Below are 56331 nucleotides of genomic sequence, written 5' to 3'. Positions count from 1 at the left end.
CGAATGCCGGCGTAGCCGGGGACCAGCGCACCGTCCGGCAGCGCCGGCCAGTAGCGACGGACCTCGGCGTAGAACCCATCGCCACGGCGCGGATCGACGACCAGATCTGCAGGCGAGTCGACCCACTGCACGTCCGGACCGAACTTGGCCTGCCCCCCGAGATCGAGCGTGAGATGCACGCCCAGGCCGGCGGACTCGGGCACCGGATAGATGAGCCGCTGGAACGGCGCCCGGCCGGCCAGCGTGAAGTAGTTGCCTTTGGCGAAATGCGCGGTCGGCACCGACGGCTGCGGCAGTCCTTCGAAACGCCTTGCCAGCAGGGGCGCTGTCAGCCCCGCCGCATTGACGACGGCTGCACAGCGCAGCGTCGTGCCGTCCTCGCCCGTCAGTTCGATCCCGTTGGCGGTGCAGACGGCGCGCTCGACCGGCGACTTCAACGCGAGCATCCCACCCGCGTTCTCGAGGTCGCCCTGCAGACTCAGCATGAGCGCATGGCTGTCCACAATGCCGGTGCTCGGTGAGTGAAGGGCAGCCAGGCACGCCAACTGTGGCTCCAGGGAACGGGCCTCGGCACCCGTGAGCAACACCAAGTCATCGACGCCGTTGGAACGCGCCTTGGCCAGGATCGCGTCCAATTGGTCGACCTGCGCCTCGGTCGTGGCCACGATCAGCTTGCCGCAGCGACGATGCGGCAAGCCGCGCTCCTGCGCATAGGCGTAGAGCGCCTGCTTGCCCTCGACGCACAACCGCGCCTTGAGCGAACCTGCCGCGTAGTAGATGCCGGCGTGAATCACCTCGCTGTTGCGAGAGCTGGTGCCGGTGCCGATGGCGCCCTCTGATTCGAGCACCAAAACCTCACGCCCCTCCAGCGCGAGGGCACGTGCAACGGCCAGACCAACCACACCCGCGCCGATGACAACGCAATCGAATTCATCCATGCCGCAAGCTTAGCGGCAATGCTTTTAAGAAGACGCGCCCTTGTCGGGCTCGACCGGCATATCGGCCGGCTCGGGCGGGTCCGGCAGATCGGGGGTGATGGGGGACGGCAAATCGGGACTGGTGGCCATAAGGCACTCCTTTGCCGTCCTCTTCTACGAGCATCGACCGCAGCACGCGCCAGTGAACAGCCGCAATCCGCGTCGGTGCGAGCCGACAACACGCGCTGGCTGCGATAAATCCGATATGGGAAATTGGTGGGCGGTGGAGGTTTCGAACCTCCGACCCCAGCAGTGTGAATGCTGTGCTCTACCCCTGAGCTAACCGCCCGGTCGGCAATGAACATTGCCGATCGATGTTTGTGCGCTGCCTGTCCAACTGCGTGGGAGACCGCGGCAATTTCGCGCCGAAGTGCGAAGCCTCAGATTATGCCACAGCGTTTTAGCCCTGCACTTCGATTTGGCGAAAGAGCGTCTGGCCTTTGCTCGACTTGTCCAGCTGCACCAACAGGTCATCATGGGCCGCGAGTTCGTGCCCTGTCGCCATCAGCACCGGCAGCACGAAGTTGCGCAGGTCGACGGCCACCACCGTCCCGACGGCCGGTTCGTTCGTGGAAACGTCGATGAGCAACGCGTCCTGACCTCGCGTGAGATTGATGTAGACGTCGGCGAGCAACTGCGCGTCAAGCTTGGCGCCGTGGAAGGTGCGGTTGGAGCGGTCCACACCGAAACGGTCGCACAGCGCATCGAGCGAGTTGCGCTTGCCGGGATACACCGCCTTCGCCATGGCCAGCGTGTCGGTGACCTCGGCGACGAAGTCGCGCAGCGGCGGCAGGCCCGCCAGCTCGAATTCCTTGTTCAGGAAACCGACGTCGAACGCTGCGTTGTGAATGATCAGTTCGGCACCGCGCAGGTACTCCACGACATCGTTCGCGAGCGCCGCGAATTTCGGCTTGTCGCGCAGGAAATCGGTGGTCAGCCCGTGCACCTTCAGCGCGTCCTCATGGCTTTCGCGCTCGGGGTTGAAGTAGAAGTGCAGGTCGTTGCCGGTCAGCTTGCGGTTGAACAGTTCCACGCAGCCCAATTCGATGACGCGGTCGCCGTTCTCGGCGGACAGGCCGGTGGTTTCCGTGTCGAGGACGATCAATCGCGACATCAGTGGTTCTCCTTGGCGTGATTGATCGAATACTTCGGGATCTCGATCGTCACATCGTCCTGCGCGAGGATGGCCTGGCAGCTCAGGCGCGACTGCGGCTCCAGACCCCAGGCGCGGTCCAGCAGGTCGTCCTCGACTTCGTCGGACGGGTTGAGCGAATTGAAGCCCTGGCGCACCACCACATGGCAGGTGGTGCAGGCAGCGCTCATCTCGCAGGCATGTTCGATGTTGACGTGGTTGTCCAGCAGCGCCTCGCAGATCGAGGTGCCAGCCGGTGCGTTCACCTCGGCACCTTGCGGGCAGTATTCCGGGTGAGGAAGGATCTTGATCGTGGGCATCGGGAGGTGTTCTACAAGGATTCGACGGTGCGGCCCGACAAGGCCCGCGCAATGCCGTGGTTCATGCGCTGCGCGGCGAAGGCCTCGGTGCCGTCGGCCAGCGCCTTGGTGGCCGCTTCGACCACGGCCGCATCGGTGGCGGACACCGCGCTTCGCAGCCCGGCCATGAGCGCATCGATGGCGGCACGTTCGTCGCCCAACAGCAGATCGCCGTCGGCATCGAGCGCGCTCTGCGTGGCGATCAGCATGCGCTCGGCATCGACGCGCGCCTCGACCAGCGCGCGCGCCTGCATGTCCTGCTGGGCAGTCGAGAAGCTCTCCTGCAGCATGGCCGCGATCTGGTCGTCCGACAGACCGTACGACGGCTTGACGGTAACGCTCGCCTCCACGCCGCTGCCCTGCTCCTTCGCGCTGACGCTGAGCAAGCCGTCGGCGTCGACGGTGAAGGTCACGCGGATGCGCGCCGCGCCGGCGGCCATCGGCGGGATGCCGCGCAGCGTGAAGCGCGCGAGGCTGCGGCAGTCGGCCACCAGGTCGCGCTCGCCTTGCACCACATGCAGCGCCAGCGCCGTCTGGCCGTCCTGGTAGGTGGTGAAGTCCTGCGCCATCGCGGTCGGGATGGTCTGGTTGCGCGGCACGATGCGCTCGACCAGTCCGCCCATGGTTTCGATGCCCAGCGACAGCGGAATCACGTCGAGCAGCAGCAGATCGCCCGCGCCGTTGTTGCCGGCCAACTGGTTGGCCTGGATGGCAGCGCCGAGCGCGACCACCTCGTCGGGGTTCAGGTTGGTCAGCGGCGCGCGGCCGAAGAACGCGGCCACCGCCTCGCGGATCTGCGGCATGCGCGTGGACCCGCCGACCAGCACGATGCCCTGCAGGTCGTCGGGCTTGAGCTTGGCGTCACGCAGCGCCTTGCGCACCGCGGCGATGGTGCGGGCCGTCAAGGCTTGCGTCGCGGCGTCGAACTGCGCACGCGTCACCTCGACACGCAGCTCGGCGCCACCGAGCGCTGCGACGAAAGGCGCCGCATCGGCATCGGTCAGCGCTTCCTTGGCCGCGCGTGCGGCGACCAGCACGGCCGCGCGGTCACCGTCGTTCTCGGCCAGGCGACCGGCCTGTGCCAGGACGGCGTCGGCCAGTGCATGGTCGTAGTCGTCGCCACCCAGCGCCGAGTCGCCACCGGTCGCGATGACCTCGAAGACGCCCTGCGTCAGCCGCAGGATCGAGATGTCGAACGTGCCGCCACCCAGGTCGTACACGGCGTAGACGCCCTCGCTGCCGTTGTCCAGGCCATAGGCGATCGCCGCGGCCGTCGGTTCGCTGATGAGGCGCAGCACGTTCAGCCCCGCCAGTTGCGCCGCGTCCTTGGTGGCCTGGCGCTGGCCTTCGTCGAAATACGCCGGCACGGTGATGACGGCGCCGTGGAGCTCGTCGTCGAAGGTGTCTTCGGCACGGTAGCGCAGCGTGGCGAGGATCTCGGCGCTGATCTCGACCGGCGACTTGATGCCCGCCAGGGTACGCACCTTCACCATGCCGCCCTCGTCGACCAGGCCATAGGACATGGCGTCGCGGTGCGCGATGTCGGCCAGGCCGCGGCCCATGAGCCGCTTGACCGAGGTGATGGTGTTGGCCGGGTCCTGCGCGCGCGCGGCCACCGCATCGAAGCCGATCTGGCGGCGATCGCCATCGAGGTAGCGCACAGCCGACGGCAGGATCACGCGGCCCTGGCCATCCGACAGGCACTCGGCCACGCCGTTGCGCACCGCCGCGACCAGGGAATGGGTCGTGCCCAGGTCGATGCCCACCGCGATGCGGCGCTGGTGCGGATCGGGCGCTTGGCCCGGTTCGGAAATCTGGAGAAGTGCCATCAGGCCTCCCGCCGGGCCGCCCCAAGGGGGGCCTGCGCCCCCTCGGGGGGCAGCGAATACACGAAGTGATGAGCGTGGGGGTTCATGCCGCTATTGTCCCAAGGCGTCGGCTTTCGCCTCGAGGTCCTGCGCAAAGCGCTCGATGAACATGAGGGCTCTCACCTGCTGCGACGCCGCAGGGAAGTCGCCCTGCTCGTCGATCAGCCCCTCGAGCGACGACAGCGCACGGGCTCGGGCGGCATCGACTTCGGCCTGCAGGGCGTCGACCGCCGCGATGGCGGTCGCATCGTCCAGCGACTCCCGCCACTCCATCTGCTGCATCAGGAACTCCCCGGGCATGGCCGTGTTGTTCTCGGCCTCGATCGGGGCACCGTTGAGCTCGCACAGGTAGCTGGCACGGCGCACCGAGTCCTTGAGCCGCTGGTACGCCTCGTTGATGCGCACCGACCACTGCATGGCGATGCGCTGCGCCGCCGCGCCCTGCGACGCGAAGCGGTCCGGGTGCGCCTCGCGCTGCAGGTCCTTCCAGCGTGCGTTGAGCACGGCGCGGTCCTGCGCAAACGTGGCCGGCACGCCGAACAGTTCGAAATCGGTGTCTTGGAGATTCATGGCAATAAAAAACCGCCAGCACATGACATGGTGGCGGCAGTGGCGCGGGTCAGCGCGCGATCAGATCCTGAAGCTCTCACCGCAACCGCAACGGTCGCGCTCGTTCGGGTTGATGAACTTGAAGCCCTCATTAAGCCCTTCGCGCACGAAGTCGAGCTGCGTTCCGTCGATGTAGGCCAGGCTCTTCGGGTCGACCAGCACCTTCACGCCCTGGTCCTCGAAGACCACGTCCTCGGGCGTCAGTTCGTCGACGTACTCCAGCTTGTAGGCCAGGCCCGAGCAGCCGGTGGTCTTGACACCCAGCCGCACGCCCACGCCCTTGCCCCGCTTCCCGAGGTAACGGTTGACGTGGCGCGCAGCCGCTTCGGTGAGCGTCACAGCCATGTCAGTGGACCGCCGTTTCGGCCGATGCCACGGCCGTGCCGTGCTTCTGCTTGTAGTCGTTGACCGCCGCCTTGATGGCGTCTTCGGCCAGGATCGAGCAATGGATCTTGACCGGCGGCAGCGCCAGTTCTTCGGCGATCTGCGCGTTCTTCAGCGCTGCCGCTTCGTCCAGCGTCTTGCCCTTGACCCATTCGGTCACGAGCGACGACGAGGCGATGGCCGAGCCGCAGCCGTAGGTCTTGAAGCGCGCGTCTTCGATCACACCGGTTTCCGGGTTGACCTTGATCTGCAGCTTCATGACGTCGCCGCAGGCCGGCGCGCCGACCATGCCGGTGCCGACCGAGTCGTCGCCCTTTTCGAAGGAGCCGACGTTGCGGGGATTTTCGTAGTGGTCGATGACCTTGGGTGAATATGCCATGGTGTTACCTCTTCAATCGTGTCGGTTGCGCGTTCGGGTGGGGCTAGTGGGCCGACCACTGGATCGTGCTGATGTCGATGCCGTCCTTGAACATTTCCCACAGAGGGCTGAGTTCGCGCAGCTTGGCGACGTTGTGCTTGATGGTGGAGATCGCGTAGTCGATCTCTTCTTCGGTCGTGAAGCGCCCGATGGTCATGCGCAGGCTGCTGTGGGCCAGCTCGTCGCTGCGGCCCAGGGCGCGCAGCACATAACTGGGCTCCAGGCTGGCCGACGTGCAGGCCGAACCGCTCGACACGGCCAAGCCCTTGATGCCCATGATCAGCGACTCGCCTTCAACGTAGTTGAAGCTCATGTTCAGGTTGTGCGGCACACGACGCTCGATGTCACCGTTGATGAACACCTGCTCCACATCCTTCAGGCCGTTGAGCAGACGCTGCTGCAGGCGGCGCGCATGCGCGATGTCGTCCTTCATCTCGAGCTTGGCGATGCGGAACGCCTCGCCCATGCCGACGATCTGGTGCGTGGGCAAGGTACCCGAGCGCATGCCGCGCTCATGACCGCCACCGTGCATCTGGGCTTCGAGTCGCACGCGCGGCTTGCGGCGCACGTACAGCGCGCCGATGCCCTTGGGTCCGTAGGTCTTGTGCGAGGCGAGGCTCATCAGGTCGATGGGCAGCGCCGTGATGTCGATCTCGACCTTGCCGGTGGCTTGGGCCGAATCGACATGGAAAATCACGCCCTTTTCGCGGCAGACATTGCCCAGCGCGACCACGTCTTGAATGACGCCGATCTCGTTGTTCACGAACAGCACGCTCGCCAGGATGGTGTCGGGGCGGATCGCGGCCTTGAACTTTTCCAAATCGACGAGGCCGTTTTCCTCGACATCGAGGTAGGTCACTTCGAAGCCCTGGCGCTCGAGTTCGCGCATGGTGTCGAGCACAGCCTTGTGCTCGGTCTTCAGGGTGATCAGGTGCTTGCCCTTGCCCTTGTAGAACTGCGCCGCGCCCTTCAGCGCGAGGTTGATCGACTCGGTGGCACCCGACGTCCAGACGATTTCGCGCGGGTCTGCATTGATCAGATCGGCCACCTGGCCGCGTGCCTTCTCGACGGCCTCCTCGGCTTCCCAACCCCACGCATGGCTGCGCGACGCCGGGTTGCCGAAGTGCTCCCGCAGCCACGGGATCATGGCGTCGACGACGCGCGGATCGACCGGCGTGGTCGCGCCGTAATCAAGGTAGATGGGGAAATGTGGGGTGACGTCCATGGCTCACTCAGACTCGTGGGGTTTCTAGGTTTTCGGTCGGATGCTCAGCGCGCGGCGCCGCAGCGCCGCCCTCGATCACGACTTGGCGAAGGCGTTGCCCAGCGCGAACACCGAATTCGGCGCATTCACGCGGATGGGCTTGACCACCGGCTGGGCCGAAATGGCGCGCTTCACAGCCGGCTTGTTCTCGATCTGCACGCCCTTGGCGATCTGGTCGTCGACCAGCTTCTGCAGCGTGACCGAATCCAGGAACTCGACCATGCGCTGGTTCAGCGAAGCCCACAGCTCGTGCGTCATGCAGCGACCAGCCTCGCCCAGGCAGTTTTCCTTGCCGCCGCAGTGCGTGGCGTCGATCGGCTCGTCGACCGACACGATGATGTCGGCCACGGTGATCTCGGCTGCCTTGCGGCCGAGGCTGTAACCGCCACCGGGGCCGCGCGTCGACTCCACCAGTTCATGGCGGCGCAGCTTGCCGAACAGCTGTTCGAGGTAGGACAGCGAGATCTGCTGGCGCTGGCTGATCGCGGCCAGGGTGACCGGACCGGTGTTCTGGCGCAGCGCCAGATCGATCATGGCGGTCACGGCAAAACGACCTTTGGTAGTGAGACGCATCGCAAGCTCCTTGTGCTTCGTTACATTGACACTCGGCAGATGCCGAGTGGCGTGGTCTCCGCCCTTACCGGCCCATGACCACAGAGGTCTGATCCGGCCCTTCATCGCGAAGTTTCTTTGTTGTTGACTGTTTCGCTCAAGTATAACAGAAAGCCCCTCGGCGCGCTCGGGTAAACCCGCGCCGGCGCCCGAGCCTCAGAGCGTGGGGATGTTGTCGCCGCCAGCGGCGCCGAAAGCCTGTTCCCGCAGGTGCGCCAACTGGTCGCGCACCCGCGCGGCCTTCTCGAATTCCAGGTTGCGGGCGTGTTCCAGCATCTGCTTTTCGAGCCGCTTGATCTCGCGCGCGATGTCCTTCTCGCTCATGTCTTCGACCTTGGCGCGCTCCAGCTCGAGCTTGGCCATTTCCTTGCCGGTCTTCTCGCTGTAGACGCCGTCGATCAGGTCGCGCACCTTCTTGACGATGCTGCGCGGCGTGATGCCGTGGGCCTCGTTGTGGGCAATCTGCTTGGTGCGCCGCCGCTCGGTTTCGCCGATCGCCTTCTTCATCGACTCGGTCATGCGGTCCGCATAGAGGATCGCCTTGCCGTTCATGTTGCGGGCCGCCCGGCCGATGGTCTGGATCAGGCTGCGCTCGGCCCGCAGGAAGCCTTCCTTGTCGGCGTCGAGGATGGCCACCAGCGACACCTCGGGAATGTCCAGGCCTTCGCGCAGCAGGTTGATGCCCACCAGCACGTCGAAGGCGCCCAGCCGCAGGTCGCGCAGGATTTCGACGCGCTCGACGGTGTCGATGTCGCTGTGCAGGTAGCGCACTTTCACGCCGTTGTCGCTCAGGTAGTCGGTCAACTGTTCGGCCATGCGCTTGGTCAGCGTGGTGATGAGCACGCGTTCGTTCTTGTCGACGCGGATGCGGATTTCGCCCAGCACATCGTCGACCTGGTGGGTGGCCGGCCGCACCTCGACGATCGGGTCGATCAGGCCGGTCGGCCGCACCAACTGTTCGACGACGTTGCCGGCATGGTCGATTTCGTACTGCGCCGGCGTGGCCGACACGAAGATGCACTGCCGCATGCGCCGCTCGAACTCCTCGAACTTGAGCGGCCGGTTGTCCATCGCCGACGGCAGCCGGAAGCCGTACTCGACCAGCGTGGTCTTTCGCGCCCGGTCGCCGCTGTACATGGCGTTGAGCTGGCCGATCATCTGGTGGCTCTCGTCGAGGAACATCAGCGCGTCCTTCGGCAGGTAGTCGGTCAGCGTGGCGGGCGGATCGCCCGGCGCGGCGCCCGAGAGATGCCGCGAGTAGTTCTCGATGCCCTTGCAGTGGCCGATCTCGGCGAGCATTTCCAGGTCGAAGCGGGTGCGCTGCTCCAGCCGCTGCGCCTCGACCAGCTTGCCCTGGCCGACGAATTCCTTGACGCGATCGACGAGCTCCAGCTTGATGGTCTCGACCGCGGTCATGACTTTGTCGCGCGGCGTGACGTAGTGGCTCGACGGATAGATCGTGAAGCGCGGGATCTTCTGCCGGATGCGGCCGGTGAGCGGGTCGAACAGCTGCAGCGTCTCGATCTCGTCGTCGAACAGCTCGATGCGGATGGCCAGTTCGCTGTGCTCGGCCGGGAACACGTCGATGGTGTCGCCCCGCACCCGGAAGGTGCCGCGCGAGAAGTCCTGCTCGTTGCGCGTGTACTGCATGCGGATCAGCCGCCCGATCACGTCGCGCTGACCGATCTTGTCGCCAATGCGCATGATGAAGCGCATCTGCGTGTAGTCCTCGGGGGTGCCGATGCCGTAGATGGCGCTCACCGTGGCGACGATCACCGTGTCGCGCCGCTCCAGCACGCTCTTGGTGGCCGACAGCCGCATCTGCTCGATGTGCTCGTTGATCGAACTGTCCTTCTCGATGAACAGGTCGCGCTGCGGCACGTAGGCTTCGGGCTGGTAGTAGTCGTAGTAGCTGACGAAGTACTCGACCGCGTTCTTCGGGAAGAACTCGCGAAACTCGCTGTAGAGCTGGGCCGCCAGCGTCTTGTTGGGGGCGAACACGATCGCCGGCCGCCCCAGCCGCGCGATGACGTTGGCCATGGTGAAGGTCTTGCCGGAGCCGGTCACGCCCAGCAGGGTCTGGAACACCTCGCCGTTCTCGACGCCCTCCACCAGGGCGTCGATGGCCGCCGGCTGGTCGCCGGCTGGCGGATACGGCTGGAACAGCTCGAATGGCGAGCCCGGAAACGTCAGAAAGACGCCCTCTTTGGCAGGCCCGGCGGCGTCTGCATGGTTGGACTCGGGAATGACTTCAGACGTATCGGGCATGGGCGGTCCGTACCAGTTGGCGTGCGGTCGGTAAAATTCAAGGCAACCCGAAAGCCTAAACCAGCTTCGGGATCCCTGCCAGATTCATCCAGAGGACTTTTTCATGTCTATGTTCACCGCCGTCGAGATGGCGCCGCGCGACCCGATTCTTGGTCTCAACGAGCAATATGCCGCCGACAGCAACCCCCACAAGGTCAATCTCGGCGTCGGCGTGTACTACGACGACAACGGCAAGCTCCCTCTGCTGGCCTGCGTGAAGGCCGCCGAGGAAGACATGATGAAAACGCCGACGGCCCGCGGCTACCTGCCGATCGACGGCATCGTCGCCTACGACAACGCCGTCAAGGGCCTGGTCTTCGGCGCCGACAGCGAGCCGGTCAAATCGGGCCGAGTGGCCACGATCCAGGCCATCGGCGGCACTGGCGGCCTGAAGGTGGGCGCCGACTTCCTGAAGAAGCTCAGCCCGGATGCCAAGGTGCTGATCAGCGACCCGAGCTGGGAAAACCACCGCGCGCTGTTCACCCAGGCCGGCTTTGCGGTCGACAGCTACCCCTACTACGACGCTGCCAACCGCGGCGTGAACTTCGACGGCATGCTGGCCGCGCTGAACGCCGCACCCGCCGGCACCATCGTCGTGCTGCACGCCTGCTGCCACAACCCGACCGGCTACGACATCACGGCCGCGCAGTGGGACCAGGTCATCGCCGCCGTCAAGGCCAGGAACCTGACGCCCTTCCTCGACATGGCCTACCAGGGCTTCGGCCACGGCATCGCCGAAGACGGCGCGGTCGTCGGCAAGTTCGTCGAGGCCGGCCTGAGCTTCTTCGTCTCCACCTCGTTCTCCAAGAGCTTCAGCCTGTATGGCGAACGCGTCGGCGCCCTGTCGGTGCTGTGCGAGAGCAAGGAAGAAGCCGCGCGCGTGCTGTCGCAGCTGAAGATCGCGATCCGCACCAACTACAGCAACCCGCCGATCCACGGTGGCGCCGTGGTGGCCGCCGTGCTGAACGACCCGGCCCGCCGCGCCGTGTGGGAGAAGGAACTCGCCGAGATGCGCACCCGCATCAAGGCGATGCGCCAGACCTTGGTCGACGGCCTGAAGGCCGCCGGCGTGAAGCAGGACATGAGCTTCATCACCACGCAGATCGGCATGTTCAGCTATTCGGGCCTCACCAAGGACCAGATGGTGCGCCTGCGCAACGAATTCGGCGTGTACGGCACCGATACCGGCCGAATGTGCGTCGCCGCGCTCAACAGCAAGAACATCGATTACGTCTGCCAGAGCATCGCCAAAGTCGTTTGAGTCGACTAGGTGACAGGTGAGTGACGGGGCTTAGGGTTCGGACCCTACGCCCGAACCCTGGTTCTGCCGATATATTGCACTGCAACAACCAGCCTCCACGGATCACGATGCTCTATCACCTCTATGAAGCCCAGCGGTCCCTGATGGAACCGCTGACGGACTTTGCCCAGGCCGCGGCCAAACTCTTCAGCAACGGGACGTCGCCGCTGTCGCATACGCCCATGGCGCAGCGCATGGCGGCTGGTTACGACCTGCTCTATCGGCTGGGCAAAGACTACGAGAAGCCGGAATTCGGCCTCACCTCGGTCGATGTGGATGGCAACAACGTGGTCATCCAGGAGGTCGTCGAGCTCGACAAGCCCTTCTGCCAGTTGCGCCGCTTCAAGCGCTTCACCGACGACCCGGCCACGCTGCAGGTGCTGAAGAAGCAGCCCGTGGTGCTGGTCGTGGCGCCGCTGTCGGGCCACTACGCCACGCTGCTGCGCGACACGGTGCGCACCCTGCTGAAGGACCACAAGGTCTACGTCACCGACTGGAAGAACGCACGCACGGTGCCGATGTCCGAAGGCGCCTTCCACCTTGACGACTACATCCACTACGTCGAGGACTTCATCCGCCACCTGCAGGCCGAATACGGCAACTGTCACGTGATCAGCGTGTGCCAGCCCACGGTGCCAGTGCTGGCCGCCGTGTCGCTCATGGCCAGCCGCGGCGAGCAGACCCCGCTGTCGATGACGATGATGGGCGGCCCGATCGACGCGCGCAAGTCGCCCACGGCGGTCAACAACCTCGCGATGAACAAGAGCTTCGAGTGGTTCGAGAACAACGTGATCTACCGCGTGCCCGAGAACTTCCCGGGCGCCGGCCGCCGCGTGTACCCCGGCTTCCTGCAGCACACCGGCTTCGTCGCGATGAACCCCGACCGCCACGCGACCAGCCACTACGACTACTTCAAGGACCTGATCAAGGGCGACGACGCGAGCGTCGAGGCGCACCGCAAGTTCTACGACGAGTACAACGCCGTGCTCGACATGGACGCCGACTACTACCTCGAAACGATCCGCGCCGTGTTCCAGGAATTCATGCTGGTCAACGGCACCTGGGACGTGCGCAATGCCGACGGCTCGGTCGAACGCGTGAAGCCGCAGGACATCACCGGCAGCGCGCTGCTCACGGTCGAAGGCGAGCTCGACGACATCTCCGGCTCGGGCCAGACGCAGGCTGCGCACGATCTCTGCACCGGCATCCCGAAGACGCAGCGCCAGCACTATGAAGTCCAAGGTGCCGGCCACTACGGCATCTTCAGCGGACGTCGCTGGCGTGACCTGGTGTACCCGCAGCTCAAGGCCTTCATCGCCACACACGACGCGCCACAGAAGCGCGCCATCGCCTCGGCACCGACGGCCGTGACAGCCGAAGACACCGTGACCGCCAAGCCGCCCCGCCGTGCCAGCGCGGCACCGGTCAAGAAGACGGCTCGCCCTGCCGCCAAGGCGCCAGCCAAAAAAGCGGCCGCCAAAACCGCTGCACGCAAGGCCACCGCCCCGGCCCGCCGGAGTGCACGCTAGTCCTGCCATGACGCAGCCCGTCGTGCTCGCCCAGCGCCTGCACGACGCGCTGCCGCAGACGCAGTGCACGCGCTGCGGCTATCCCGATTGCCAGGCCTATGCCGAGGCCATCGCGCACGAGGGCGCCGCCATCAACCGCTGCCCGCCCGGCGGTGCCGAAGGCGTGGCGCGCCTCGCCGCGTTGACCGGCACGCCGATGCTGCCGCTCGACACCACCTGCGGCGACGAAGGCCCGCGCGCCATGGCCGTGATCGACGAGGCCTGGTGCATCGGCTGCACGCTGTGCCTGGATGCCTGTCCGACCGACGCGATCATCGGCATCCACAAGCGCATGCACACCGTCATCGAGACGCACTGCACCGGCTGCGAGCTGTGCATTCCCGTCTGCCCGGTCGACTGCATCTCGCTCGAGAACGAAACACCCGGCCGCAGTGGCTGGCAGGCCTGGTCCAAGGCCCAGGCCGATGCGGCGCTGGCCCGCTACACCGTGCACCGGCAACGCAGGGCCGCATCGGCGCCGGAGGCAACGACCGCAACCACCGAGCTCGATGCCGACGCGCGCAAGCGTTCGATCGTCGAGGCCGCGCTGGCCCGCGCCCGCGACGCCAAGCGCTGACAAGACCAAACGCCCGCACCCCGCCATGACGACGCAGACCCTGCTCCTCTACGTGCTGGCATCGCTCATGCTGGCTGTGACGCCGGGGCCGACCATGCTGCTGGCGCTCTCGAACGGCATCGCCGGCGGCATGCGCCGCGCCGCCTGGGGCATCGCCGGGGCGTCGCTGGGCAGCAGCCTGGCGATCGCCGCGGTCGCCGTCGGCCTGGGCTCGTTGCTGGCTGCGTCCGAATGGCTCTTCAACGCCCTGCGTGCAGCCGGCGTCATCTACCTTGTCTGGCTCGGCATCAAGCTGTGGCGCAGCGAGCCGGCCGACCTGCGCCAGGCGCTGGCCCCGCCGGCCGGCTCGGCACTGCAAGGCCGCCTGGCCCTGGTGCGCAGCCTGGCCGTGGCACTGTCGAACCCGAAGGCGCTGTTGTTCTTCGCCGCCTTCCTGCCGCAGTTCGTCGACACGACGCAGCCGCAGGGTTGGCAATACGTTGTGCTTGGCGCGATCTTCGTGGGACTCGACACGCTGGTGATGCTGGCCTATGCGGCTGCCGGCACGCAGGCAGTGCGGTGGCTCTCGCAGCGCAGCCTGCGCCTGCTCGACCGCGGCTGCGCCCTCGGCATGTGGGCGCTGGCGGCCACGCTCGCACTGTGGCGCCGCCCCGGCGCCTGAGCAGCGCGAGCGTCCCCGATCAGTTGGACGATGCCGCCAGCGCGGCGAAGGCCTTCACGACTTCGGCCGGCGCCTGCACCATCTCGATCAACACGCCCTCACCGGCAATCGGAAATTCGTCGTTCGCCTTCGGGTGCAGAAAGCAGATGTCGAAGCCGGCCGCGCCCTGTCGGATGCCGCCCGGCGCGAAGCGCACGCCCTGCGCGGTGAGCCATTCGACCGCCCGGGGCAGATCGTCGATCCACAGGCCCACATGGTTGAGCGGCGTGGCGTGCACGGCGGGCTTCTTGTCCGGGTCGAGCGGCTGCATCAGGTCGACCTCGACCTTGAACGGCCCGACACCCATCGCGCAGATGTCCTCGTCGACGTTCTCGCGCTCGCTCTTGAAGGTGCCCGTGACCTCGAGTCCCAGCATGTCGACCCAGAGCTTCTGCAGGCGCAACTTGTCCGGGCCGCCGATGGCGATCTGCTGGATGCCCAGCACCTTGAACGGGCGTGTCATGCGGGATGTCCTTCGTTCGTTGAAACCTGGCGGGCCTTCAGGCCCAGCTTGCGCAGCAGTTGCACATCGGCGTCCACGTCGGGGTTGCCCGTGACGAGCAGCTTGTCGCCATAGAAGATCGAGTTGGCGCCCGCCATGAAGCACAGCGCCTGCACCGCGTCGCCCATCTGCTGGCGGCCGGCCGACAGCCGCACCCGCGCCCTGGGCATCGTGATGCGCGCGACCGCGATCACGCGCACGAAGTCGAAGGGGTCGATGGGTGCGCTGTCGGCCAGCGGCGTGCCGGGCACGCGCACCAGGCTGTTGATCGGCACCGACTCGGGGTACGGCTGCAGGTTGGCCAGCTGCGCGATGAGCCCGGCGCGGTGCACCGGCGCTTCGCCCATGCCCACGATGCCGCCGCAGCAGACGCTGATGCCGGCGCTGCGCACGTGTTGCAAGGTGTCGAGCCGGTCCTGGTAGGCGCGCGTGCTCACCACGTCGGTGTAGTACTCGGGCGCGGTGTCGAGGTTGTGGTTGTAGTAGTCGAGCCCGGCATCCTTCAGCGCCGTCGCCTGATGCGCTTCGAGCATGCCCAGCGTTGCGCAGGTCTGCAAGCCCAGTCCCTTCACCGCGCCGATCAGCTCGGCCACCTTCTCGATGTCGCGGTCCTTGGGTGCGCGCCATGCCGCGCCCATGCAGAAGCGCGTGGCGCCCGCGTCCTTGGCGGCTTGCGCGGCGCGCACCACCTCGTCGACCGCCATCAGCTTCTCGGCCTTCACGCCGGTATCGAACTGCGCCGCCTGCGGGCAGTAGCCGCAGTTCTCGGGGCAGCCGCCGGTCTTCACCGACAGCAGCGTGGCCAGTTCGATCGTGCCCTCGGGCCAGTGCTGGCGATGCACGGTCTGCGCCTCGAAGAGCAGATCCATCAACGGCTGGTCGAGCAGCGCCTGGATCGCCTCGACCGTCCACTCGCCTTGCGGCACGGCCCGCTTCGTCGGCCGGTGAATCGTCACGGCCTGCATGTCGTTGGCACCCATCAATTGAACTCCAGAATGATCTGATCGACCGCGAGCGACTCGCCCTTGGTCGCGGAGATCGTGCCGACCACGCCGTCCTGCGTGGCGAACAGCACGTTCTCCATCTTCATCGCTTCGATCACCGCGAGTTTCTCGCCCGCCTGCACGGTTTGCCCTGGCTGCACCGACACCTCGACCAGCAGGCCCGGCATCGGCGACATGAGGAACTTGCTCAGGTCCGGTGGCGCCTTGTAGGGCATCAGCTTCTGCAGTCGTGCGCCCAGCGGCGACAGCACCATTGCCTCGATCTGCGTGCCGTTGTGCGACACACGCAGCGCCAGCGGGTTCTTGCCCGCACCACGCTCGACCTGCGCCACGAAAGGCTTGTCGTTGACCACGCCTTCGATGCGCACCGCACCCAAGGCCGCGCTGCTGCCGATCTTGTAGCTCTTGCCGCCGATCTGCACCGCGCTCGACCCGTTGGCGCCCTTGAAATCCGTCACCGACACCGGTGTGTGCTGATGCTCGCCCTTGGCATCCAGCGTGACCACGACGAACTGCTCGGCGATTTTCACGCCATGCCCTTCGAGCTGCCCGCTGATGCCCGAGGCGCGGGCACGGTAGCGGCGGTGCATGAAGGCGGCCAGCGCGACCAGGAAACTCGGGTCGTCGTGCGGCACATCTTCCGCATGGAAGCCCTGGCTGTAGTGCTCCGCGATGAAGCCGGTGTTGAAGTCGCCGGCGACGAACTTCGGGTGCGCAAGCAACGCCGCCTGGAACGGGATGTTGCTGCTGACGCCGCGAATCACGAAGCCGTTGAGTGCCTCGCGCATCAGCGCGATCGCGTGCGCGCGGTCCTTGCCGTGCACGATCAGCTTGGCGATCATCGAGTCGTAGAACATCGGGATCTCACCGCCGTCGTACACGCCGGTGTCGACGCGCACGCCGTACAGATGCTCGGTGTCGGCCGAGAACATCGTCTCCTTCGGCGGCTGGAACTTCACCAGACGGCCGGTCGACGGCAGGAAGTTGCGGAACGGGTCTTCGGCGTTGATGCGGCACTCGATGGCCCAGCCGTTGCGCTGCACGTCCGATTGCTTCAGCGGCAGCGGCTCGCCCGCGGCGACGCGGATCATCAGCTCGACCAGATCGAGACCGGTGATGCATTCGGTCACCGGGTGTTCCACCTGCAGCCGCGTGTTCATCTCGAGGAAGTAGAAGCTCTGGTCCTTGCCGACCACGAACTCCACCGTGCCGGCGCTCTGGTACTTCACGGCCTTCGCCAGCGCCACGGCCTGCTCACCCATCGCGCGGCGCGTTTCGTCTCTGATGAAGGGCGACGGCGCCTCCTCGATCACCTTCTGGTGGCGCCGCTGGATCGAGCATTCGCGCTCGTTCAGATAGATCACATTGCCCTGCGAATCGCCCAGCACCTGGATCTCGATGTGGCGCGGCTCGACCACGAACTTCTCGATGAAGACGCGGTCGTCGCCGAAGGAATTGCGCGCCTCGTTGCGGCAGGCGGTGAAGCCCTCGAAGGCCTCCTTGTCGTCGTGCGCCACGCGCAGCCCCTTGCCGCCCCCGCCGGCCGACGCCTTGATCATCACGGGGTAGCCGATGTCCTTGGCGATCTGCACCGCCCGCTCGGCCGATTCGATGGCCTCGTTCCAGCCCGGAATCGTATTGACCTTGGCGTCGTTCGCGAGCTTCTTGGACGCGATCTTGTCGCCCATCGCCGCGATCGAATAGTGCTTGGGCCCGATGAAGACGATGCCCTCTTCCTCGACCTTGCGCGCGAAGGCCTCGTTCTCCGACAGGAAACCGTAGCCCGGGTGCACCGCCTCGGCGCCCGTCTTCTTGCACGCGGCGATGATGCGATCGGCCTGCAGGTAGCTGTCACGGCTGGCCGAGCCGCCGATGTGCAACGCCTCGTCGGCCAGTTCGACGTGGCGCGCGTCCTTGTCGGCGTCGGAGTAGACGGCGACCGTGAGGATGCCCATCTTCTTCGCGGTCTTGATGACGCGGCAGGCGATCTCTCCGCGGTTGGCGATGAGGATTTTCTTGAACATGTTCTGCTCCGTTGTCTGTGTGCTTCGAAGGGCGCCGCTTATTGCAGCCCCAGCTGCTTGCGCATGGCTGCGTTCTTCGCCTCGGCGCGCTGGAACGCCGGCCGTGCATCGAGGCGCTTGACGTAGTCCTCGAGCACCGGGCTGGGATCGATCTGCTTGAAACCGATCATGAAGCGCAAGGTGCCGCCCAGCACCACGTCGGCCATGGAGAACGTGTTGCCGAGCACGAAGGGCTTGCCGGCGATGGCGCTCTCCGCCGTGTCCAGCATCGAGGCGAAGGTGCCCCAGCCGGCCGCCACCTCCTTCACGGTCCAGCCCGAATGCTTGGCCATCACGGCCGGCTCGATGACGCTCGGCGCGAAGAAGGCCCAACGCAGGTAGGTGCCGCGCTGCGGGTCGTCGACCGCCGGCGCGAGGCTCGGCGCATAGCGGTCGGCCAGATAGAGCGCGATAGCCGCGGCTTCAGCCACGACCGTGTCGCCGTCGACCAGCGTGGGCAGCTTGCCCATCGGGTTCCTCGACACCAGCTCGGGGCCCTTCTGGTCGCCCTTCATGATGTCGACCACCTTCAGGTCGTAGTCGACGCCGGCTTCTTCCAGCGCCCAGAGCGTGCCCGCGGCACGGGAATACGGGTGGTAGTAGAGGCTGAGGGACATGGTGTTGCTCCTGGGTGCGGCCGTTTGCCGGTCAGAGGGGGATGTTCCCGTGCTTGCGCCACGGGTTCTCGAGCTTCTTCTCGCGCAGCATGACGAGCGAGCGGCAGATGCGCTTGCGCGTCTCGCTCGGCAGGATCACGTCGTCGATGTAGCCGCGCGTGCTGGCCACGTAGGGGTTCGCAAAACGTGCCTTGTATTCGGCTTCGCGGGCGGCGAGCTTCTCGGGGTCGTTCTTGTCTTCGCGGAAGATGATCTCGACCGCGCCCTTCGCGCCCATCACCGCGATCTCGGCGCGCGGCCAGGCGAGGTTGACGTCGCCACGCAGGTGCTTGGACGCCATCACGTCGTACGCGCCGCCGTAGGCCTTGCGCGTGATGACGGTGATCTTCGGCACCGTGCATTCGGCGTACGCGTAGAGCAGCTTGGCGCCGTGCTTGATGATGCCGCCGTACTCCTGGCTGGTGCCAGGCATGAAGCCGGGCACGTCGACGAAGGTGACGACCGGGATGTTGAACGCGTCGCAGAAGCGCACGAAGCGCGCCGCCTTGATCGAGCTCTTGATGTCCAGGCAACCCGCCAGCACCAGCGGCTGATTCGCCACGATGCCGACGCTCTGGCCTTCCATGCGCGCGAAGCCGATCACGATGTTCTTTGCGTAGTCGGGTTGCAGCTCGAAGAAGTCGCCGTCGTCGACCACCTTGGTGATCAGCTCCTTCATGTCGTAGGGCTTGTTGGCGTTCTCGGGCACCAGCGTGTCGAGCGACAGGTCGGCGCGATCGGCCGGGTCGCCGCTCGGGCGCACGGGTGGCTTCTCGCGGTTGTTGAGCGGCAGGTAGTTGTAGAGGCGCCGCAGCATCATCAGCGCCTCGACATCGTTCTCGAAGGCCATGTCGGCCACGCCGCTCTTGGTGGTGTGCGTCAGCGCACCGCCCAGCTCTTCGGCGGTCACGTCCTCGTGCGTCACGGTCTTCACCACCTCGGGGCCGGTGACGAACATGTAGCTCGAATCGCGCACCATGAAGATGAAGTCGGTCATGGCGGGCGAGTACACGGCGCCGCCCGCGCACGGACCCATGATCATGCTGATCTGCGGCACCACGCCGCTGGCCATCACGTTGCGCTGGAACACGTCGGCATAGCCGCCGAGCGAGGCCACGCCTTCCTGGATGCGGGCGCCGCCCGAGTCGTTCAGGCCGATGACCGGTGCGCCGACCTTCATGGCCTGGTCCATCACCTTGCAGATCTTCTCGGCGTGCGCTTCGCTCAGCGCACCGCCGAACACGGTGAAGTCCTGGCTGAAGATGAAGACCAGGCGGCCGTTGATCATGCCGTAGCCGGTGACCACGCCGTCGCCCGGGATCTTCTGCTCGGCCATGCCGAAGTCGACCGAGCGGTGCTCGACGAACATGTCCCATTCCTCGAAGGTGCCGTCGTCGAGCAGCAACTCGATGCGCTCGCGCGCCGTCAGCTTGCCCTTCTTGTGCTGCGCGTCGATGCGCTTCTGCCCACCGCCGAGGCGCGCCTGGGCGCGTCGTTGTTCGAGTTGTTCGAGGATTTCTTTCATGGCATTCAGTCTGGAAGATGAATCGGAAGATGTCGTGAATCAGGAGGCCCGCGACGCTTGCGCGGCGAGCAGTTGGCGTGCGGCGGTCGATGCGGGAAGGCGGCCCGCGGCCACCTGCGCAACCGTGTCGGGCAGCAGCTCACGCACGGCCGGGTGCTGGCGGAAGGCCTGCTTCAGGCCGGCGTCGACGCGTTCCCACATCCACGACAGCGCCTGCTTCTCGCGGCGCGTCGCGCGCTTGCCGTTGGCGTCCTGCAGTTGCTTGAAGCGCAGGACCGAGGCCCAGAAGGCATCAACGCCGGTGCCCAGCAGCGCGCTCAGCTGCATCACCTGCGGCTGCCAGAAGCGCATTTCGGCCTCGGGTGATCCGGGTGCCGCATGCGCGGCCTTCAGCATCTCGGCATGCGCCGGATTGCCGTGGTGACCGAAGAGGCGCAATGCCGACGTGATCTGCGCCTGCGCGCGCGTGGCGGCGTCGCGGTCCAGGTCGGCTTTGTTGATGACCACCAGGTCGGCGATCTCCATCACGCCTTTCTTGATGGCCTGCAGGTCATCGCCCGCATTGGGCAACTGCATCAGCACGAACATGTCGGTCATGCCCGCGACGGCGGTTTCGCTCTGGCCGACGCCGACCGTCTCGACGATGACGACGTCGTAGCCGGCCGCCTCGCACACCAGCATCGCCTCGCGCGTCTTCTCCGCCACGCCGCCCAACGTGCCCGAGGATGGGCTGGGGCGGATGTACGCCTTCTCGTGCACCGACAGCCGCTCCATGCGCGTCTTGTCGCCGAGGATGGAGCCGCCGGAGACGGTCGACGACGGGTCGATGGTGAGCACCGCCACGCGGTGGCCCTGCTCGATCAGGTACAGGCCGAACGCCTCGATGAAGGTCGACTTGCCGACGCCCGGCACGCCCGAGATGCCGAGCCGGAAGGACCGGCCCGTGTGTGGCAGCAGTGCCGTCAGCACCTCGTCGGCCTGCGTCCGGTGGTCGGCGCGCGTCGATTCGAGCAGCGTGATCGCCTTGGCGATCGCACGACGCTGCGTCATGCCGCTCGAACCGACGATCGCCGCTTCGATCGCAGTCGCCGAATTCAGCACGTCGCCTCCGCCGAGACGTGCCAACGGTAGTGCAGGTCCACGCCCTCCCCACCTTCCAGCACGAAGCCGTGCCGCAGGTAGAAGCGGTTGGCGTCACTCCGCACGAGGGCGGTGAGCGTGATGTCGCGTTTCTGGTCACGCGCTTGCGCCTTTGCCCAGCGCATGACCCACTCGCCGATGCCACGGCCCTGGAAGCCGGTGCGCAAGTACAGGTGGTCGAGGCGCAGGGCGTTCACGCCTTCGGGCTTGAGCGTGACGAAGCCGACGCGCAGCTCGCCGTCGACGACGATGTGATGCATGAAGGGCACGACGAAGCCGGCACTCAGCCGCTCGCGAGAACGCGTCAGGTCGAAGCGACCGACACGCTCCAGGCTCGGGCGCATCGCGTCGATGCGCACCGCCAGCATGTCCTCGAAATCGCCGGAATCGACCGGCTGCAGCGACAGCCGCGACAGGAGATCGCTCACGCTGCGTCTTTGGCGGCGACCGCCGCGCGGATCTGTTCGAGCACGTCCTTGGCGCTCGCCGGGATCGGCGTGCCGGGGCCGTAGATGCCCTTCACGCCCGCCTCGTACAGCATCTCGTAGTCGCCGCGCGGAATCACGCCGCCGACGAACACGATGATGTCGTCGGCGCCCTGCTTCCTGAGCTCCTCGATGATCGCGGGCACCAGCGTCTTGTGACCGGCCGCGAGCGTGCTCACGCCGACCGCATGCACGTCGTTCTCGATGGCCTGACGGGCGCACTCTTCCGGCGTCTGGAACAGCGGGCCCATGTCGACGTCGAAGCCCAGGTCGGCAAACGCCGTGGCCACGACCTTCGCGCCGCGGTCGTGACCGTCCTGGCCCAGCTTGGAGATCATCACGCGCGGACGACGGCCCTGTTCTTCGGCGAAAGCGGCGATCTCGTGCTGCAGCGCTTCCCAGCCTTCGGCCGAGTCGTAGGCCGCGGCGTAGACGCCGGTGACCTTCTGCGTGTCGGCGCGATGCCGGCCATAGACTTTCTCGAGCGCGTCGCTGATTTCGCCGACCGTCGCGCGCAGGCGCACCGCGTCGATGCTCAGCGCCAGCAGATTGCCTTCGCCGCTTTCGGCCGCAGCCGTCAACGCATCCAGCGCTGCCTGCGTGGCCGCAGTGTCGCGCTTCTCGCGGATCGCATGCAGCTTGGCGATCTGCCCGTCGCGCACCTTCATGTTGTCGATCGACAAACTATCGATCGCGTCTTCGGTCTTGAGCTTGTACTTGTTGACACCGACGATCACGTCGCGGCCCGAGTCGATGCGCGCCTGCTTGTCGGCCGCAGCCGCCTCGATCTTCAGCTTGGCCCAGCCGCTGTCGACCGCCTTGGTCATCCCGCCCATCGCCTCGACCTCTTCGATGATGGTCCAGGCGGCATCGGCCATGTCCTGCGTGAGCTTCTCCATCATGTAGCTGCCGGCCCAGGGGTCGATCACGCTGGTGATGTGGGTCTCTTCCTGGATGATGAGCTGCGTGTTGCGCGCGATGCGCGAGCTGAATTCGGTCGGCAGCGCGATGGCTTCGTCGAGCGCGTTGGTGTGCAGCGACTGCGTGCCGCCGAACACCGCGGCCATCGCCTCGATGGTGGTGCGCACCACGTTGTTGTACGGGTCCTGTTCGGTCAGCGACCAGCCCGAGGTCTGGCAGTGCGTGCGCAGCATCAGGCTCTTGGGGTTCTTGGGCTCGAACTCCTTCATGATCCGGCACCACAAGAGGCGCGCGGCGCGCATCTTGGCGACCTCCAGGTAGAAGTTCATGCCGATGGCCCAGAAGAAGCTGAGCCGGCCGGCGAACACGTCCACGTCGAGTCCCTTGGCCAGCGCGGTCTTCACGTACTCCTTGCCGTCGGCCAGCGTGAAGGCCAGCTCCAGCGCCTGGTTGGCGCCGGCTTCCTGCATGTGATAACCGCTGATGCTGATCGAGTTGAACTTGGGCATCTTCTCTGCCGTGTACTCGATGATGTCGCCGATGATCCGCATGCTCGGCGCGGGCGGAAAAATGTAGGTGTTGCGGACCATGAACTCCTTCAAGATGTCGTTCTGGATGGTTCCGCTCAGCTGGTCCTGCGCCACGCCCTGCTCTTCGGCCGCGACCACGTAGCCGGCCAGCACCGGCAGCACCGCGCCGTTCATCGTCATCGACACGCTCACCTTGTCGAGCGGGATCTGGTCGAACAGGATCTTCATGTCCTCGACCGAATCGATCGCCACGCCAGCCTTGCCGACGTCGCCGGTCACGCGCGGATGGTCGCTGTCGTAGCCGCGGTGGGTGGCCAGGTCGAACGCGACCGACACGCCCTGCCCGCCGGCGGCGAGCGCCTTGCGATAGAAGGCGTTGGATTCCTCGGCGGTCGAGAAGCCGGCGTACTGGCGGATGGTCCACGGCCGCACCGCGTACATCGTGGCCTGCGGGCCGCGCAGGTAGGGCTCGAAGCCCGGCAGCGTGTCGGTGTACTTCAGGCCCTCGAGGTCGGCCGCGGTGTAGAGCGGCTTGACCGTGATGCCGTCGGGCGTGCGCCAGTTCAGCGCCTCGAGGTTGCCGCCGGGCGCGGACTTGGCCGCGGCCTTCGTCCATGCCGCCAGGTCGGCGGGCTTGAAGGTGGGTTCGGGAGTGCTCATGGCTTGGCGCACGCGGGGATCCGCGCTCGTCTCGGTGTTGGTTTCATCGAGTCTAACCATCCGTAATTATTAATTCAAACGAAATTTCTGCGGTACATTCGCGCCATGTCCGCCGCCACCCTCACGCCCCGCGCCCTCTATGAAGAGGTGGCCGAACTGCTGCGCCAGCGCATCTTCAACCGCGAACTCGAGCCGGGCAGCTGGATCGACGAGATGAAGATCGCGGAGGAATACGGCATCAGCCGCACCCCCCTGCGCGAGGCGCTCAAGGTGCTGGCCGCCGAAGGCCTGGTGACCATGAAGGTGCGCCGCGGCGCCTATGTGACCGAGGTGTCGCGGCAGGACCTGACGGACGTGTACCACCTGCTTTCGCTGCTGGAGGCTGATGCGGCCGGCGTGGTGGCCGAGCGCGCGACCGAGGCACAGCTGCACACGCTGCAGGTGCTGCATGCCGAACTGGAAGCCGCCGCCATCCCGGGCCAGGTCGACCGCGAACACTTCTTCGCGATCAACGAGCGCTTCCACATGCAGTTGCTCGCCATCGCCAACAACCGCTGGCGCGACCAGATGGTGGCCGACCTGCGCAAGGTGATGAAGCTCAACCGTCACAACTCGCTGCTCAAGTCGGGGCGGATCGACGAGTCGCTCAAGGAGCACCGCGCGCTCATGGCGGCGCTGGTCGCGCGGGACCCGGCCGCCGCCATGGCCCGCATGCGCGAGCACTTCAGCAACGGGCTGGAAGCGGCGGCCTGAAAGGCTGAGACCTGCGCCGCTCCGCCCCATTGTTGGGGCTGGCGGCCCGATCTGGTGCCGACATGGTGCGCGGCATGCCCGCATTGCACCGATCCCCTCGCCCATCGGCCCGAATCGCCGGGCACGAATCGTGCATGAACTGCAGTGACCATCGCCGCAGTGCCGCTGCGATGGTCTTCGCCTCCGCCAACGACGGCGGAACCCGAGCCTCCCGACGCGTTCATCCGCCCGGCACTCGGTCGTTCCAACCCGATTTCGTTCCGCATCTCGCGGGGGCCTCTGGCCGTGTCACATCCTTCGTGACGTGGCCACTGCACGGCACCCACGGGCCGGACGTGCAGGATTCAACATGAAAATCATCGTCGTCGGTCATGGCATGGTGGGCCACAAGTTCCTCGAGGAACTCGAACAGCAAGGGCTTTCGCATGCCGAAGTCACCGTGCTGTGCGAGGAACCTCGCGCCGCCTACGACCGGGTGCACCTCTCCGAATTCTTCGCCGGCAAGACCGCCGACGACCTGTCGCTGGTCGCGCCGGACTTCTTCGCGCGCAGCGGTTTCTCGCTGCGCCTGGCGGCACGGGCCGCCGCCATCGAGCGGCGCAACAACACCGTCACCACGCTCGACGGCGAGGTGCTGCCCTACGACAAGCTGGTGCTCGCGACCGGTTCGTCGCCCTTCGTGCCGCCGGTGCCGGGCCGCGACCGGCCGCACACCTTCGTCTACCGCACCATCGACGACCTGGAGGGCATGAAGGCCAGCGGCGCCCATTCCAAGACCGGCGTCGTGATCGGCGGTGGCCTGCTCGGGCTCGAATGCGCCAAGGCGCTGCGCGACCTGGGGCTGGAGACCCACGTCGTCGAGTTCGCGCCGCGCCTGATGGCCGTGCAGGTCGACGACGGCGGCGGGCGCGTGCTGCGCACGAAAATCGAGGAGCTGGGCGTGCGCGTGCACACCGGCCGCAACACGGTGGACATCACCGACGGCGCCACGGCCCGCCACCGCATGGTGTTCGCCGACGGCACCTGGCTGGAGACCGACATGATCGTGTTCTCCGCCGGCATCCGCCCGCGCGACGAACTGGCGCGGCAGAGCGCGCTGGCCGTCGGCGCGCGCGGCGGCATCGCCATCGACAACCACTGCCGCACCAGCGACCGCGACGTCTACGCGATCGGCGAATGCGCCTCGTGGAACGAGCAGACCTTCGGCCTCGTGGCGCCGGGCTACGAGATGGCACGCGTGGCGGCCCGGCACGTGGCCGGCGATGCCGAGGCCGCCTTTGCCGGTGCCGACATGAGCACCAAGCTCAAGCTGATGGGCGTCGACGTGGCGAGCATCGGCGATGCGCACGGCAAGACGCCGAACGCACGCAACTACCAGTACATCGACGAGCGCAAGCAGGTCTACAAGAAGATCGTGGTCAGCGAGGACGGCAAGGCGCTGCTCGGCGCCGTGCTGGTGGGCAATGCCGACGAATACGGCACGCTGCTGCAGATGGCGCTCAACGGCATCGCGCTGCCGGCCGAGCCGGAGTTCCTGATCCTGCCGTCGAGCGACGGCAAGGCCAAGCCGGGCCTGGGCGTGGAGGCGCTGCCCGATACCGCGCAGATCTGCTCGTGCAACAACGTGAGCAAGGCGCAGATCGGCGCGGCCGTCGCGGACTTGGGTGCGAGGGGCGCCTGCACCATCGCCGAGATCAAGGCCTGCACCAAGGCCGGCGCCACCTGCGGCGGCTGCGTGCCGCTGGTCACGCAGGTGATGAAGTTCGAGATGGCCAAGCGCGGCATGGCCGTCAACAACCACCTGTGCGAACACTTCGCGTATTCGCGCCAGGAGCTCTACCACCTGGTGCGCGTCGGACAGATCAAGACCTTCGACGACCTGCTGCACAAGCACGGCAAGGGCCTGGGCTGCGACATCTGCAAGCCGGTGGCCGCCAGCGTGCTCGCGTCCGTCTGGAACGAATTCGTGCTCAAGCCGCAGCTGGCCAGCCTGCAGGACAGCAACGACTACTTCCTGGGCAACATCCAGAAAGACGGCACCTACTCGGTCGTGCCGCGCATGCCCGGCGGCGAAGTCACGCCCGACGGCCTGATCGCCGTGGGCCAGGTCGCCAAGAAGTACGGCCTGTACACCAAGGTCACGGGCGGCGCGCGCGTGGACATGTTCGGCGCGCGCGTCGACCAGCTGCCGCTGATCTGGGAAGAACTCATTGCCGCCGGCTTCGAGAGCGGCCATGCCTACGGCAAGTCGCTGCGCACCGTGAAGAGCTGCGTGGGCTCGACCTGGTGCCGCTACGGCGTGGACGATTCCGTCGGCCTGGCCGTGCAGCTGGAGAACCGCTACAAGGGCCTGCGCGCACCGCACAAGATCAAGTTCGGCGTCTCGGGCTGCACCCGCGAATGCGCCGAGGCGCAGGGCAAGGACGTCGGCATCATCGCCACCGACAAGGGCTGGAACCTCTACGTCTGCGGCAACGGCGGCATGAAGCCGCGCCACGCCGAACTCATCGCCAGCGACCTGAGCAAGGACACGCTCATCGCGCTGATCGACCGCTTCCTGATGTTCTACGTGCGCACGGCCGACCGCCTGCAGCGCACCAGCACCTGGCGCGACAACCTCGAAGGTGGCCTCGACTACCTCAAGGACGTGTTGATCGCCGACAGCCTGGGGCTCGGCGCCGAGCTGGAAGCCCAGATGCAGCACGTGGTCGACACCTACCAGTGCGAATGGAAGACGGCCGTGACGGACCCCACCGTGCGCCAGCGCTTTCGCACCTTCGTCAACAGCGACAAGGCCGACGAACGCATCGTCTTCATGCAGGAACGCGGGCAGATCCGCCCGGCCCGGCCCGAGGAAATCGCTACGGCACCGGCCGAGGCCACACCGGCCTGACCCTCAAGGAACCTGCACATGCCCACCGACACCCTGCAATGGACCGCCGTCTGCGCGGCCGACGACATCCTCCCGAACACCGGCGTCTGCGCGCTGGTGGCGGGGCGCCATGTCGCGGTCTTCCGCATCGGCGACGACCAGTTCCACGCCATCGACAACATCGACCCGCAGTCCGGCGCCAGCGTGCTCTCGCGCGGACTGATCGGCAGCCTGGGTGACCGCCTTGTGGTCGCCTCGCCGCTCTACAAGAACCACTTCGACCTGCGCACCGGCGAATGCCTCGAAGCGCCGCAGAACTCGGTGCGCCCCCACGCCGTGCGTGTGGACGACGGCCGCGTGCTGGTCGCCCACGGCTGAACGCAGCCCCTCCTTTTCATTTTTCTCTTCAGGGTTTCACATGGCCTATCTCGCACCTGCCGAATTCGTGACCAAGATGGTCGACGCCGGCGAATCCAAACTGCTGATGTCGACGCGCGACACGCTGATCCGCTCCTACATGGCCGGCGCCATCCTCGCGCTGGCCGCGGCCTTCGCCGTCACCGTGACGGTCAACACGGGCAATGCGCTGGTCGGCGCGATGCTGTTCCCGGTCGGCTTCATCATGCTGTACCTCATGGGCTTCGACCTGCTGACCGGCGTGTTCACCCTCGCGCCGCTGGCCGTGTTCGACAAGCGCCCGGGCGCCACCTGGGGCGGCGTGATGCGCAACTGGAGCCTGGTGTTCTGCGGCAACTTCGCCGGGGCGCTGACGGTGGCCGTCTTCATGGCGATCATCTTCACCTTCGGCTTCAGCGAAGCGCCCAACGCCGTCGGTCAGCGGCTCGGCCACATCGGCGAGGGCCGCACCGTCGGCTACTCGTCGCACGGCGCCGCCGGCATGCTGACGCTGTTCATCCGCGGCGTGATGTGCAACTGGATGGTGTCCACCGGCGTGGTCGCGGCCATGATGTCGACCACGGTGTCGGGCAAGGCCATCGGCATGTGGATGCCCATCATGGTCTTCTTCTACATGGGCTTCGAACATTCGATCGTCAACATGTTCCTGTTCCCCACCGGGCTGATGCTGGGCGGCAAGTTCACGCTGATGGACTACCTGATCTGGAACGAGATCCCGACCGTGGTGGGCAACCTCGTCGGCGGCCTGACCTTCGTCGGCGCCACGCTCTATTCCACGCACTACAAGACCGGACCCAAGCGCAAGATCGCATGAGCCGGCGCCTGCGGGTGACGCTGGGCCAGCATTCGCTGGCCGGCACGCAGCACGCCAACCAGGACTTTCACGGCGCCTGCCTGCCCTCGGGGCATGTCCTCGCGAGCAAAGGCATCGCGCTGGCCCTCGCCGACGGCATCAGCTCCAGCGATGTGAGCCAGGTGGCTGCCCAGACCGCCGTGCGCGCCTTCCTGGAAGACTATTACGCGACCTCCGATGCGTGGTCCGTCCGGCGCGCGGCGCAGCGCGTGCTGGCCGCCACCAACGCCTGGCTGCATGCCCAGAACATGCGCGGCGACGCGCGCTTCGACCGCGACCGCGGCCAGGTCTGCACCTTCAGTGCGCTGGTCCTCAAGGGCCGCGATCTGCACCTGCTGCACGTCGGCGATGCCCGCCTGTTCCGCCTGCACGCCCATGCGCTGGAGCAGCTGTCGGAGGACCACCGCGTGCGCCTGTCCTCGGCCGAGTCCTACCTGGGCCGCGCCCTGGGAACCGGCCCGAACGTCGAGATCGACTACCGCTGCTGGGCGGCCGAGCGCGGCGAGATCTACCTGCTGGCGACCGACGGCGCCTATGCGCACCTGGACGCCGCGGGGGTGCACGACGCGCTGGCCCGCCACGCCGACGACTTCGACGCCGCGGCGGCCTGGCTGGTGAGGCAGGCGCGGGAACGCGGCAGCCTCGACGACGCCACGCTGCAGCTGCTTCGGATCGACGAATTGCCCGACGCCGATGCGCCCCACCCGCAGCTCACACGCGACGGCCTGGCCCTGCCGCCGCCGCTGGCACCGCGGATGGTGTTCGAGGGCTTCACCGTCGTGCGCGAGCTGCAGATCAGCGCGCGAAGTCACGTGTACCTGGCACTGGACACGGACAGCCAGCAGCAGGTCGTGCTCAAGACACCGTCGACCGACCTGCGGGACGATGCCGAGGCGCTCGACCGCTTCGTGCTGGAGGAATGGGTGGCGCGCCGCATCGACAGCCCGCACGTGCTCAAGGCCTGGGGCGGGGACCGGCCGCGCCGCCATCTGTACGTGGCGATGGAGTACATCGACGGCCAGACCCTCGCGCAATGGATGGTCGACCATCCGCGGCCATCGCTGGACAGCGTGCGCGCCCTCGTGTCGCAGCTGGCCCGGGGCCTGCAGGCGCTGCACGGGCGCGAGATGCTGCACCAGGACCTGCGCCCCGAGAACGTGATGATCGACCGGCACGGCACGGTGAAACTCATCGACCTGGGCACCGTGCATGTGGCGGGGCTGGCCGAAGGCCGGCACGACCCGCAAACGGCCGCCGCACCCGGCACCTTGCAGTACATGGCGCCGGAGTACCTGCTGGGCCATGGCGGCAGCCCCCGCGCCGACCTGTTCGCGCTGGCCGCCATCACCTACCAGATGCTGAGCGGACAACTGCCCTACGGCCTGCATGCCGCACGGGTTCGCACGCCGCGCGATCTGCGTGGCCTGAACTACGTGCCGCTGCGCCCCCTCCGGCCCGAGCTGCCGGGGTGGCTGGACGCGGTGCTGGGCAAGGCGCTGCAGCCCGATCCGGCCAAGCGGCAGGAGGCCGTGTCGGAGTTCGCGCACGACCTGAAGTCGCCCGGCCCGTCGTTCCATCGTTCGCGGGCCGTGCCCCTGGTGGAGCGCCATCCGGTGCGCTTCTGGCAGTGCATTGCCCTGCTGCTGGCGCTGACGACCGTGCTGCTGGCCGGACTGCACGCGCTCGGCCGCTGAAACCGCCTCAGGCTGTGAGCTTGAAGGTGCCGACTGCCTCCGACAGCTTCGCGACCTGATCCTTCAGGCTCTCCGTCGCGGCGGTCGACTGCTCCACCAGCGCCGCGTTCTGCTGCGTCATCTGGTCGAGCTGCGTGATCGCCTCGTTGACCTGGCCCACGCCTTCGCTCTGCTCGCCGGCAGCGGTGCTGATCTGGCTGATGATGTCGGTCACGCGGCCGACCGAGCTCAGCAGTTCCTTCATCGTCGAACCCGCGGTGTCGACCAGTTTCGCGCCGGACTCGACCTTGCTCATGCTGTCGCCGATCAGTTCCTTGACCTCGCGCGCCGCCACCGCGCTGCGTTGCGCCAGGCTGCGCACCTCGCCGGCCACCACCGCGAAGCCGCGGCCCTGTTCGCCGGCACGCGCGGCTTCCACGGCCGCGTTGAGCGCCAGGATGTTGGTCTGGAAGGCGATGCCGTCGATCACGCCGATGATGTCGCCGATCTTGCGCGAGGCGCCTGCGATGGCTTCCATGGTGGTCACCACGTCGGCCACCACGTCGCCGCCACGCGTCGCCACGCCCGAGGCCGACAGCGCCAGCACATTGGCCTGGCGCGCCGCCTCGGCGCTCTCGCGCACGGTAGCGGTCAGTTGCTCAACGCTGGCCGCCGTCTGCTGCAGGTTGAAGGCGGTCTGCTCGGTGCGTGTCGAGAGGTCGCGGTTGCCCATGGCGATCTCGGTGCTGGCAGTGGTGATGGAACCGCTCGCGTCGTGCACGCTGGCGACCAGTTCGGCCAGCTTGCCCTGCATGGCGCCCATGTCGGACACCAGCACCTGGACCTCGTCGCGGCCGGTGGCCGCGATCGGCGCGATGCTGAGGTCACCGGCCGCGACGCGCTCGGCCATGCGGGAGGCCTCCTGCAGCGGATGGACGATCGAGCGCGCCAGCGCCCAGCCGCAGGCGATGCTCACCAGCAGCCCCAGGCCGATGCCCGCGGCCAGCATCGTGATGCCTTCACGCTCGCTGCTTTGGGCGGCGGCACGCGCCACCTCGACCCGGTCGGCCTGGTAGGCCGCCAGGTCATCGACCGCCTTGGCGTAGGCCTCGGCCGCCGGGCGCAGGCGCTTGCCGATCTCGTCGCTCGACACAGTCTCACCGGCAGCCTTCTGCTTGACCAGCCCGTCGCGCACGACCCGGAATTTGCCGCCGGCCTCGTCGATCGCGGCGAAGAGTTCCTTGGTGCGCTCGTTGTCGGCCAGCCCTTCCAGCGTCTTGCGAACGACCTCCGAGCGTGCCGAGGTCGCCTTGCGGTCGGCGTTGACGCGGGCGACGAATCCAGCGTCGTCGGTATGCATCAGGCTCTCGGCGCGCGCCGAGCTCAGCACCACGATGGCGTGCAGCTCGCGGGCCAGCAAGGCACGCTGGGCCGACGCCCCACCCAGGTCGTTGGCGATGTCCTGCAGCTTGTCGAGCCGCCAGATGCCGATGCCGGCGGCCAGCGAGGTCACGAGCATCACCAGCCCGAAAGCCAGCGCCAGCCGGGGCGCGAGACGCAAACGCGAGAGAAGGGAGAACATGGGGAGATCCTTGAAATGGGCGCGCCCGACCGGTCCTGGAATGGGTGGACCGATCCGGACAAGGTCCCGATCAAGGGTTATCGACCATTGCGGCCGAAACTTGAATCCGTCAGTTGGCCAGCGCCGGCTCCACCGGTTGCGCATGGGCCAGCGCCATCACCGCATGGGGCGCCTCGCCCTTCAGGCGATGGTCGCTCCACACCTGGCGCCATCGGCGTGCGCCGGGCAGGCCGTTGCGCAGGCCCAGCATGTGGCGCGCGATATTCGACCAGGGCGTGCCATGTGCGGCCGCTTCGCGCACCATGTAGTCGCACATCTGCCGCTCGATGTCCTCGCGCGACAGTTCGCGCGCCGGCCCGCCGAAGAAAGCCGCATCCCATTGCGCCAGCCACCAGGGGTTGTGGTACGCCTCACGGCCGACCATCACGCCGTCGAGCAGCCGCAACTGCTGGTGCACCTGCTCGGTCTGCGCGATGCCGCCGTTGATGGAAAAGCGCAGTGCGGGAAAGTCGTGCTTGAGCCGATGGACCAGCTCGTAACGCAGCGGCGGCACCTCGCGGTTCTGCTTGGGCGACAGGCCCTTGAGCCAGGCGTTGCGGGCGTGGACGATGAAGGTGCTGCAGCCCGCCTCGCTCACCGTACCGACGAAGTCGCGCACGAATTCATAGCTCTCGGTCTTGTCGATGCCGATGCGGTGCTTGACCGTAACCGGCACGTCGACCACGTCGACCATCGCCTTCACGCAGTCCGCCACCAGTTGCGGCTCGGCCATCAGGCAGGCGCCGAAAGCGCCGCGCTGCACGCGCTCGCTCGGGCAGCCGCAGTTCAGATTGATCTCGTCGTAACCCCAGTCCTCGCCCAGCTGGGCGCAGTGCGCCAGGTCGGCCGGCTCGCTGCCGCCCAGCTGCAGCGCCACGGGATGCTCCTCGGCGTTGAAGCGCAGGTGGCGCGGCACGTCGCCGTGCACCAGTGCGCCAGTCGTCACCATCTCGGTGTAGAGCAGGGCGCGGTGCGTGAGCAGGCGGTGGAGGAAGCGACAGTGGCGGTCGGTCCAGTCCATCATGGGAGCGACGGATAACCGGTCGGCGGAATAGGTGGCGGGTTTCATGGCAGCCCGCGATTTTCCTGCCTTTTCCGGACTCTTGCCTCGGCAGGTCTTCACTGGGGGGCATGGCGCTCGCGCTCGACAACGTGGAAAGCGCCGAGGCGCGTGGCCGACCTGATGCTGCTGGACCGAGGGCCGGATGACTCGGACACCCTGCGGCTTTCAGCCTCGAACGCCGTAACGCTTTCAGCCAGCGCGGTCTCAGTGACCATTCTCCTCGGCATGAGCTACCAGGACCTCCACGCCAGCTTGCTCCAGTGAATGCCGCACTTCATCGGTGATGCCATCGTCGGTGAACACGCGCGCAACCTTGTCGAGATGCGTGATCCTGAAGATCGCCTGCGCCTTGAACTTGGAGGAGTCGACGAGGATATTGACGGACTGGGCTGCATCGACGAAGGCTCGGTTCATGACGGCCTCCTCCGGGGTCAACATGCCGATGCCCCCGGTCGCGGAAATGCCATGGACGCCGAGGAAGGCCGCTCTCACGGTGATGTTCTCGAATGCGCCTGTCTCGAGGCGACCGACACTCGTCATCTTCTGGAAGTCCACAGTACCCGGCAAGAGATGGACGGTCGCGCTTCTGCTTTTGGCCAGCTCCATCGCGACGGTCAGTCCGTTGGTCACGACGTGAAGATGGTGGTGGCCTCGCAGCGCTTCCGCGAGGTGCCTGCACGTGGTCCCGCCGTTGATCAGGATGCAATCGCCGTCCGACACTGACTGCGCTGCCAGCTCTGCGATGGCGCGTTTCTCGCGGTAGTTTTCCCTCTCGCGCTCCGCGTAGCTCACGCTCTCGTAACGCGCCCAACCCTCCGCGTACACCTCGTTGCCGGGAATCGCGCCCCCTCGCGTGCGGGCCAGCACGCCGCGCTCCTGCAATTCGATGAGGTCACGACGGACGGTGATCGGAGATGTCTGAAAACGCTCCGCCAGCACGCTGACTTCAACGACGCCTCCCCCTTGCAACAGGGCGACGATTTCTTTCTGGCGAGCTGCTTTGAGCATCTGTTTTCTTGCATCTCAGGAACGGTTGACGCGCAAGGCGCGCGCTTGATCGATGCGGAAACTGTACCGCCCGTATTTGTCACGAGTTTGACTCATCATGTTCATAGCATCCACAACATGAACACTAACGATCAAATACGAACAGTCGTCTTTGATGTCGATGGAACCCTTTTCGACACCTTGCCTTCTCTTGCCGCAGCGGCCAATGAGGTCCTTGTGCTGGCTGGCTTGCAGGCTGTCGAGCCGCAGCATCTTCGTCCTGCCTTGAGCCAGGGCATCACCCCCCTCTTCCAGAGCGCGCTCCGACTTCAGGCCGCGTCTGTGCCGCTCGCGCTGGCGTCGCGACTCGAAGATGCCTTCGCGCACCGCTATGCATCGCACTGGCTGCACCAAGCCGTGGTGTACGACGGCGCTCTCGATCTGCTCTCGATGCTTCGTTCGCAGCGCATCGCCCTGGGCATTTGCACCAACCGCGATCAAGGCTCCACACGCACGCTGCTGGACAAGGCAGCACTGACCGGCTTCTTCGACGCGATCGTGGGCCTGGGCGACGCCGAGCACCCCAAGCCGAACGCCGCGCCGTTGCGCTTGGCACTGACCCAACTGGGCGCAACGCCGCAGACGGCTCTCTTCGTCGGGGACTCCGGCATCGACGCGGCATGTGCACAGGCGGCTGGCGTAAGGCTGGCTGCTCACCTCGGCGGCTACGCCGCGGATCCCGACGACCTGCGCCCCTGCACCGTGGCGTTTTCGGGCTACGCAGAATTCCACGATTGGATGGCCGCCCGGACATCGATTCAGGCAGCGACGGAAACAAATCACCATGTCTGACATCCAGATCTCGGGGCTGACCAAACGCTACGGCAACGCTGTCGTTCTGCAGGAACTCGACCTGACCGTGCGCGACGGCGAGTTCCTCACCCTGCTGGGCGCGTCCGGTTGCGGCAAGTCCACCTTGCTGAAGCTGATCGCCGGCCTGGACACGCCCGACACCGGCACGATCCGCATGGGAGACCGCGACTTGCTCGCCCTGTCGCCCAGCGCGCGGGACTGCGCGATGGTGTTCCAGTCCTATGCGCTGTACCCGCACATGACCGTTCGCGAGAACATCTCGATGCCGCTGGTGATGCGCGGCCTGGGCTTTTGGGGTCGCCTGCCGGGCGCACGCCTGGTGTCCCCTGCGGTGCGCCGCCGGCTCGCCGACATCCATGCCAGCGCGCAGGAGGTCGCGCGACGACTCGCCATCGACGGATTGCTCGATCGCAAGCCGGCGCATCTGTCGGGCGGCCAGCGCCAGCGCGTGGCGCTGGCGCGCGCGATGGTTCGCCACCCGTCCGTGTTCCTGTTCGACGAGCCCCTCTCGAATCTGGACGCCAACCTTCGTCATGCGCTGCGTGCCGAGATCCGCCAGCTTCACGACCAGTTGGGCGTGACGTTCATCTACGTCACGCACGATCAGCACGAGGCCATGTCCATGTCGGACCGTGTGGCGGTCATGCGTGAAGGCCGCATCCTTCAGGTGGCGCCACCCGAAGATCTGTACATGCGACCCCGAAGCCTCGAGGTCGCACGATTCGTCGGCGCGCCGCGGATCAACGTCGTACCGGGCGGGATCCGCGCCGACGGCGAGATCCATTGCCTGGCGCAACGCATCGCGGGTACCGCGGGGAACAGCGGCCCGTGTCATGTGGCCTTCCGGCCGCAGGCTGTCACCTTGGCGAGGGCGCCTGGCCTCACCGTGCGCGGCGTGGTCGGCCATGTGGAGTACGCGGGTGCCGAGTTGATGGCCACGCTGACCCTGCCGAGCCAGGGCGAAGCCTGCATCGTCTGCCTCCCGGCAGGCACGGCTGCGCGCGCAGGGCAAGAGTTCGAGGTCACGGTCCCGTGGGAGGCATTGCATGTCTTCGACGCAGGCGGCCAGCGCCTGTCGATCGACCGATGCGACGCGCTGGCCCGGGTGGCCTGAAAGCCGACCATGCGCATCCATCCCCTTGCCACCGCTTCGCTTCTCGCGCCCGCGGGGCTTCTTGCGACGCTGCTGCTGTTCATTCCCGTGCTGGCCGTCGTTCTGATGTCGCTGACCGATTGGCAGTTCGGCGCCACCACGCTGACCTGGGTCGGCCTGCAGAACTACGCCGAGCTCTGGTCGGACGAAGTCTTTCGGAAGTCCGTGGCCAACACCCTCGTCTACCTGGCCCTGGTCACCGGGGGCTCGATCACGCTGGGCCTGAGCCTCGCCCTGTTGATCGAATCCGATCGATCGGGACGCGGCTTTTACCGAACGGCTTTCTTCATGCCGGCCGCATCGACGCTGATCGCCATGGCGGTGGTGTGGGAGTTCCTGCTGCATCCGAGCGCCGGGCTCGTCAATCACCTGCTGATGCAGGTCGGCCTCTCGCCCCAGAACTGGCTCAACGACCGCCGGCTGGCGCTCTACTCGCTCGCCGCGATCGGCATCTGGCAGATGTCCGGGCTGGCCTTGGTGTTCTTCCTGGCCGGATTGCAAGGGATTCCGCGCGACGTGCGCGATGCCGCGGAACTCGACGGTATCGAGCGTCCGTTCGATCGATTCCGCTTCATCACCTGGCCGCTGCTGGGCCCCACCACCCTGTTCGTCATCACCGTGTGCGCCATCCGTGCCCTGCAGGTCTTCGACACCGTCCATATGCTCACCAAAGGCGGTCCGAACAAGGCCACCGAGGTGTTGCTCCACACGATCTACACCGAGGGTTTCAGCTTCTTCCGCATGGGCTACGCCAGCGCCATGACGGTCGTCTTCATTGCCGGCATCTTCCTCTTGACCCAGATCCAGCATGCCGCGCTGGAACGCCGGACGCACTACGCATGAAACGTCCCTCTCCTTCCTTTCGGCTTCTTCGCCACGTGGTCCTGATGGCCGTGGCCCTGGTCTTCCTGATGCCGTTCATCTGGATGGTGCTGACCTCGCTCAAGCCCGCCGACGAAATCTTCGGCAGCGAGATCCATCTCTTTCCGACGCGCTTCGCCGCGGTCGAGAACTACAGCCTGGCGCTGACCAAGGTGCCCCTGCTGCGCTACCTGTGGAATGGCGTGCTCGTCTGCGCGGGCATCCTGGTGCTGCAGGTCCTGGTGGCACTGCCTGCCGCCTACGCCTTCGCCAAGCTGTCGTTCCGTGGCAAGCCGTGGGCATGGCGCCTGGTGATGCTGGCGCTCATGGTGCCGTACCAGGCCACGGCCATCCCTCTCTACGTGATGCTGTACCACGCCGGTCTGCTCGACACGATGGGCGCGCTGATCCTGCCTTTCAGCGTGTCCGCGTTCGGCATCTTCCTGATGCGGCAGTTCTTTCGCACGGTGCCCGACGACCTGATCCATGCCGCGCGGCTGGACGGCATGGGTGAGCTGGAGATCGTCTGGCGCGTGATGCTCCCTACCGCCATGCCCGCCTTGCTGGCGTTCTCGATCTTCTCGGTGGTCTGGCACTGGAACGACTACTTCTGGCCACTCCTGGTCATCAATTCACCCCATCTGGCGACACCGCCCTTGGGAACCATGTTCTTCCGCAATGAGGAAGCAGGCAGCGCGTTCGGTCCTTTGATGGCCGGCACGGTGCTGATCACGGCGCCGCTGGTGCTGCTGTTCGTCGTCGCGCAAAAGCGCTTCATCGAAGGTGTGACGCTCACCGGCGTCAAGGGTTAAACCGCAAGGAATCAAGCAATGAAACAACTGTTCAAGAAAACCGCCGCCCTGGCTGTGCTGCTGGCCACAGGGCTGGCACAGGCTCAGCAACCGACCGAGATCGTGGTGGACTACGCCTACGCGGATCTCTTCAAGGACGTCCATGAATCGATCGCGAGAGACTTCATGGCGAAGTTTCCCCAGTACAAGGTCACGTTCCGCGCGCCCACGTCCGACTACGAGGTCTCCGCGCAACAGGTGTTGCGCCAGGCCGTGACGGGCCAGCTGCCCGACGTGTCCTATCAGGGCCTCAACCGCCAGCGCGTGTTTGCCGACCGCGGCCTCGCTGTCGACCTCACGCCCTTCATCAAGGCGGAGAAAGGCTGGGCGGGGATGGGCTACGACCAGGCGCTGCTGTCACTGGGGCAGGTCAAGGGTCAGCAGGTCGGCATCGGCTTCGCGCTGTCCACCCCCGTGATCTACTACAACGCCGACCTGATGCGCAAGGCAGGCGTCGAGCCGGATCGCTTCCCGACCACCTGGGAAGCGATCATGAACGCGGCCAAGAAGTCGAAAGCCGCAACGCCCGGCACCGACAGCTTGCACGTCGAGTGGGACATCACCGGCAACTGGATGTGGCAGGCGCTGGTCTTCAGCAACGGCGGCACCATGTTGAGCGCCGACGAGAAGAAGGTGGCGTTCGACGGCCCCGCAGGCAAGGCCGCCATCCAGACGCTCGAACAGCTCGTCAAGCAAGGCGAGATGCGCAACATCTCCTATTCGGCCGCCTGGCAGGACTTCGTGAGCGGCAAGCTCGCAGTACTGGCGACGACCACCGCGCGCCTGGGCAGCATCACGAAGCAGGTCGGCGGCAAGTTCGAGATTCGCACCGCCCGCATGCCCGTGGCCAAAGACGGCCGCCTGCCGGCCGGCGGCAATGCAGCGATGATGTTTTCCAAGGACCCCGCCAAGCAGGCCGCTGCCTGGGCGTACATCAAGTTCGCCACCGGCCCGCTGGGCGCGACGACCATGGTGAAGGCAACCGGCTACTTCCCGGCCAACACGCTGCCGGCGAACGACCCGAAGCTGCTCGCGCCCTTCTACAAGGCGAACCCCAACCATCTGACCGCCATCGCGCAGATGCCGGTTCTCACCGGCTGGTACGCGTTTCCGGGCGATAACGGCTTGAAGATCACCGACGTGATCAAGGACCACCTCCAGACCGTGGTCTCGCAAGAGGTGCAGCCCGCCGTCGCCCTCACCGACATGAGCAAGGCGGTCCAGGCACTGCTGCCGCGCTGATCGCAAGGCACGACCATGCTCAAGTTCATCCACATCACGGACATCCATCTTGTCGAGCAGGGTCGTGCCCTCTATGGCCACGATCCGGGCAAGCGGTTCGAGCGCTGCATCGACAGCGTGATCGCCGAGCACGCAGACGCAGCGTTCTGCGTGATCACGGGCGACCTCGCCCATGTCGGGCACCCGGACGCCTACCGCCAGCTGTCGGAGCAGTGTGCGCGCCTGCCGATGCCCGTGCATCTGATTCTCGGCAACCACGACAGTCGGTCCAACTTCCGGGAACGCTTCCCACAGGTGCCGGTGGACCACAACGGGTTCATCCAGTACGAGAAGACCATTGGCAAATTCAGGGGCCTGTTTCTCGACACCAACGAACCGGGAACGCATTGCGGCGTCTTTTGCAAGCAGCGGGCGAACTGGCTTTCCCAGCGGCTGGCGGAAGACGATTCACCGGTGCTTTTGTTCATGCACCATCCGGCTTTTCACCTCGGCATCCCGGTCATGGACTGGATCGGACTGGTTGACAACGAAGGGTTGCTGACGGCGTTGAAGGGCCACGAGCACCGCATCAAACACCTGTTCTTCGGCCACATTCATCGGCCCATCTCGGGCACTTGGCGCGGCATCCCGTTCTCGACATTGCGCGGCACCAACCATCAGGTGGCGCTGCACCTTGGGGACACCGAAGACATACTGGGCAGTTTCGAGCCACCGCAGTACGGCGTCGTCTTGATCGACGACGATTCGGTGATCGTGCACCTGCATGACTTTCTCGATCGCAGCGAAAAGTTCTGGCTGGGCGCTTAGCCACGGATGCCGGGCAGTCGCCGGCTGCAACGTCGAACTGGGGGACTTGCCGTATCGACACACAAGCCCGGTTCAGCGAACAATGGCCCATGAACTCCATTCAGGCGCTGTACGCGCAAAAACGAAGGTCTGCCGCCGAGGCGGTGCAGTTGGTGCAGAACGGCGACTTCATCATCGTGCCGACGGGTGTCGGCGAACCGCCAACGCTCCTGACGGCGCTGTCCGAGCAGCGCCTTGACTTCCTCGACGTGAAGGTCGGACAGATCCTGGCGATGCGCAAGTACGCGTACCTGGATCCGGCAACCACGCAGCACATCCGCCATGTGGCCTTCTTCTTCGGTGGTGCCACGCGGGCTGGCGGTCAGGCAGGTTGGATCGACTTCATCCCCAACTACTTCTCCGAGATTCCCGCGCAGATCGAACGCGGGCAGATCGCGGCGGACGTGGTGTTCAGCATGGCGTCGCCCATGGACGCCGACGGCAACTTCGCGCTCAGCCTCGGCGCCGACTACACGATGGCGGCCGTGGCGAAGGCGCGTGCGGTGGTGCTCGAAGTCAACCCGAACGTGCCCTTTGCCTGCGGCAACTGCCATGTGCACATCTCGCAGGTCGAGGCGCTGGTCGAAGACGACGCGCCGGTGCTCGAGGTCGGCCTGCCAAAGATCGGGCCGGTGCAGGAAGCGATCGGCAAGTATGTGGCCGACATGATCGACGACGGCTCGACGCTGCAGATCGGCTATGGCGGCATTCCCGATGCGGTGGTCATGCAGCTGACGCACAAGCACGACCTCGGCATCCATACCGAGATGATCGGCGACGGCATCCTCTCCCTGGTGGAATGCGGCGCGGTCAACAACAGCCGAAAAACCTATCTGCCCGGCAAGATGGTGGCGACATTCGCGCTGGGGTCCCTCAAGCTCTACCGCTTCATGGACCGAAACCCGGCACTGGAAATCCACCCGGTGAACTTCACGAACGATCCCGCGCTGGCCGGGCTGAACGACAAGCTGATGGCGATCAACGCCACATTGCAGATCGACCTGCTGGGCCAGTGCGGCTCCGAAAGCCTGGGCCTGGCGCCCATTTCCGGGACAGGCGGTCAGTCCGATTTCGTGCGGGCGGCCAATCGCTCTCGTGGCGGCAAGGCGTTCATCGTTCTGCCCTCGACAGCGCGTGACGACACCATCTCGCGCATCGTGCCGGTGCTGTCACCGGGCACGCATGTCAGCACCAGCAAGAACGACATCAACTATGTCGTGACGGAATACGGCGTCGCCCAGTTGCGCGGCAAGTCGGCCCGGCAACGCGCGCTCGAGCTCATCGGCATCGCGCATCCGGCGTTTCGCGCCGAGCTCAAGGCACAGGCCGCTGCCCTGCAAATCCTCTGAGGACAAGATCGATCCAGGTTCGTTCGGCAACGCACAGGCTGCGTCACGCGATCCACACAGAGTGATGCCTGGGCCCGTCCTCGGGGGCATTCACGTCCTGCAGCGACTCCCTGTCTACTCTGCAGGCCTTCAGTCGCGCGGGCCGTCGTTGCCGAACATCCGCCGCATCGCGGCGAGCCCGGCCACCAGGGCATTGGCGTAGGTGGTGTACGGGTCGGCGGAGGACTCGACGGGGAGGTAGGGCAACGCTTCCTCCATGGCGTAGTCAGTGGCTTCCATCAGGACCCAATAGAACTCGCCATCCTCGAGCTCGTGCACCGTCAACGCGATGTTTCGCAATGGGGACATTGGCTGTGGGAGTGATGGATCAGGGGCACCCGCGCATCGTATGCACGGCACCTGAAAATGCCTGCGGAGAAAGTCACGGTCTATTACAAATGTCAATCGATCGCGCTGAAATGCCCGTCGTTGCCGACAACAACGGGCATTTTGCACACATGGCTCGCTTGCTTCTCCTACATCGCTGTGTGCAGATGTCGGCCTACGCTCACAACGCGTCAAGCACCCGATGAACCACTGCGATGGAGAAACGCGCCATGAGAAATTTTTCACTCGACTCCAGCATGACGGCCGCCATCGGCGGCGCCTTCTATCCCACAGGCTATTCCATGGTGATGTTTCCCGATCCCGACGATGCCAAGCGCGTGGGCCAGCAGTTGACCGACAAGGGGTTCAGCGCCGACGCGATCTACCTGATTCCGCCGGACATCCTGCTCTCGCAGATCACCCCGACCACCAGCGACGCCGACAACCCGCTGCCGAGCGCCGGCACCGAGGGTGCGACCGTGCGCGCCTACACCAAGCTCGCCCGCGAAGGCCACGGGGCGCTGCTGGTGAAGACCAAGGACGAGGACGCTGCGACACGGCTGATGGACATCGTGCGCACCGTGCCCTACTCCATCGCCCAGCGCTACCGGATGCTGGTGATCGAGGACCTCTGACCAAGCGCCGCCGCTGATTCAGGCGGGCGTTGCACGGCGCACCACGTCGCGCGCCATGGCCTGCGCCAGCTCGTGCTCGCCGAGGAAGACCGTCACGGCGGACTCCTGCGTGAGCAGGCGGGCTTCGTCTTCGTTGTGGCTGCGGATGACCGTTTCGATGGCCGGGTTGAGCGTGCGTGCCGTCTCGATCATCTGACGCACATTCATCGCGTCGGGTGCCGCAACCACAAGCACGCTGGCCCGTGCGATGTGCGCCTGGATCAGCACGGAGGGCTCCGACGCATCGCCCCACACGGCGGCCACGCCCTCCGCCCGCAGCTTCTCGACCAGTTCCCGGTTCTGCTCCGCCACCACGAAGGGAATGTGGTGCGCCGTCAGCGCCGCGGCGATGCGCCGGCCGACCCGCCCATAGCCCACCAGCACCACCTGGCGCGACAGATAGCGTGCCTCGGTCGTCGTCGGCAATTCGGCCAGCGGGTCGTCGCGCGCTTCGAGGCCGCGCGCGAAGGACGAATGGGCATGCAGCCACTTCTGCAAGGGCGCGATCAGGCTGAACCACAGTGGATTGGTCGCGATGGAGATCAGCGCACCCGCCAGGACCAGGCTCTGCCCTTCCGCCGGCATCAGCTTGAGCGACACGCCCAGCCCCACCAGGATGAAGGAGAACTCGCCGATCTGCGCCAGGCTGGCGCTCACCGTCAGTGCCGTGTTCAGCGGATAGCGGAAGGCCAGCACCAGCACGCAGGCCGCGATCGACTTGCCCACCACAATGACCAGCACCACCGCCAGCACCTGCAGCGGACGGTCGATGAGCACCGAGGGGTCGAACAGCATGCCGACCGAGACGAAGAAAAGCACCGCAAAAGCGTCGCGCAGCGGCAGCGACTCCTCGGCCGCGCGCTGGCTGAACTCGGACTCGCGCATCACCATCCCGGCGAAGAAGGCCCCCAGCGCGAAGGACACGCCGAACAGCGCCGCCGAGGCGAAGGCGATGCTGACGGCCGCCGCCACCACGCACAGCGTGAACAGCTCGCGCGAGTTGGTGCGCGCGACCTGCCAGAGGATCCACGGGAAGGCCCGACGGCCGACCACCAGCATCAGCGCCACGAAGCCACCGACCTGCAGCAGCGTGACGCCCAGCGTGGTCCAGATCGCGTTGGCGTCGGCCCCGTCGGCCGAGCCGCCCAGCGTGCCCGCCAGCGGGGGCAGCAGCACGAGCACCAGCACCATCGCCAGGTCCTCGACGACCAGCCAGCCGACGGCGATGCGCCCGGTGTAGGAGTCGAGCAGCCCCAGGCTTTCCAGCGCACGCAGCAGCACCACGGTGCTCGCCACCGACAGTGCCAGCCCGAACACCAGCGCCGCACCCAGCGGCCAGTCCCACCACAACGCCAGCGACCCGCCCATCAGCGTGGCCACGGCGATCTGCACCAGCGCGCCGGGGACGGCGATCTTGCGGACCGCCAGCAGGTCGTCGAGCGAGAAATGCAGGCCGACGCCGAACATCAGCAGCATCACGCCGATCTCGGCCAGCTGCGCGGCGATCTCGGCGTCGGCCACGAAGCCGGGCGTGAACGGCCCGATGATCACGCCCGCGAGCAGGTAACCGACCAGCGCCGGCAGACGGACGCGCACCGCCAGGAAGCCGAGCACCAGCGCGAGCCCGAGGCCGGCGGCAATGGTGTTGATCAGGGAAACGCTGTGGGGCATCCGGGGGTCGCTGAGCGGGTGGAGGAGCGGAGATCCGGGGCGCTTGCAGCCGATGTCGGCGGCAAGAGGCTGCCGTGACTTTAGCGTCCACCGCGCCAGCGCCCCACGCGCCGGCAGAAAACCCCGTCGCAAGGCCCGCTCACCAGAAGCCCAGGACCTTCCACCAGGTCGTGCCGATGACGGCGAAGACGAGCAGCTCGACCACGCACATCACGAAGCCCACGCGCCACCACAGGCCCATCGTGACGTAACCACTGCCGAAGATGATCGGCGACGTGCCGGTGGCGTAGTGCGTGAGCGTCATCATGATGGAGGAGCCGGCCGTCATCATCAGCATGAAGGGCACCACATAGGCGGGTGGAATCAACTGCGCACCGACGCCCAGGAAGGCGAGCATCATCGCGCTGATGTGCGCCGTGGTGCTGGCGAACAGGTAGTGCGAGAACACGAACATCAGCACCAGGATCGCCGCGATCGGCGGCCAGCCCATGCCGCTGGTGACGATGGCGGCCTTCATGCCTTCGGAGAACCAGGCGATCACGCCGACCTTGTTCAACTGCTCGGCCAGCATCACCAGGGCGCCGAACCAGATCAGCGTGTCCCACGCGCTCTTCTCGGACAGCACGTCGTCCCAGTCGATGGTGCCGGTGATGATCAGCACGAACAGGCCGACGAAGGCGACCACCGTCGGGTCGAGCGTGAACGCGGGGCCGAACAGCATCGCCGGGACGTTCGCCCACAGCACCAGCAGCAGCCCGAAGGTGCCCAGCATGACTTTCTCGGGGGGCGCGAGCGGCCCCATCGTCGTCAGCTCGGCGCGCGCGTAGTCCACGGCGTCCGGCGTGGCCTTCAGCGCGGGCGGCGACAGCAGGTAGATCACCAGCGGCATCACGAGCAGGCAGACCAGGCCGGGCAGGAGCATGCACAGCGCCCAGGTCGTCCAGGACAGGTGAAAGCTCTGGTTCGTCGCCCGGGCGACGTAGTCCACCACCAGCGGGTTCGGGGCCGTCGCCGTCAGGAACATGGCCGACGTGATCGGGTTGGCGTGGTAGTTGACCAGCGCCAGGTAGGTGCCGACCTTGCCCTGCGTGCCCTTGGCCGGGTCCGAGCCGAAGGCGGTCGCGATGGACTTCATGATCGGATGCACGATGCCGCCGCCGCGCGCCGTGTTGCTGGGCGTGAAGGGCGCCAGCACCAGCTCGCAGATGGTCAGGCCGTAGCCGATGCCGATCGTGCGCTTGCCCAGCAGCGCGATGAAGATCAGACCGATGCGGCTGCCCAGGCCGGTCTTCTTCAGCCCGCGCGAGATCAGGATCGCCACCACGATCAACCAGATCAGCGGGCTGGAAAAGCTGCCCAGCGCGTCGGTGATCGCGCCTTTGGACGAGTTCGAGGTGACCTGCGTCAGCGAGACGATCACGATGGCCATCATCGCCATGACGCCGATCGGCATGACCTTGAGGATGATCGCCACGATCGTGGTCAGGAAGATTGCCACCAGCCGCCAGGCATCGGGCGTGAGCCCGTCGGGGCGCGGAATCAGCAGCAGGGTCACCAGCACAGCCGTGGCGATCAGCGCGGGCACCAGTTTGAAAGGCACGGCTTCGTTGAAGTAGCGAAGCGCCGCCTTGAGACGGGTGTAGATCATTCGATTCTTTCCGGAGTGCCGGCCAGCCCGCCACGTGCGGCGATCCGTGTCGCCGGCGGATGGGTGCAATCTAGGCGCGATCGCACGCCGCCGGTTGACCGGCGTCAAGTCCCGTCGCGTTCGCCCAAAGAAAAACCCGCCGAAGCGGGTTTGTCGACGACGCAGCGCGAAGGCGCGTCAATGCATGTGCAGGCCGCCGTTGACCGAGAAGTCGGCGCCGGTGGAGTAGCCGCCTTCGTCGGTGGCCAGCCAGGAAATGATCGAGGCGATCTCGCTCGGCTTGCCCAGGCGCTTGACCGGGATCGTGGCGATGATCTTGTCCAGCACTTCCTGGCGGATCGCATTGACCATGTCAGTGCCGATGTAGCCCGGGCTCACCGTGTTGACGGTCACGCCCTTGTGGGCCATTTCCTGCGCCAGTGCCATCGTGAAGCCGTGCATGCCGGCCTTCGCCGCCGAGTAGTTGGTCTGGCCGGCCTGGCCCTTGGCGCCGTTGACCGAGCTGATGTTGATGATGCGCCCCCAGCCCTTTTCCACCATGTCGGCCACCACCTGCTTGGTGACATTGAACATGCTGTTGAGGTTGGTCTCGATGACGGCACTCCAGTCCTCGGGCGTCATCTTGAGGAACATGCGGTCGCGGGTGATGCCGGCGTTGTTGACCAGCACGTCGATGCTGCCGTGTTCGGCCTTGGCCTTGCTGAAGGCGTCGACGGTGGAATTCCAGTCACCGACATTGCCGACCGAGGCGTAGAAGTCGAAGCCCTCGGCCTTCTGTTCGGCCAGCCATTTGCCGAAGTCGCGCGTCGGGCCGCAGCCCGCGATGACCGTGAACCCGTCCTTGTGGAGGCGCTGGCAGATGGCGGTTCCGATTCCTCCCATCCCACCGGTGACGTAGGCGACTTTTTTGCTCATGATTTTCCTTCGATTGGTACGACGCCCGGACAGGCCGGACCACTGTAGCGAAGTTTCTCACGAGGCCCGGCCCAGGAAAACACTGACCTGCGAAGGGAACACAACTGTCACATATCGTTCCTACACTGCGCCATGTCTTCGATCGCCCTGAACAGGGTCGCCAAATCATGGGGCGACAGCACGGCCCTGCACGCCGTCAATCTTCAAATCGCATCCGGTTCCTTTTGCGTCCTTCTCGGGCCCTCCGGCTGCGGGAAATCCACCACATTGCGGATCATCGCGGGGCTCGAAACCGCCACGCAGGGCCAGGTGCTGATCGATGACCAGGACGTGACAGACCTGCCGCCGGCGCAGCGCGGCATCGCGATGGTGTTCCAGAACTACGCCCTCTTCCCGCACCTGAGCGTGGCCGACAACATCGGCTTCGGCCTGTCGGTGCGCAAGGTGCCCGCCGCCGAAAGCGCCGAACGCCTGCGCAACGCCGCCGCCCTGCTCGGCCTCACCGCCCTGCTCGACCGCAAACCCGGTCAGCTCTCGGGTGGGCAGCAGCAGCGCGTCGCGCTCGGCCGCGCGCTGGTGGCCCAGGCCAAGGTCTGCCTGATGGACGAGCCGCTGTCCAACCTCGACGCCCAGTTGCGCCAGGACATGCGGCGCGAGCTGCGCGAGCTGCAGCAGAAGCTGGGCCTCACGGTCGTCTATGTCACGCACGACCAGACCGAGGCGATGAGCATGGCCGACCAGGTCGTGCTGCTGAACCAGGGCCGCATCGAGCAGGCCGGCACGCCGCGCGAGCTGTATGCGCGCCCGGCCACCACTTTCGCGGCGCGCTTCATCGGCACGCCGCCCATGAACCTGGTCGCGCTCGAGGCCGACGGCCGCATCGCGGGCAGCGATGTCGCATCGGGCGTGCAGGCGACGCAAGTGGGCGTGCGCCCCGAGGCGATCACGCTCGCTGCCGACGGCATCCCCGCCGTGGTGCAAAGCGTCGAATACCTGGGCGCCGACCTGGTGCTGCGCTGCGCCGTCGGCCGCGAGGTGCTGCTGGTGCGCGCCGCCGGCGGACACGCGGCCATGCCGGGCGAACGCGTGCACCTGCGCTGGCCGGCCGACGAGGCCCACGGCTTCGGTGCCGACGGCCGGCGCATCCACTGATCCACGAACACCCATTTTTCATCCGAGGAGAGAGTTCCACCATGCGACGCAACACCTTCGTCCAGACGCTGGCCGCCAGCGCCCTGCTCACCGGCCTGACCGGATTCGCCGGCTTTGCCCAGGCCCAGGCCCCGGTCGACCTGCAGTTCTACTACCCGGTCGCCGTCGGCGGCCCCATCGCCAAGACCATCGACGGTTTCGCCGAAGGCTTCATGAAGGAGAACCCCGGCATCAAGGTCACGCCGATCTATGCCGGCACCTACCAGGAGACCATCGTGAAGGCGCTCACCGCGCACAAGTCGGGCACGCCGCCGGTCACCTCGGTGCTGCTGTCGACCGACATGTTCACGCTGATCGACGAAGACGCCATCGTGCCCTTCGACAACTTTGCCAAGACGCCGGAAGACAAGGCGTGGATGGCCGGCTTCTACAAGGCCTTCATGGCCAACAGCCAGACCGGCGGCAAGACCTGGGGCATTCCGTTCCAGCGCTCGACCGTGGTCATGTACTGGAACAAGGACCTCTTCAAGGAAGCCGGCCTCGACCCGAACAAGGCGCCGACGACCTGGGCCGAGCTGAAGGACGCCGCCACCAAGCTGACCAAGAAGGACGCGAGCGGCAAGACCACGCAGTTCGGCGTGCAGATTCCGTCGAGCGGCTTTCCGTACTGGCTGTTCCAGACGCTGACGACGCCCAACGACGCGATCCTCGCCAACGAGACCGGCACGCAGGTCAAGTTCGACGACCCGAAGGTCATCGAGGCACTGCAGTTCTGGGTCGACCTGGGCAAGGCCGGCATCCACCCGCCGGGCGTCGTCGAATGGGGCACCACGCCGAAAGACTTCTTCGAAAAGAAGGCCGCCATCATCTTCACGACCACCGGCAACCTGACCAACATCAAGGCGAATGCCAAGTTCGACTTTGGCGTGGGCATGATCCCGGGCAACAAGCGCAAGGGCTCGCCGACCGGCGGCGGCAACTTCTACATCTTCAAGAAGTCGACGCCGGCCCAGCAGGAAGCCGCCTTCAAGTTCGCCAAATGGGTGACGCAGCCCGAGCGCGCCGCGCAGTGGAGCATGGAGACCGGCTACGTCGCCGTCTCGCAGGCCGCCTACGACACGCCGACGCTCAAGAAGTACGGCCAGGACTTCCCCGCCGCCCTGGTGGCACGTGACCAGTTGCCGGTGTCGGTGGCCGAGTTCTCGACGCACGACAACCAGCGCGTGACCAAGGCGCTGAACGACGGCCTGCAGGCCGCGCTGACCGGCACCAAGACGCCGGCGCAGGCGATGCAGGACGCTCAAAAAGAGGCCGACCGCATCCTGCGCAGCTACAAGTAAGCGAGTCGCTTCGAGCATGCGCGGCAGTCCTTCGCCCCATCGCCAGAGCCACCCTGCCGGCCAGGCGTGGCTGCTGCTCATGCCCGCCCTGCTCGTGCTGCTGGCCTTCACGCACTGGCCGGTCATCGGCACGCTCTGGCACAGCTTTCAGTCGACGCCCAAGGGCGGTCGGCCGGCGGTGTGGGTGGGCCTGGAGAACTACCAGGTCATGCTCGACGACCCGGTCTTCTGGAGGGCGCTGACGAACAACCTGTGGTTCGCGGGCGCCACCATTCCGCTGTCGATCGGCCTGGCGCTCACGATGGCGCTGTGGGTCAACGAGCGCATCGCCGGGCGCACCTTCCTGCGCATGGCGTACTTCACGCCGACCGTGCTGCCGATGATCGCGGTGGCCAACATCTGGCTCTTCTTCTACACGCCGCAGTACGGCCTGCTCGAGCAGGTCGGCGGCGCGCTGGGCTTCGGCTCGCACAACTGGCTGGGCAGCCCGAGCACCGCGCTCGGCGCCGTCACGCTGGTGGCGGTGTGGAAGGAAGCGGGCTTCTTCATGATCTTCTACCTGGCCGCGCTGCAGTCCCTCAACCCGAGCCTGCGCGAGGCCGCCGCCATCGAGGGCGCGTCGCGCTGGTACTTCTTCCGGCGCGTGCAGTGGCCGCTGCTGATGCCGACCACGCTCTTCGTGCTGATCAACTGCGTGATCAACGCCTTCCGCATGGTCGACCACCTCTTCGTGCTGACGCGCGGCGGGCCCGACAACGCGTCGACCCTGCTGCTCTACCACCTGTACGAGGTCGGCTTCAATTTCTGGGACACCGGCTACGCGTCGGCGCTCACCATGGTCATCATCGTGGTGCTGGTCGGTGCGACGCTGCTGCAGTTCTTCGTGCTCGACCGCCGGGTGCACTACCGATGAGCCGCGCGCCGTCGCAACGCCTGGCGTACAACGCGCCGGCCCTGCTTGACACGGTGGCCGCCTGGCTGCTCGCGCTCCTGTGGATTCTGCCGCTGATCTACACGGTGTGGACCGCCTTCCACGCGCCCGAGTACGCGGCGCGCTTCACCTGGAACGCGCCGCTCACACTGAACAACTTCGCCCGTGCGTGGGAAGCCGCACCGTTCGCGCGCTACTTCCTCAACACCACGCTGCTGGTCGTGATGATCCTGGCCGCGCAACTGGTGCTCAGCACGCTGGCGGCCTACGCCTTCGCGCGCTACGAGTTCCGTGGCCGCGACGTCGCCTTCTCGCTGGTGCTGGTGCAGCTCACCGTGATGCCCGACCTGCTGCTGGTCGAGAACTACCGCACCATGGCGAATCTGGGGCTGGTCGACAGCCTGTTCGCCATCGGCCTGCCCTACTTCGCCTCGGCGCTCGCCATCTTCCTGCTGCGCCAGACCTTCCTCGGCATCCCGAAGGAGCTCGACGAGGCCGCCCGCATGGAAGGCGCCAGCGCCCTGCAGACGCTATGGCGCGTCTACGTGCCGCTGGCCCGGCCGATCTACGTCGCCTTCGGCCTGGTGTCGGTGAGCTACCACTGGAACAACTTCCTCTGGCCGCTGATCGTGACCAACAGCGTGCATGCGCGGCCGCTCACCGTCGGGCTGCAGGTGTTCTCCTCGGTCGACCAGGGCATCGACTGGTCGATCATCACGGCCGCCACGCTGATGACCTCGGCGCCGCTGCTGATCGCCTTCCTGCTGTTCCAGCGGCAGTTCGTCCAGAGCTTCATGCGCGCAGGGATCAAATGAAACTCGTCACCTGGAACACCCAGTGGTGCCGCGGCCTCGACGGCAGGGTGAGCGCGCAGCGCATCGTCGACGGCGCGCGTGCCATGGCCGACTTCGACGTGCTGTGCCTGCAGGAGATCGCGCAGGGCTACGCCGACATGCCGGGCAACCCCGGCGACCAGCCGGCCGAGCTGCAGGCGCTGCTGCCCGGCTACCAGCTGTTCTTCGGCGCCGCGGTCGACGAGTTCGACGCCGCCGGCCGCCGCATGCGCTTCGGCAACCTGATCGCCACGCGGCTGCCGGTGACGCAGGTGCAGCACCACGCGCTGCCCTGGCCGGCCGATGGCGGCGTGCGCAGCATGCCGCGCATGTGCACGGTGGTGACGGTGCAGAGCCCGGCGCTCGGCGCGGTGCGGGTGATGACCACCCACCTCGAGTACTACTCCAAGACCCAGCGCATGGCGCAGGCCCGCGCGCTGCGCGAACTGCACATTGAGGCCTGCGGCCATGCCGCGGCACCGCCGCTCGACGACGACAGCCGTTCGCCCTTCCAGACCAAGGTGCACACGCCCCACGCGATCCTGTGCGGCGACTTCAACCTCGGGCCGACGGAGCCCGAGTACGGCGCGATCCAGCAACCCTTCGTCACCGACCGCGCCAGGCACCTGCACGACGCCTGGCGCGCCCGCCACGGCGACACGCCGCACGCCCCCACCTTCCGCCTGTTCGACCGCACCTACGGCCCCGAGCCGGTGGCCTGCGACTTCGTCTTCGTGAGCGAAGGGCTGGCGCCGCAGGTGCGGCGCATCGAGGTCGACCTGCAGACGCAGGCGTCGGACCACCAGCCGGTGGTGGTCGAGTTCGGTCAGGCCTAAGCCTAAGGCAGCAACACGATGGCGCCCGTGGTGGCGCGCCCTTCGGCGGCACGGTGCGCGTCCGCCACCTTGGCGAGTGGAAAGCGTGCCCCGATGGTCGCGCGCACCGCCCCGCTCTTGATCGCGTCGAACACGTCCGCCGCGTTGGCGCGGAAGTTCGCCGGGTCCGCGTTGTGCGGGAAGACCGAAGGCCGCGTCAGGAACAGGCAGCCCTTCTTGTTCAACAGCTCCGGCTGGATCTCCGGCGCCGGGCCCGAGGCGGCGCCGAACAGCACGACCAGGCCGAAGGGCGCGGTGCAGTCCAGCGAACCCAGGAAGGTGTGCTTGGCCACCGAGTCGTAGACCACCCGCGCTTTGCGCCCGCCGGTCGCATCGATCACCTGCGCCACCCAGTCGGGTTGCGAATAGTCAACCGCCACGTCGCACCCCGCGGCGCGCGCGACGTCGCACTTGGCGACCGAGCCGGCGGTGCCGATCACCGTCGCGCCCAGCGCCTTGGCCCAGCCGCTCAGGATCTGGCCGACGCCACCGGCCGCGGCGTGCACCACGACGATGTCGCCCGGCTGCACCGCGTGCGTCTTCTTGACCAGGTACTGCGCCGTCATGGCCTTGAAGAACACCGCGGCCGCGTCCTCGTCGGAGATGCCGTCGGGGATCTTCACCAGCCTGGCCGCCGGCACGTTGCGCCGGTCGGCATAGGCGCCGATGCCGGCGTTCATGGTGACGACGTGGTCGCCGAGCGCCAGCTCGGTCACGCCCTCGCCCACCGCCTCCACCACGCCCGCCGCCTCGTGACCAAGGCCGGTCGGCAATGGCAACGGCACCTTGCCGCTGCGCTGCGAGATGTCGAGGTAGTTGAAGCCGACGGCGGTCTGGCGCAGCTGCACCTCGCCGGCCGCGGGCGGCGGCAGTTCGATCGTTTCGAGACGCATGACGTCGGGACCGCCGAACTCGGCAAGGCGGATGGCGTGGGCAATGGTCATGCGGTCGAATCTAGCAGCCGCTCATTCGGCCTGCACGCCGGAGGCCCTGATGACCTTGCCCCACTTGGCGGTCTCCGAGGTCAACAGCGTGCGCAGCGATTCCGGCGTGACCTTGTCCATCGGCACGATCTCCGAGCTGAGCTCGGCGATGCGCGCCTTCACCGCGTCGTCCTGCAGCGCGGCGCGAAGCGCGACGTTGAGCTTGGCCGTGACCTCGGGCGGTGTGCCCTTGGGCGCGTAGACGCCGTGCCACACCTTCACGTCGAAGCCCTTCAGGCCCTGCTCGTCGAGCGTCGGAATAGTCGGCATCGACGCCAGCCGCTTGGGCGTGGTCACGCCGAACACCTTGACCCGCGTGCCGTCCTTGATGACCGGCGCGGTCTGCGTGGTCTGGTCGCACAGCAGGTCGACCTGCCCGCCCATCAGGTCGTTGAGCGCCGGGCCGGCGCCCTTGTACGGCACGGTCGTGAGCTCGACCCCGATCTGGTTCGCGAAGAGCAGCCCGCACAGCTGCGACACCGCACCGATGCCGGCGTTGGCCAGCGACACCTTGTCCTTGTTGGCCTTCACGTAAGTGAGCAGTTCCTGGAAGTTGTTCGCCGGGAAGTCCTTGCGCGACAGCAGCGTCATCGGCACGTCGAGCACCTGGCCGATGTACTCGAAGTCTTTCAGCGGGTCGAAGGACAGCTTCTTGTAGAGGGCCGGCGCGGTCGCCATGCCCATGTGGTGAATGAGGATGGTGTAGCCGTTGGGCGCCGCGCGCGCCACCCGTGCCGGCGCGATGGTGCCGCCCGCGCCGACGGTGTTCTCGACGATCACGGTCTGGCCAAGCGACTTGCCCATGGGAATGGCGAGCATGCGCGCCACCACGTCGGTCGGCCCGCCGGCCGAGTACGGCACGACAAGCGTCACCGGCTTGTCGGGAAAGGCGGCCTGCGCCAGGACGGGTGCGTGCAGCGGCAGCAGGGCCGCGCCGAATGCGATGCCCAGCCATGTCTTGATCTTCGATGTCATGTTGTCTCCGGATGGTTTTGGTGAGGGGAAGGAAGGCGCAGGTGATCGATGCGTTGTTGTTCAGCCGGTGCGAACCTCCTGCGCCAGCAGGCGTTCAGCGAGCTTGACGACCGGCCCGTCGACCATGCGGCCGTCGACGTTGACGACACCGCCGCCGGCCTCACGCACCGCATCGCGCACGCGGCGCGCCCAGGCCAGTTCGTCGGCGCCCGGCGTGAAGGCAGCGGCCACGCCGGCGACCTGATCCGGGTGGATGCACAGCTTGCCGCCGAAGCCGCCGCGGCGCGCGCGCGCGGCCTCGGCCGTGAGCCGTGCCGCATCGCGCCAGTCGGCGGTGACCCCATCGACCGGCGGCGCCAGCCCGGCGCGGCGCGATGCCAGCACAAGCGTGAGGCGCACCGGCACCAGTTCGGCCTCGTCCGGCCCGCAGGCCATGCCGGCGTCAGCCTGGAAATCGAGGTGGCCAAACACCAGGCGCAACACCTGCGGCGATGCGGCCAGGGCATCGACGGCGTCCAGGCCGGCGACCGATTCGATCAACGGCAGCAGTGCGATGGCCGGCCCGATCGCCTGCGCCAGCGCCGCGAGGTCGGTGGCGCGCTCCGCCTTGGGCAGCACCACGCCGGCGAGCAGGCCCTGTGCAGCCAGCTGTGCGACCAGCGCGCGATCGTCTGCATGCCACGGCGTGTCGGCGGCGTTCATGCGCACCAGCAGGCGACCATGCGCGTCGCTCGGCAATGCGGCGAAGCCGTCGGCGATCTGCGTGCGGGCCGCGTCCTTGCGCTCGGGCGCCACCGCGTCTTCGAGGTCGACGATCACCGCGCCCGCGCCGCTCGCCAGCGCGCGCGCGTAGCGCTCCGGCCGGTCCCCCGGCACAAAGAGGAAGGTGCGGGCCAGGGCCAGCGGCGAGATCGCGCCACTCATGCCTGGGCGCCCAGCAACCGCCCGACCTTCGCCGTGTCGGCCACGCGCCACAGCGCCCCGATGGCGTCGCGCATCTCGGCCTCACTGGCGCCGCCGCTGAAGGCCGCGAGGCGCAGCGCCTTGGCAGTGATCTCGTCGCGGCTGAGCGTGTTGCCCGGGTCGCCCTTCGGCTCGTCCACGCGGCCTTCGAGCACGCGACCGTCGCGCGTGCGCACCGTCACCTTGCCGATCCAGCGGCGGGGGTATGCGGCGTCGACCTCGGCATCGAGCGCCATGTGCACCCGGTCGCGGAAGGCGCGGGTCGCGTCGTCGCGAAAGTGCGCGTCGAACTCGGCCAGCCCCGCTTGGCCGAAGCGCGCGACCAGTGCGAGCACCGTGCCCATCGAGAACTTCGACTGGTGCACCGTCGCCGGGTCGACCACCGGCCCCAGCACGTCGATCGCGCCTTGGTGCACGTGCGTCTGCACCGCGTCGATGTCATCGGCGCGCAGGTCGTGCGCCTGCATCACAGCCAACAGCGCATCGGCGGCAGGGTGCGTGTGACGGCACGAGGCGTGGTATTTGAAGGAGGTTTCGGCGAGCGCCCAGCGCGTGCCCAGGCCGTCGGTCAACTTCCGCGCATCGGCGTCGCTGGACATGCCGGCCGCCATGCCCTGCGGCCCTTCGAGAATCTGCGCGGCGCCGGTGAAACCATCGCGCGCCAGGCTCGCGGCCATCAGACCGGCCGCGGCGGCATGCGCGGTGTGCAGTTGCTTCGAATCGGCGGCAGTGCGCAAGAATTCCCACAGACCCGCAGCCTGCGTGCCGGCCGAGCCGAAAGCGTGCTGCATGCGCGCGGCGTCGAGCCCGAGCAGATGGCCGGCGGTGGCCGCCGCGGCCAACGTGCCGGCGGTGCCCGTGGTGTGGAAGACCTTGTAGTGCGATCGCCCGAGGAATTCCCCGACACGGATGCCCACCTCGTAGCCGGCCACCGCGGCGGTCAGCAGTTGCCGGCCGCTCGCGCCCAGCGCCTGGGCCCACGCGAGCGCGACCGGAAAAACCACCGTGGCCGGATGGAAGACGGAGCCGTTGTGGACGTCGTCCTGCTCGGCCACGTGCGAGGCGGCGGCATTCACCATCGCCGCGAAGTACGGGCTGCTGGTGCCGCGGCCGATCAGCAGCTCGCTTGCACCGTCGGCCGGGCCCATGGTGCGCGCGAAGGCAGCGATGCTCTCGACCGGGCGCGCGCTGTGGCCGGCGATGGCCGAGCCGAGCCAGTCGACCAGGAGGTCTTCGGCGCGGCGCACCACCGGCCCGGGGATGTACTCGAAGCGAAGTTCGGCAGCGAAGCGGGCGAGCGATGCGGTCGTCATCAGATCGCCTCCGCCGTGCGCAGCGCCGCGATGTCGGCCGCGCTGCGGCCCAGCGACTGCAGGATCGCCTCGGTGTGCTGGCCCACCGCCGGGATCGGGTCCATGCGGTAGTCGAAGGCGCTCTGCCGGCCGGGCGGCAACAGCGCCGGGATGGCGCCGGCCGGCGAGCCCACCTCGCGCCAGCGCTCGCGCGCTTGCAACTGCGGGTGCGCCCACAGGCCGGCCATGTCATTCATGCGCGCATTGGCGATCTGCGCGGCGTCCAGGCGCTCCAGCACCTGCGCACTGCTCATGGCAGAGAAGGTCTCGAGGATGAGGGCCTTGAGCGCGTCACGGTGCTCGTTGCGCTTCGCGTTGGCGTCAAAGCGCGGGTCGCTCGCGAGCGCCGGCTGCAGCAAGACCTTCTCGCAGAAGGTGCGCCATTCGCGTTCATTCTGCAGGCCGAGCATCACGGTGCCGCCGTCGCCGGCCGCGAAGGGGCCGTAGGGGTAGATGGTCGCGTGCGACGCGGCGCTGCGCGGCGGCGGCGTCGCGCCCTGGTAGGCGTAGTACATCGGGAAGCCCATCCATTCGGCCAGCGATTCGAGCATCGACACGTCGATGTGCGAGCCCTTGCCGGTCTTGCCCCGCTGGAGCAGCGCGGCCAGCACGCCGGTGTACGCGTACATGCCGGCGGCGATGTCGGCGATCGAGTTGCCCGACTTGCAGGGCTCGTCC

Annotated in this window: 53 protein-coding genes and 1 tRNA gene (2 of these 54 cut by a window edge); 22 read left to right on the top strand and 32 right to left on the bottom strand. The window is 66.8% G+C overall.

Annotated elements, in window-relative coordinates; genetic code table 11:
- The 12 genes from ACSFA2_RS23070 to uvrB form a co-directional block, all read right to left on the bottom strand.
- Positions 1–938, bottom strand: partial view of an NAD(P)/FAD-dependent oxidoreductase gene (locus ACSFA2_RS23070; protein WP_435457655.1) — the 5' portion only. 163 nt of this gene lie to the left of the window's left edge; 938 of the gene's 1101 nt are visible here — the first part of the coding sequence; its start codon is at positions 936–938; the stop codon falls past the left edge of the window.
- A gap of 24 nt (positions 939–962) precedes the next feature.
- Positions 963–1067 (bottom strand): stereocilin, encoded by a 105-nt coding sequence (locus ACSFA2_RS23065; RefSeq protein WP_435457654.1) that lies wholly within the window; start codon positions 1065–1067, stop codon positions 963–965.
- A 124-nt stretch (positions 1068–1191) separates the two neighbouring features.
- Positions 1192–1266: transfer RNA gene (locus ACSFA2_RS23060), tRNA-Val, on the bottom strand.
- Between the two features lie 111 nt (positions 1267–1377).
- Entirely contained in the window at positions 1378–2091 is a 714-nt protein-coding gene (gene dnaQ / locus ACSFA2_RS23055) for a DNA polymerase III subunit epsilon (RefSeq protein WP_435457653.1), read from the bottom strand.
- Positions 2091–2429 (bottom strand): ISC system 2Fe-2S type ferredoxin, encoded by a 339-nt coding sequence (fdx, locus tag ACSFA2_RS23050; protein ID WP_435457652.1) that lies wholly within the window; start codon positions 2427–2429, stop codon positions 2091–2093. The genes dnaQ and fdx overlap by 1 nt, the downstream gene beginning before the upstream one ends.
- A gap of 11 nt (positions 2430–2440) precedes the next feature.
- Positions 2441–4297 carry a Fe-S protein assembly chaperone HscA gene (gene hscA, locus ACSFA2_RS23045; RefSeq protein ID WP_435457651.1) on the bottom strand — a complete coding sequence of 619 codons (1857 nt, stop codon included), beginning with the start codon at positions 4295–4297 and terminating at the stop codon, positions 2441–2443.
- Positions 4298–4387: 90 nt separating this feature from the next.
- The gene (gene hscB / locus ACSFA2_RS23040) at positions 4388–4906 is read right to left on the bottom strand and encodes a Fe-S protein assembly co-chaperone HscB (protein WP_435457650.1); all 519 of its coding nucleotides are present in this window, start codon (positions 4904–4906) and stop codon (positions 4388–4390) included.
- A gap of 60 nt (positions 4907–4966) precedes the next feature.
- Positions 4967–5290 carry an iron-sulfur cluster assembly protein IscA gene (iscA, locus tag ACSFA2_RS23035; RefSeq protein ID WP_435457649.1) on the bottom strand — a complete coding sequence of 108 codons (324 nt, stop codon included), beginning with the start codon at positions 5288–5290 and terminating at the stop codon, positions 4967–4969.
- 1 nt (position 5291) lies between these two features.
- On the bottom strand, positions 5292–5708 hold the full coding sequence (iscU, locus tag ACSFA2_RS23030; protein ID WP_262074357.1) for a Fe-S cluster assembly scaffold IscU: 417 nt from the start codon (positions 5706–5708) through the stop codon (positions 5292–5294).
- A gap of 43 nt (positions 5709–5751) precedes the next feature.
- Positions 5752–6972: an IscS subfamily cysteine desulfurase gene (locus ACSFA2_RS23025; protein ID WP_435457648.1), complete on the bottom strand. Its 1221-nt coding sequence runs from the start codon at positions 6970–6972 to the stop codon at positions 5752–5754.
- 75 nt (positions 6973–7047) lie between these two features.
- Positions 7048–7584: a Fe-S cluster assembly transcriptional regulator IscR gene (gene iscR / locus ACSFA2_RS23020; RefSeq protein ID WP_286645076.1), complete on the bottom strand. Its 537-nt coding sequence runs from the start codon at positions 7582–7584 to the stop codon at positions 7048–7050.
- Positions 7585–7779: 195 nt separating this feature from the next.
- Complete coding sequence (gene uvrB, locus ACSFA2_RS23015; RefSeq protein WP_435457647.1) at positions 7780–9891, bottom strand: excinuclease ABC subunit UvrB; 2112 nt, start codon at positions 9889–9891, stop codon at positions 7780–7782.
- Positions 9892–9994: 103 nt separating this feature from the next.
- Here uvrB and ACSFA2_RS23010 point away from each other — a divergent pair, with 103 nt between their 5' ends.
- The 4 genes from ACSFA2_RS23010 to ACSFA2_RS22995 all read left to right on the top strand — a co-directional run bounded on the left by ACSFA2_RS23010 (position 9995) and on the right by ACSFA2_RS22995 (position 14036).
- The gene (locus ACSFA2_RS23010) at positions 9995–11191 is read left to right on the top strand and encodes an amino acid aminotransferase (RefSeq protein WP_435457646.1); all 1197 of its coding nucleotides are present in this window, start codon (positions 9995–9997) and stop codon (positions 11189–11191) included.
- 107 nt (positions 11192–11298) lie between these two features.
- Positions 11299–12759: a polyhydroxyalkanoate depolymerase gene (locus ACSFA2_RS23005; RefSeq protein WP_435457645.1), complete on the top strand. Its 1461-nt coding sequence runs from the start codon at positions 11299–11301 to the stop codon at positions 12757–12759.
- Positions 12760–12766: 7 nt separating this feature from the next.
- Positions 12767–13375 carry an RnfABCDGE type electron transport complex subunit B gene (locus ACSFA2_RS23000; protein ID WP_435457644.1) on the top strand — a complete coding sequence of 203 codons (609 nt, stop codon included), beginning with the start codon at positions 12767–12769 and terminating at the stop codon, positions 13373–13375.
- A 25-nt stretch (positions 13376–13400) separates the two neighbouring features.
- Positions 13401–14036: a LysE family translocator gene (locus ACSFA2_RS22995; protein WP_435457643.1), complete on the top strand. Its 636-nt coding sequence runs from the start codon at positions 13401–13403 to the stop codon at positions 14034–14036.
- 19 nt (positions 14037–14055) lie between these two features.
- Here ACSFA2_RS22995 and ACSFA2_RS22990 read toward each other — a convergent pair whose 3' ends face one another.
- Genes ACSFA2_RS22990 through scpA form a run of 8 tightly spaced genes read right to left on the bottom strand, consistent with a single transcriptional unit; the run spans position 14056 to position 23561 of the window.
- On the bottom strand, positions 14056–14538 hold the full coding sequence (locus tag ACSFA2_RS22990) for a VOC family protein (protein WP_435457642.1): 483 nt from the start codon (positions 14536–14538) through the stop codon (positions 14056–14058).
- The gene (gene bioB, locus ACSFA2_RS22985; RefSeq protein ID WP_435457641.1) at positions 14535–15557 is read right to left on the bottom strand and encodes a biotin synthase BioB; all 1023 of its coding nucleotides are present in this window, start codon (positions 15555–15557) and stop codon (positions 14535–14537) included. The genes ACSFA2_RS22990 and bioB overlap by 4 nt, the downstream gene beginning before the upstream one ends.
- The gene (locus tag ACSFA2_RS22980) at positions 15557–17605 is read right to left on the bottom strand and encodes an acetyl-CoA carboxylase biotin carboxylase subunit (RefSeq protein WP_435457640.1); all 2049 of its coding nucleotides are present in this window, start codon (positions 17603–17605) and stop codon (positions 15557–15559) included. Before ACSFA2_RS22980 ends, bioB begins: the two co-directional genes overlap by 1 nt.
- Before the next feature lie 38 nt (positions 17606–17643).
- Complete coding sequence (locus ACSFA2_RS22975; RefSeq protein WP_435457639.1) at positions 17644–18261, bottom strand: glutathione S-transferase family protein; 618 nt, start codon at positions 18259–18261, stop codon at positions 17644–17646.
- Positions 18262–18292: 31 nt separating this feature from the next.
- Positions 18293–19825 carry an acyl-CoA carboxylase subunit beta gene (locus ACSFA2_RS22970; RefSeq protein WP_435457638.1) on the bottom strand — a complete coding sequence of 511 codons (1533 nt, stop codon included), beginning with the start codon at positions 19823–19825 and terminating at the stop codon, positions 18293–18295.
- A gap of 39 nt (positions 19826–19864) precedes the next feature.
- Entirely contained in the window at positions 19865–20875 is a 1011-nt protein-coding gene (gene meaB, locus ACSFA2_RS22965) for a methylmalonyl Co-A mutase-associated GTPase MeaB (RefSeq protein ID WP_435457685.1), read from the bottom strand.
- Between the two features lie 44 nt (positions 20876–20919).
- Positions 20920–21393: a GNAT family N-acetyltransferase gene (locus ACSFA2_RS22960; protein ID WP_435457637.1), complete on the bottom strand. Its 474-nt coding sequence runs from the start codon at positions 21391–21393 to the stop codon at positions 20920–20922.
- Positions 21390–23561, bottom strand: a complete 2172-nt coding sequence (gene scpA, locus ACSFA2_RS22955; RefSeq protein ID WP_435457636.1) for a methylmalonyl-CoA mutase — start codon at positions 23559–23561, stop codon at positions 21390–21392. Before scpA ends, ACSFA2_RS22960 begins: the two co-directional genes overlap by 4 nt.
- A 105-nt stretch (positions 23562–23666) precedes the next feature.
- Here scpA and ACSFA2_RS22950 point away from each other — a divergent pair, with 105 nt between their 5' ends.
- The 5 genes from ACSFA2_RS22950 to ACSFA2_RS22930 all read left to right on the top strand — a co-directional run bounded on the left by ACSFA2_RS22950 (position 23667) and on the right by ACSFA2_RS22930 (position 30150).
- Complete coding sequence (locus tag ACSFA2_RS22950) at positions 23667–24314, top strand: GntR family transcriptional regulator (protein WP_435457635.1); 648 nt, start codon at positions 23667–23669, stop codon at positions 24312–24314.
- A 349-nt stretch (positions 24315–24663) separates the two neighbouring features.
- Positions 24664–27207, top strand: coding sequence for a nitrite reductase large subunit NirB (gene nirB, locus ACSFA2_RS22945; RefSeq protein ID WP_435457634.1), 2544 nt, complete (start codon positions 24664–24666; stop codon positions 27205–27207).
- 18 nt (positions 27208–27225) lie between these two features.
- Positions 27226–27564: a nitrite reductase small subunit NirD gene (gene nirD / locus ACSFA2_RS22940; RefSeq protein WP_435457633.1), complete on the top strand. Its 339-nt coding sequence runs from the start codon at positions 27226–27228 to the stop codon at positions 27562–27564.
- A gap of 40 nt (positions 27565–27604) precedes the next feature.
- Positions 27605–28417 carry a formate/nitrite transporter family protein gene (locus ACSFA2_RS22935; RefSeq protein ID WP_435457632.1) on the top strand — a complete coding sequence of 271 codons (813 nt, stop codon included), beginning with the start codon at positions 27605–27607 and terminating at the stop codon, positions 28415–28417.
- Positions 28414–30150, top strand: a complete 1737-nt coding sequence (locus tag ACSFA2_RS22930; protein WP_435457631.1) for a bifunctional protein-serine/threonine kinase/phosphatase — start codon at positions 28414–28416, stop codon at positions 30148–30150. Before ACSFA2_RS22935 ends, ACSFA2_RS22930 begins: the two co-directional genes overlap by 4 nt.
- A gap of 7 nt (positions 30151–30157) precedes the next feature.
- Here the strand turns inward: ACSFA2_RS22930 and ACSFA2_RS22925 are convergent, their stop codons facing one another.
- From ACSFA2_RS22925 to ACSFA2_RS22915, 3 genes are all read right to left on the bottom strand, one after another.
- The gene (locus ACSFA2_RS22925) at positions 30158–31711 is read right to left on the bottom strand and encodes a methyl-accepting chemotaxis protein (protein ID WP_435457630.1); all 1554 of its coding nucleotides are present in this window, start codon (positions 31709–31711) and stop codon (positions 30158–30160) included.
- A gap of 109 nt (positions 31712–31820) precedes the next feature.
- Positions 31821–32819 (bottom strand): tRNA dihydrouridine(20/20a) synthase DusA, encoded by a 999-nt coding sequence (gene dusA / locus ACSFA2_RS22920; RefSeq protein WP_435457629.1) that lies wholly within the window; start codon positions 32817–32819, stop codon positions 31821–31823.
- A gap of 198 nt (positions 32820–33017) precedes the next feature.
- Positions 33018–33821 carry a DeoR/GlpR family DNA-binding transcription regulator gene (locus ACSFA2_RS22915; RefSeq protein ID WP_435457628.1) on the bottom strand — a complete coding sequence of 268 codons (804 nt, stop codon included), beginning with the start codon at positions 33819–33821 and terminating at the stop codon, positions 33018–33020.
- Between the two features lie 117 nt (positions 33822–33938).
- On the opposite strand from ACSFA2_RS22915, the gene ACSFA2_RS22910 reads away from it, so the two are divergent.
- From ACSFA2_RS22910 to ACSFA2_RS22880, 7 genes are all read left to right on the top strand, one after another.
- Positions 33939–34652 (top strand): HAD family hydrolase, encoded by a 714-nt coding sequence (locus ACSFA2_RS22910; RefSeq protein ID WP_435457627.1) that lies wholly within the window; start codon positions 33939–33941, stop codon positions 34650–34652.
- Positions 34645–35787 carry an ABC transporter ATP-binding protein gene (locus ACSFA2_RS22905; RefSeq protein ID WP_435457626.1) on the top strand — a complete coding sequence of 381 codons (1143 nt, stop codon included), beginning with the start codon at positions 34645–34647 and terminating at the stop codon, positions 35785–35787. The genes ACSFA2_RS22910 and ACSFA2_RS22905 overlap by 8 nt, the downstream gene beginning before the upstream one ends.
- 9 nt (positions 35788–35796) lie before the next feature.
- A complete protein-coding gene (locus tag ACSFA2_RS22900; protein ID WP_435457625.1) occupies positions 35797–36669 on the top strand; it encodes a carbohydrate ABC transporter permease in 873 nt (290 codons plus the stop codon).
- Positions 36666–37499 carry a carbohydrate ABC transporter permease gene (locus ACSFA2_RS22895; protein WP_435457624.1) on the top strand — a complete coding sequence of 278 codons (834 nt, stop codon included), beginning with the start codon at positions 36666–36668 and terminating at the stop codon, positions 37497–37499. The genes ACSFA2_RS22900 and ACSFA2_RS22895 overlap by 4 nt, the downstream gene beginning before the upstream one ends.
- Before the next feature lie 18 nt (positions 37500–37517).
- Positions 37518–38780, top strand: coding sequence for an ABC transporter substrate-binding protein (locus tag ACSFA2_RS22890; RefSeq protein WP_435457623.1), 1263 nt, complete (start codon positions 37518–37520; stop codon positions 38778–38780).
- A gap of 15 nt (positions 38781–38795) precedes the next feature.
- Complete coding sequence (locus ACSFA2_RS22885) at positions 38796–39587, top strand: phosphodiesterase (RefSeq protein ID WP_435457622.1); 792 nt, start codon at positions 38796–38798, stop codon at positions 39585–39587.
- An 89-nt stretch (positions 39588–39676) separates the two neighbouring features.
- Positions 39677–40975 (top strand): acetyl-CoA hydrolase/transferase family protein, encoded by a 1299-nt coding sequence (locus tag ACSFA2_RS22880; protein ID WP_435457621.1) that lies wholly within the window; start codon positions 39677–39679, stop codon positions 40973–40975.
- Positions 40976–41104: 129 nt separating this feature from the next.
- Here ACSFA2_RS22880 and ACSFA2_RS22875 read toward each other — a convergent pair whose 3' ends face one another.
- Positions 41105–41323 carry a hypothetical protein gene (locus ACSFA2_RS22875; RefSeq protein ID WP_435457620.1) on the bottom strand — a complete coding sequence of 73 codons (219 nt, stop codon included), beginning with the start codon at positions 41321–41323 and terminating at the stop codon, positions 41105–41107.
- Between the two features lie 248 nt (positions 41324–41571).
- Between ACSFA2_RS22875 and ACSFA2_RS22870 the strand changes: the two genes are divergently transcribed.
- On the top strand, positions 41572–41976 hold the full coding sequence (locus tag ACSFA2_RS22870) for a hypothetical protein (RefSeq protein WP_435457619.1): 405 nt from the start codon (positions 41572–41574) through the stop codon (positions 41974–41976).
- Positions 41977–41994: 18 nt separating this feature from the next.
- Here ACSFA2_RS22870 and ACSFA2_RS22865 read toward each other — a convergent pair whose 3' ends face one another.
- The 3 genes from ACSFA2_RS22865 to phbB all read right to left on the bottom strand — a co-directional run bounded on the left by ACSFA2_RS22865 (position 41995) and on the right by phbB (position 46249).
- Entirely contained in the window at positions 41995–43686 is a 1692-nt protein-coding gene (locus tag ACSFA2_RS22865; protein ID WP_435457618.1) for a cation:proton antiporter domain-containing protein, read from the bottom strand.
- A gap of 139 nt (positions 43687–43825) precedes the next feature.
- Complete coding sequence (locus ACSFA2_RS22860) at positions 43826–45334, bottom strand: DASS family sodium-coupled anion symporter (RefSeq protein ID WP_435457617.1); 1509 nt, start codon at positions 45332–45334, stop codon at positions 43826–43828.
- Between the two features lie 177 nt (positions 45335–45511).
- Positions 45512–46249: an acetoacetyl-CoA reductase gene (phbB, locus tag ACSFA2_RS22855; protein ID WP_435457616.1), complete on the bottom strand. Its 738-nt coding sequence runs from the start codon at positions 46247–46249 to the stop codon at positions 45512–45514.
- A 132-nt stretch (positions 46250–46381) separates the two neighbouring features.
- Here phbB and ACSFA2_RS22850 point away from each other — a divergent pair, with 132 nt between their 5' ends.
- From ACSFA2_RS22850 to ACSFA2_RS22830, 5 genes are read left to right on the top strand one after another with little or no spacing between them, the layout of a single operon-like run.
- Positions 46382–47401, top strand: coding sequence for an ABC transporter ATP-binding protein (locus ACSFA2_RS22850; protein ID WP_435457615.1), 1020 nt, complete (start codon positions 46382–46384; stop codon positions 47399–47401).
- A gap of 41 nt (positions 47402–47442) precedes the next feature.
- Positions 47443–48741 (top strand): ABC transporter substrate-binding protein, encoded by a 1299-nt coding sequence (locus ACSFA2_RS22845; protein ID WP_435457614.1) that lies wholly within the window; start codon positions 47443–47445, stop codon positions 48739–48741.
- 16 nt (positions 48742–48757) lie between these two features.
- The gene (locus ACSFA2_RS22840; RefSeq protein WP_435457613.1) at positions 48758–49654 is read left to right on the top strand and encodes a carbohydrate ABC transporter permease; all 897 of its coding nucleotides are present in this window, start codon (positions 48758–48760) and stop codon (positions 49652–49654) included.
- Positions 49651–50487 (top strand): carbohydrate ABC transporter permease, encoded by an 837-nt coding sequence (locus ACSFA2_RS22835; protein WP_435457612.1) that lies wholly within the window; start codon positions 49651–49653, stop codon positions 50485–50487. Before ACSFA2_RS22840 ends, ACSFA2_RS22835 begins: the two co-directional genes overlap by 4 nt.
- Entirely contained in the window at positions 50484–51341 is an 858-nt protein-coding gene (locus tag ACSFA2_RS22830) for an endonuclease/exonuclease/phosphatase family protein (RefSeq protein ID WP_435457611.1), read from the top strand. The genes ACSFA2_RS22835 and ACSFA2_RS22830 overlap by 4 nt, the downstream gene beginning before the upstream one ends.
- Positions 51342–51343: 2 nt before the next feature.
- Here ACSFA2_RS22830 and ACSFA2_RS22825 read toward each other — a convergent pair whose 3' ends face one another.
- The 5 genes in view from ACSFA2_RS22825 to ACSFA2_RS22805 are tightly spaced (at most 60 nt apart) and all read right to left on the bottom strand, a layout consistent with a single transcriptional unit that may run on beyond the window.
- A complete protein-coding gene (locus ACSFA2_RS22825) occupies positions 51344–52324 on the bottom strand; it encodes a quinone oxidoreductase family protein (RefSeq protein ID WP_435457610.1) in 981 nt (326 codons plus the stop codon).
- Positions 52325–52345: 21 nt separating this feature from the next.
- Entirely contained in the window at positions 52346–53338 is a 993-nt protein-coding gene (locus ACSFA2_RS22820) for a tripartite tricarboxylate transporter substrate-binding protein (protein ID WP_435457609.1), read from the bottom strand.
- Between the two features lie 60 nt (positions 53339–53398).
- A complete protein-coding gene (locus ACSFA2_RS22815; protein WP_435457608.1) occupies positions 53399–54262 on the bottom strand; it encodes an HpcH/HpaI aldolase/citrate lyase family protein in 864 nt (287 codons plus the stop codon).
- Positions 54259–55614: an MmgE/PrpD family protein gene (locus tag ACSFA2_RS22810; protein WP_435457607.1), complete on the bottom strand. Its 1356-nt coding sequence runs from the start codon at positions 55612–55614 to the stop codon at positions 54259–54261. Before ACSFA2_RS22810 ends, ACSFA2_RS22815 begins: the two co-directional genes overlap by 4 nt.
- Positions 55614–56331 carry the 3' portion of a CaiB/BaiF CoA transferase family protein gene (locus tag ACSFA2_RS22805; protein WP_435457606.1) on the bottom strand. It continues 464 nt past the right edge of the window, so only the last 718 of its 1182 coding nucleotides appear in the window; its start codon lies off the right edge, out of view; the stop codon is at positions 55614–55616. Before ACSFA2_RS22805 ends, ACSFA2_RS22810 begins: the two co-directional genes overlap by 1 nt.

The organism is Variovorax cryoconiti, assembly GCF_051216395.1.
Taxonomy (GTDB): domain Bacteria; phylum Pseudomonadota; class Gammaproteobacteria; order Burkholderiales; family Burkholderiaceae_C; genus Variovorax.
The sequence above is the reverse complement of the archived record's forward strand: the minus strand, read 5'-3'. Positions and strand labels throughout refer to the sequence as shown.

Coding starts and splice junctions, on each gene's coding strand:
- iscU (WP_262074357.1), bottom strand. CDS start 5,708: ATGGCATATTCACCCAAGGTCATCGACCACTACGAAAATCCCCGCAAC.
- ACSFA2_RS22905 (WP_435457626.1), top strand. CDS start 34,645: ATGTCTGACATCCAGATCTCGGGGCTGACCAAACGCTACGGCAACGCT.
- ACSFA2_RS22875 (WP_435457620.1), bottom strand. CDS start 41,323: ATGTCCCCATTGCGAAACATCGCGTTGACGGTGCACGAGCTCGAGGAT.
- dusA (WP_435457629.1), bottom strand. CDS start 32,819: ATGAAACCCGCCACCTATTCCGCCGACCGGTTATCCGTCGCTCCCATG.
- ACSFA2_RS22900 (WP_435457625.1), top strand. CDS start 35,797: ATGCGCATCCATCCCCTTGCCACCGCTTCGCTTCTCGCGCCCGCGGGG.
- ACSFA2_RS22915 (WP_435457628.1), bottom strand. CDS start 33,821: ATGCTCAAAGCAGCTCGCCAGAAAGAAATCGTCGCCCTGTTGCAAGGG.
- ACSFA2_RS23025 (WP_435457648.1), bottom strand. CDS start 6,972: ATGGACGTCACCCCACATTTCCCCATCTACCTTGATTACGGCGCGACC.
- ACSFA2_RS22870 (WP_435457619.1), top strand. CDS start 41,572: ATGAGAAATTTTTCACTCGACTCCAGCATGACGGCCGCCATCGGCGGC.
- dnaQ (WP_435457653.1), bottom strand. CDS start 2,091: ATGTCGCGATTGATCGTCCTCGACACGGAAACCACCGGCCTGTCCGCC.
- ACSFA2_RS22890 (WP_435457623.1), top strand. CDS start 37,518: ATGAAACAACTGTTCAAGAAAACCGCCGCCCTGGCTGTGCTGCTGGCC.
- ACSFA2_RS22845 (WP_435457614.1), top strand. CDS start 47,443: ATGCGACGCAACACCTTCGTCCAGACGCTGGCCGCCAGCGCCCTGCTC.
- scpA (WP_435457636.1), bottom strand. CDS start 23,561: ATGAGCACTCCCGAACCCACCTTCAAGCCCGCCGACCTGGCGGCATGG.
- ACSFA2_RS22825 (WP_435457610.1), bottom strand. CDS start 52,324: ATGACCATTGCCCACGCCATCCGCCTTGCCGAGTTCGGCGGTCCCGAC.
- ACSFA2_RS22840 (WP_435457613.1), top strand. CDS start 48,758: ATGCGCGGCAGTCCTTCGCCCCATCGCCAGAGCCACCCTGCCGGCCAG.
- ACSFA2_RS22860 (WP_435457617.1), bottom strand. CDS start 45,334: ATGATCTACACCCGTCTCAAGGCGGCGCTTCGCTACTTCAACGAAGCC.
- ACSFA2_RS22970 (WP_435457638.1), bottom strand. CDS start 19,825: ATGAAAGAAATCCTCGAACAACTCGAACAACGACGCGCCCAGGCGCGC.
- meaB (WP_435457685.1), bottom strand. CDS start 20,875: ATGACGCAGCGTCGTGCGATCGCCAAGGCGATCACGCTGCTCGAATCG.
- ACSFA2_RS22995 (WP_435457643.1), top strand. CDS start 13,401: ATGACGACGCAGACCCTGCTCCTCTACGTGCTGGCATCGCTCATGCTG.
- ACSFA2_RS22950 (WP_435457635.1), top strand. CDS start 23,667: ATGTCCGCCGCCACCCTCACGCCCCGCGCCCTCTATGAAGAGGTGGCC.
- ACSFA2_RS22980 (WP_435457640.1), bottom strand. CDS start 17,605: ATGTTCAAGAAAATCCTCATCGCCAACCGCGGAGAGATCGCCTGCCGC.
- ACSFA2_RS23010 (WP_435457646.1), top strand. CDS start 9,995: ATGTCTATGTTCACCGCCGTCGAGATGGCGCCGCGCGACCCGATTCTT.
- hscB (WP_435457650.1), bottom strand. CDS start 4,906: ATGAATCTCCAAGACACCGATTTCGAACTGTTCGGCGTGCCGGCCACG.
- ACSFA2_RS22885 (WP_435457622.1), top strand. CDS start 38,796: ATGCTCAAGTTCATCCACATCACGGACATCCATCTTGTCGAGCAGGGT.
- hscA (WP_435457651.1), bottom strand. CDS start 4,297: ATGGCACTTCTCCAGATTTCCGAACCGGGCCAAGCGCCCGATCCGCAC.
- ACSFA2_RS22820 (WP_435457609.1), bottom strand. CDS start 53,338: ATGACATCGAAGATCAAGACATGGCTGGGCATCGCATTCGGCGCGGCC.
- ACSFA2_RS22835 (WP_435457612.1), top strand. CDS start 49,651: ATGAGCCGCGCGCCGTCGCAACGCCTGGCGTACAACGCGCCGGCCCTG.
- ACSFA2_RS23005 (WP_435457645.1), top strand. CDS start 11,299: ATGCTCTATCACCTCTATGAAGCCCAGCGGTCCCTGATGGAACCGCTG.
- ACSFA2_RS22810 (WP_435457607.1), bottom strand. CDS start 55,614: ATGACGACCGCATCGCTCGCCCGCTTCGCTGCCGAACTTCGCTTCGAG.
- ACSFA2_RS22990 (WP_435457642.1), bottom strand. CDS start 14,538: ATGACACGCCCGTTCAAGGTGCTGGGCATCCAGCAGATCGCCATCGGC.
- nirD (WP_435457633.1), top strand. CDS start 27,226: ATGCCCACCGACACCCTGCAATGGACCGCCGTCTGCGCGGCCGACGAC.
- bioB (WP_435457641.1), bottom strand. CDS start 15,557: ATGGGTGCCAACGACATGCAGGCCGTGACGATTCACCGGCCGACGAAG.
- nirB (WP_435457634.1), top strand. CDS start 24,664: ATGAAAATCATCGTCGTCGGTCATGGCATGGTGGGCCACAAGTTCCTC.
- ACSFA2_RS22880 (WP_435457621.1), top strand. CDS start 39,677: ATGAACTCCATTCAGGCGCTGTACGCGCAAAAACGAAGGTCTGCCGCC.
- ACSFA2_RS22830 (WP_435457611.1), top strand. CDS start 50,484: ATGAAACTCGTCACCTGGAACACCCAGTGGTGCCGCGGCCTCGACGGC.
- ACSFA2_RS23000 (WP_435457644.1), top strand. CDS start 12,767: ATGACGCAGCCCGTCGTGCTCGCCCAGCGCCTGCACGACGCGCTGCCG.
- ACSFA2_RS22925 (WP_435457630.1), bottom strand. CDS start 31,711: ATGTTCTCCCTTCTCTCGCGTTTGCGTCTCGCGCCCCGGCTGGCGCTG.
- ACSFA2_RS22850 (WP_435457615.1), top strand. CDS start 46,382: ATGTCTTCGATCGCCCTGAACAGGGTCGCCAAATCATGGGGCGACAGC.
- iscR (WP_286645076.1), bottom strand. CDS start 7,584: ATGCGTCTCACTACCAAAGGTCGTTTTGCCGTGACCGCCATGATCGAT.
- fdx (WP_435457652.1), bottom strand. CDS start 2,429: ATGCCCACGATCAAGATCCTTCCTCACCCGGAATACTGCCCGCAAGGT.
- uvrB (WP_435457647.1), bottom strand. CDS start 9,891: ATGCCCGATACGTCTGAAGTCATTCCCGAGTCCAACCATGCAGACGCC.
- ACSFA2_RS22975 (WP_435457639.1), bottom strand. CDS start 18,261: ATGTCCCTCAGCCTCTACTACCACCCGTATTCCCGTGCCGCGGGCACG.
- ACSFA2_RS22930 (WP_435457631.1), top strand. CDS start 28,414: ATGAGCCGGCGCCTGCGGGTGACGCTGGGCCAGCATTCGCTGGCCGGC.
- ACSFA2_RS23065 (WP_435457654.1), bottom strand. CDS start 1,067: ATGGCCACCAGTCCCGATTTGCCGTCCCCCATCACCCCCGATCTGCCG.
- ACSFA2_RS22910 (WP_435457627.1), top strand. CDS start 33,939: ATGAACACTAACGATCAAATACGAACAGTCGTCTTTGATGTCGATGGA.
- phbB (WP_435457616.1), bottom strand. CDS start 46,249: ATGAGCAAAAAAGTCGCCTACGTCACCGGTGGGATGGGAGGAATCGGA.
- ACSFA2_RS22895 (WP_435457624.1), top strand. CDS start 36,666: ATGAAACGTCCCTCTCCTTCCTTTCGGCTTCTTCGCCACGTGGTCCTG.
- ACSFA2_RS22815 (WP_435457608.1), bottom strand. CDS start 54,262: ATGAGTGGCGCGATCTCGCCGCTGGCCCTGGCCCGCACCTTCCTCTTT.
- ACSFA2_RS22935 (WP_435457632.1), top strand. CDS start 27,605: ATGGCCTATCTCGCACCTGCCGAATTCGTGACCAAGATGGTCGACGCC.
- ACSFA2_RS22865 (WP_435457618.1), bottom strand. CDS start 43,686: ATGCCCCACAGCGTTTCCCTGATCAACACCATTGCCGCCGGCCTCGGG.
- iscA (WP_435457649.1), bottom strand. CDS start 5,290: ATGGCTGTGACGCTCACCGAAGCGGCTGCGCGCCACGTCAACCGTTAC.